Genomic DNA, 57671 nt, shown 5'->3' with positions numbered 1-57671 from the left:
TCGGTGGGACCGAACAGCGTAATATTGGGTCTGTCCAGCGCGGCGGTCAGATGGCTGAGCCCGGTGTCCACCGAGACCACTGCGCGTGCGCCTGCCAGCTGCTGCGCCACCTGTTCCAGCGTCAGTTTTGGCAGTACTTCCACATGCGAAAAGCCCTCTGCCAGCCGCTGCGCGCGCTGCTGTTCATGTATTGCACCCCACGGCAGCCTGATTTGCAGGCCGGTGGGCTGCAGCAGCCCGATCAGCTCGCGCCAGTGCGCTTCCGGCCAGTGTTTATTGTCGCGGGTTGTAGCGTGCAGAAACACCAGCCAGGAGGGAGCGGCTTCGGTCCGGGGAGTCAGAAAATGTGCCGCAATGGCGTAATCGCCCTGGGTGGCAGGCTTTTCATAGCCCAGACTTTTCGCAAACAGCTCACGCGTGCGCTCAACGGCGTGCTGCTGCTTGCTGACCTCATGGCGCCTGTCGTACCACCAGCTCGCAAAAGGCTCACGCGCGCTGCGGCTGTCCAGACCATGCTTCGTGCCGGTTGCCAGACGCGTCACCAGGGCTGCGCTTTTAATCAGGCCCTGTGCGTCAATAACCACATCATACTGGCGCGACTGCAAATTGCGCTTAAACGCGACGCGCTCTTCGCGCTGCTGACTGCCAAACCAGTGTTTGCGCCAGCGACGGATTGCAACCGGCAGAACTTTATCTACGGCAGGATGCCAGCCGGGGATCTGAGCAAAATTCTCTTCTACTACCCAGTCAAAGCGGATACCTGGCAGCGCCTGCATGGCGTCAGTAAGCGCGGGTAGCGTATGGAGAACATCTCCCATCGAAGAGGTTTTAACGATTAAAACGTGCATGTCTGCTCCTGCGCCGGCTGTAGCAGCGCGCTCAGGGTCTGATGCACGCGCGCAGGGGTAATGTCGATCAGGCTCTGATGATAACCCTCAGCGGCATCGCCTTTACGCACTTTGTGATAGCCGCTGATTAGCCGGATAACGCGGGCCTGACGGGAAAGCGGCGGCGTGAAATCCGGGCTGCTCGGGCCATACAGCGCGACCAGCGGCCGGTTGAGCGCTGCCGCAATGTGCATCAGACCGGAATCGTTGCTGACCACGGCGCGACAGTGGGCGAGCAGGATCACGGCCTGCTCCAGCTGCGTCTCACCCGCCAGATTTTTGCCGTGCGCACGCAACGGCTCAGGCAGCGCCTGCAGAATCGACTCGCCGGTATCGCGATCTTTGGCTGAGCCAAACAGCACGACCTGGTAGCCTTCTGCGATCAGCTGTTCCGCCAGGGCAGCATAGTGATAATGCGGCCAGCGTTTCGCCGGTCCAAACTCTGCTCCCGGACAAAAGCCGATAACCGGACGATCGGTGGAGAGGCCAAACTGCGCAGCCGTCATGCGCTTTTCGTCGTCCTCTACGCGCAGCTGCGGCCATAGCAGCGGCTGTGGCAGCTGCTGAGCGGAGGTTACCGGCGTGTCATACGCCAGGGCAACATAGCGCTCTACCATTAGCGGAAACGCCGCTTTGTCCAGTACCCGCACATCATTGAGCACGCCGTAACGCATTTCACCGCGCCAGCCGGTGCGGCGCGGTATGCCGGCGAAAAAGGGGACCAGCGCCGATTTAAACGAGTTCGGCAATACGTAAGCGCGATCGTAACCGCTGGCCTGCAGGGTTTTGCCGAGACGACGGCGTTCGCCCAACGCCAGCGCGCCGTGCCCCAGCGGCATCGCCAGCGCCTGATTCACTTCCGGCATGCGTGACAGCAGCGGGCGGCACCACGCGGGTGCCATCACATCAATGACCGCATCAGGATGCGCCACCTTGAGAGTGCGATAGAGACTTTGCGACATCATCATATCGCCGACCCAGGAAGGGCCAATAACCAGAATTTTCATCGCTGATGCGGGTGTCCTTATGCGTTGCGATTCAGCCAGGCCATGTACTCGCCCACGCCCTGTGCGACAGTTTTAAATGGCTTGTCATAGCCCGCTTCACGCAGTTTTGTCAGATCGGCCTGGGTAAACGCCTGATAGCGTCCTTTGAGTTTATCCGGGAAAGGAATGTACTCAATCTGGCCCTGCTGATGGAATTTAAGCACGGCATCAGCCACTTCCTGGAACGACTCCGCGCGTCCGGTGCCGCAGTTATAGATACCGGATACGCCGTTCTCCCAGCACCACAGGTTTACAGCCACAACATCATCTACATGGATAAAATCACGGCGGAAGCTGTCGCTGCCTTCAAACAGCTTGGGATTTTCGCCGTTGCTGATTTGCGTATTCAGATGAAATGCCACGCTGGCCATACTGCCTTTGTGCCCTTCGCGCGGACCATACACATTGAAATAGCGGAAACCACACACCGGTGAATCCGCTTCAGGCAGAATCTGACGCACGTAGTGATCGAACAGCATTTTTGAATAGCCGTAGACGTTCAGCGGCTCTTCATACTGGCGCTCTTCGATAAAGTTTTCATTGCGGCCACCATAGGTCGCGGCAGAGGAGGCGTAGAGAAACGGGATCTCGCGCTCAAGGCAGAAATGCAGCAGATCTTTAGAGTACTGATAGTTGTTATCCATCATGTACTTGCCATCCCACTCGGTGGTGGCGGAACAGGCACCTTCATGGAATACCGCTTCAATCGGCCCCAGATCTTCGCCTGACATGATGTAAGAGAGAAACTCCTCTTTATCCATATAATCGGCGATATTCAGATCTGCCAGATTGACGAATTTAGTGCCATCTTTCAGGTTATCCACGACCAGAATGTCGCTATGACCGCGATCGTTAAGCGCTTTAACGATGTTGCTGCCAATCATGCCAGCGCCGCCGGTAACGATAATCATATGCTTAGCCTTTAATCAGTTAGGGTGAAACAGAAGGTTTCACGCACGAATACTTATCATCATAACATTTCAGCCCTGTCCGGACAGCCAGATGCGTGAGGCGTATCGCACAAACGCTGACCACGGCGTGAACTATGCTGCAAAACGAACATTTAACTGGCTGAAATGTCGTCTGCCTGCTATTTGCTCAGTAAGATGCTCCGGTAATTTGCGATCTAAGGAGCAGAATCATGTCCGATCAGTTTTATTCGCAAATCCGTCAGCAGCTTGAGACAACGCGTCAGGACGGATTGTTCAAACAGGAACGTCGCATTACGTCAGCCCAGCAGGCGGAGATCAGCGTTGATCACGGCACGCCGGTCATTAACTTTTGTGCCAATAACTATCTCGGTCTGGCGAATCATCCGGCGCTGATTCAGGCAGCGAAAGAGGGTATGGATTCCCACGGCTTTGGTATGGCGTCGGTGCGCTTTATCTGCGGTACGCAGGATACGCATCAGCAGCTGGAGCGTAAGCTGGCTGACTTTCTTGGTATGGAAGCGTCTATTCTTTTCTCCTCCTGTTTTGACGCTAACGGCGGCCTGTTTGAGGCGCTGCTGGGTCCGGAGGATGCCATTATTTCCGATGCGCTGAATCACGCCTCCATCATTGATGGCATACGCCTGTGTAAGGCGCAGCGCTATCGCTACGCCAATAACGATATGCAGGCGCTGCGTACCTGTCTGCAGGAGGCGCGTGATAAAGGTGCCCGGCATATCGCGATCGCTACCGATGGCGTGTTCTCTATGGATGGCGTGATTGCCAATCTGCAGGGGATTTGCGACCTGGCGGAGGAGTTTGATGCGCTGGTCATCGTCGATGACTCTCATGCGGTGGGCGTTATCGGCGCAGCAGGGCGCGGCACGCATGAATACTGCGACGTGATGGATCGCGTTGATATCCTCACGGGAACGTTAGGTAAAGCGCTGGGCGGTGCCTCCGGCGGCTATGTAGCCGCGAAAAAAGAGGTCGTGGAGTGGCTGCGTCAGCGTGCTCGTCCCTATCTGTTTTCTAACTCGCTGGCTCCGGCAATTGTCGCGGCCTCGCTGCGGGTGCTGGATCTGCTGAGTGAGGGTGACGGTCTGCGCCAGCGGCTATGGGATAACGCGCGCTTCTTCCGGGAGAAGATGACCGCGGCAGGCTTCACGCTGGCCGGCGCCGATCACGCCATTATTCCGGTGATGCTGGGTGAGGCTAACGTGGCGCAGCAATTTGCCACGCTGCTGCAGCAGGAAGGCATTTACGTCACCGGCTTTTTCTATCCGGTGGTGCCGCAGGGTCAGGCGCGCATCCGCACGCAGATGTCTGCCGCTCACACGCAGGCGCAGCTGGAACAGGCTATCGCCGCTTTTATCCGCGTCGGCCAGCGGCTGGGCGTGATTGCTGCAGGAGCAGAAAAATGAAAGCACTTGCCAAACTGAAAGCTGAAGAGGGGATCTGGATGGTGCAGGATGCACCGGTGCCGGAACCGGGTCATAACGATCTGCTGATTAAGATCCGTAAAACTGCTATTTGCGGTACGGATATCCACATCTACAACTGGGATGAGTGGTCGCGTAAAACCATTCCGGTCCCGATGATCACCGGACATGAGTATGTCGGTGAAGTGGTTAGCATGGGACAGGAGGTGAAAGGCTTCGCCATTGGCGATCGCGTTTCCGGAGAGGGGCATATTACCTGCGGCCACTGCCGTAACTGCCGGGCAGGGCGAACGCATCTGTGCCGCAATACGGTGGGCGTGGGGGTCAATCGCCAGGGCTGCTTCGCGGAGTATCTGGTTATCCCGGCATACAACGCGTTTAAAATTCCCGATAACATTTCTGACGAACTGGCAGCCATCTTCGATCCGTTCGGCAACGCCGTACATACCGCGCTGTCATTTGATCTGCCCGGTGAAGATGTCCTGATCTGCGGCGCCGGGCCAATTGGTATTATGGCTGCCGCCGTCTGCAGGCACGTAGGTGCCCGTCACGTTGTGATCACTGACGTGAATGAATACCGTCTGAGTCTGGCTCGCGAGATGGGCGTGACCCGTGCGGTTAACGTGGCGCAGGAAAATCTGCGCGACGTGATGCAGGATCTCGGTATGACCGAAGGATTTGATGTCGGACTGGAGATGTCAGGCGCACCGGCTGCTTTCCGCACGATGCTGGAAACCATGAACCACGGCGGACGCATTGCGCTGCTGGGCATTCCACCCGGCGATATGTCGATCGACTGGAATCTGGTCATCTTCAAAGGCCTGTTTATCAAAGGTATCTATGGCCGTGAGATGTTTGAAACCTGGTACAAGATGGCGGCGTTAATCCAGTCCGGACTGGATCTTACGCCGGTGATCACCCACCGCTATCACATCGACGCGTTTCAGCAGGGGTTCGATGACATGCGCTCCGGACGGTCAGGGAAAGTGGTGCTGAGCTGGGATTAAACGGACTCCGGCCCGCAGGCCGGAGTAGTATCAGCCGCGTTTTTTCTCTTCATCCGTCAGGTAGCGTACTTTGCGCGTATAGTCCTGACCTTTAAACTGCAGCGGCTGCGCCGGGTCCTGCAGATACTTCTGCCATTCGCTTAACGGAAAACCGCCGTGTGCGCCAATGACCTCAGGCGGAATGACCGCTGCCGTTCCGCCGATGCGCTTGGAGACCGGCCAGTTTGCCCACTCGCCCAGGTTAACCGTAACCAGATCGAGCATATCCAGCAGCGCAGAGAGCGGCAGCTGATCGGTGGGGGGCTGATTATCATTCATCAGCTCCCAGGTATCCTGAAACAGCGTCAGCCACAGCGGGCAGATACGCTTCCAGGTCTGACGCGTGGCGGCCAGATAAGCGCCGTTGACATGGTCAACCAGATAGGGCCGGATGGCGGGTTTATAGTAAGCCGGGATCTGCTCCTCAGCCGCGTTTTCAAGTTTGGCAATCATTCTGCCTTCTCTGAAGCTGGAGTAAAGATGGCCTTCACGCAGGCTGAGGGCAGGATCTTTAAGCAGGTTGAGGTCAGAGTCGATCATCAGAACCGCGTCACCGCTGGCCTGCAAAGGCGCCTGCAGTTTGATCAGCCGGCTGCGGTAAATCTGTTTATAACGGTAGCTCTCTTCACGGTGCGGAATGGTCAGCGTGGCAACGCGGGTCTTTGCCGGCAGCTCACCAAATTGTGTCGCGGGCTGGTCGCTGACGATAACAATCTCCGTGACGCTGGTGGCAAAACGGCTGGCAAAGCAGGCGCTGAGCAGCGCTTCTTCAATATAGTCCTCACCCGCACACGGGATCACCACGGAGGTGACAGGAGTCTTGCCCTGCACGCGACTCTGGCTGTAGGGAATATTATGCCGCGCGCGAATATGGCGGAAACGTTTATTAAAAAAATTAAGCATGACTCTTTTCCTGAATAACATTAGCCAGAACCGTTTCTACGCCCTGAATATAGTTTTCAATAGCGTAATGTTCGCGTACCTTTCCGGCAGCCGTGTCGGTTAATTTCTGACGTAATTCTCTGTTCTCCCACAGAGCGATCAGCTGCTGTGTCAGCTCTGCAATATCACCATATTCAAACAGCAGACCGGTCTGGTTGTGTTCAATCAGCTCAGCTGTCCCGGTTACCCGCGATCCGATAACGGCAGTATTGACCAGCATCGCTTCAAGCACCACGCGGGGTAAGCCTTCACTTTGCGAGGCCAGTATGAACGTGTCGAACGCGGCCAGAAAATCCAGCGCATTATTTTTAAAACCGGTGAAAACGATGCGGTCAGCAATCTGCTCTTTTTCTGCCAGCTGTGCAAGGTTAGCCTGTTCCGGACCGGTACCGACAATCAGCATTTTCCAGTCAGCGTGAGGGTAAAGGCGGTGAAACCGGCCCAGTGCGCTCAGCGTATGGTGATTGGCTTTACGCGCTATCAGTGACCCAATAGAGCCAAACACAAAGGTTTCCGGTGCAATCTGCAGCGCCTGACGAACCGCGGTACGATCGGGCAACGGCTGGTAGATATCGATGGCATTGCTGACGGTATGACAAAGTTGAGGATGGACACCATGGCGCTGCAGCGTATGACTGACACCGTGCGAAACGCAGATAATCGCTTCGCAGTCCCGGTTCAGCATCGCGACCAGCTGGCGATTCAGTACCGGGTCAATACGGCAGTGCTGAACCACCGGAATATTAAGCGGGCGGGCTGCCAGATAGCCTTCAGTGTTGGTACTGGGCTGATTATTCATATAAAGCAGGTCAAACTGCCCGGATTGCAGAAGCGCGCCAATCTTGTGCGCGTTCGGGATAATACGCCATCGGCGATCCACAAAATGAATCGCTTTTTTTCTGCTCTCTTTGCTGAAAAAAAGCAGCGTGCGGACTATTTCTTTGCTGATTTTTGCCCAGAGAGGTTGTCTGCGCTGCGGAATAAACGTCACCGGAATCGTTAACGATCCAAGAATTTGCTCAATGGTTTCGTTATTGCCGCGCGAATAATTATGATAAAAGCAGCAGGTAATATCGAACTGGTTACGATCGATCCGCTTCAGTAATTCCAGCATGCTATTCGTGCCGCCGCCCCACTCGCGACCATTATCAAGCAGTAGAATTTTTCGTTTATGCGGCGTCATTCCTGCTGATGTCCTTGTTCTGTGCCGTGAGTTTTCCGGCAAGAGTATAAACTTTCTGGCTGAAATGTGAATGTCAGCGGTGCGGTGGCCCACACCGCTGCTTTAAAACAGCGCTTTCAGTTTGAGCATGAAAGGGTTCTGCATCAGGCCTTCGCCGATAATTTCCACTGCCCGCTGCTGCGGCACTGGCGCGGCACTGACTTTACAGATGGCAGGCGCGCGGAAGCGCACGCTGGCGGGTTTAGCCGGAGAGGCTGCAGCAGGTTTTGCGCTGTGACGCAGCGGCTCATTCAGCAGCTGTCCTGGCGTAACCAGCGTAATATCAGCCGGAAGGGAAGGCAGCATCTGCTGCAGCACGCGCACTGTTGTCGGGTGCGGATGGCCGATAGCGATAGCAAACCCGTCCCGCTGTGCCAGCTTAACCGCCCGGGTAAACTGCTGTCGTACCATCGCTTCATTTTGATTATCATCAAGAAACACGCGGCGTTTCACGACTTTGACCTGCGTGCCCTGCGCCGCTGCAACGGCCTGACTATTGCCGATGGTCATGCTGTCGAGAAAATAGTAGTTGTAGTGATTCAGCACCTGCATCACTTTCTGCATGCCGGGCAGGCTGGAGGTCATTTTACTGCCCATATGATTGTTCAGGCCAACCGCGTAGGGAACTTTACCGCTGGCTTCACGGATAATGCGGGCGATTTCGTCGCTGCTCATCTCCGGCGTCAGGGTATCTTTTTCCAGCGGCTGTTTGCTGAGCGGCGCCATCGGCAGGTGAATCAATACTTCATGACCGCGCTGATGGGCTTTGGTTGCCATCTCACGCGCATGCGGGGCGTTGGGCAGTACGGCAACAGAGATGGCTGCCGGCATCGCCAGCACTTTGTTCTCTTCGGTGGGACGGTAGCCAAAATCATCAATGACAATCGCTAATTTTGCCGCCTGCACGCTGAAACTCAGAAGCGAGCCGCATAGCAGAGCGGGTAACGTTCGGGATAAAAACAGCACTTATCTTCCTAACCACGGTAGTGGGTTAACAGCTTTGCCCTGACGGCGGATCTCAAAATAGAGCGACGGCGTACCGCGGCCGCCACTGGTGCCTACCAGCGCCACCGGCTGACCAGCTTTGACCTGTGCACCGACGCTTACCAGTGCGCTCTGGTTATAGCCGTACAGGCTCATATCGCCTTTACCGTGCTCCAGTACCACAACCAGCCCGTAGCCCTGCAGCCAGTCGGCCATCAGTACCCGTCCATCCGCAATCGCTTTCACTTCGGTGCCTTCCGGTGCGTCGATTACCAGTCCTTTCCAGCGTAGCTCACCCTGCATCGCCTCACCGAAGCGGTGTTCAATTCTGCCGCGTACCGGCCAGAAAGCCTGGCCGCCTGCGCGCCCCAGTCCGCCGGTACGCGCCATCAGCTCACGCTCGCTCTGCGTGGGGGCATAGCTGGAGCCTTTCGCTTTGGCCTGCGCCTGACGCTGGCGCACCTTCTCGGCTTCACGCGCCTCGCGCTCGGCCCGCTGACGCGCTTCGCGCTCTGCTTTGGCAATTTTATCCTGCAGACGGCTTTCGTTCTGACGCATTTCAACCAGGTCTGCCTGATCTTTTTCCAGCGCGTTCTCCAGCGCGGAGAGGGTCTTTTTGCGGGCGGCGCTGGCGTTTTCCAGTTTGCTTTGCTGCGCCTGCTGCTGAACGAGCAGATTTTTTTGCTGCTGCTGTTTGCTCTGCATGGTCAGACGCTGCTCAGCCAGCTGCTGCCGGGTCTGCCGCAGCTCATCGATATTTTTTTGCCGCGCGGCGTTGAGGTAACCAAAATAGGCCAGGATGCGTTCACTGCGCTGCGCTTCTGCGCCGCCCAGCAGCAGCTGTACACCATTATGCTGCCCCTGGCGAAAAGCGGCGTCGAGCTGCTGCGCCAGCAGGCTTTCCTGCTGCGTCTGCTGCTTTTCAAGGCGGGAGATAGAGGCGGTAAGCTGAGCAACCTCTTTGTCGAGCGTGCTTAAGCTATTGCGCGTTTCGCGTAGCTGACGGCTCGCCTGGGCAATAATCTTCTCCTGACTCCGGAGCTGATCGAGCAGTTTACTGCGCTCAACTTTCTGAGCTTTAACGCTCTTCTCTTTTTCCGCGATACTTTGCTGAATGGTTTTTAGCTGCGCTTTATTGTCGTCAGCGCTGTAACCCGTAACAGGCAGCAAAAAAATACCCGCACACAGCAGGCTGAGGGAGAGGGGGGACCAGCGGAATACCAGCTGAGAAGCCGGGCCGTTGTAATGAGTCCTTGTAGGTGTAATGCGCGCTTTTCCCTTCATAGTTGATAATTATTCCACGATGAACAGCCGCTTACCAGTTATCCCGGCCAGCTTTTAGATTACGAAACGTGTCGCTTTAAAGCTTAGCGCGATAAACATTGTCTGAATTTTGCGATTAAAACATTTTTTTTGGAAAATGACGCACAAATCGTATCTCTGCCCGCATCGCGACTGTACATGCGAAGTGGCGCAGGTATACTCAGAACCCTTGTTTTAGCTTATAAGCCCGGTCTGGAGTCGTTACCTCTCATGCAAGAAATCATGCAGTTTGCAAGCAATCACCCCATCCTTAGTCTGGCATGGGTCGTTTTACTTATTCTGGTGATTGTGACCACCGTTAAAGGGATGTTCTCTAAGGTAAAAACCATCAGCCGTGGCGAAGCGACCCATCTGATTAATAAAGAGAACGCGGTGGTAGTAGACGTGCGTTCACGCGACGATTATCGCAAGGGACATATTTCCGGCGCGGTTAACGTAGCAGCAGCAGATATTAAAAAAGGCAGCTTCGGCGAGCTGGAAAAGCACAAGTCGCAGCCCATAATTGTGGTATGTGCCACCGGTCAGAGCGCGGGCGATTCAGCAGCAACGCTGAGCGCAGCAGGCTTTGAACATGTCGCTGTCCTGAAAGATGGCGTCAGCGGCTGGAGTGGCGAAAACCTGCCGCTGGTTCGCGGTAAATAATCATCTGAGGTATTCCGCATGGCTAATGTTGAGATTTACACCAAAGTAACCTGCCCATACTGCCATCGTGCAAAGGCGTTACTGGATCAGAAAGGCGTTTCTTATCAGGAGATCCCTATCGATGGGGACGCAATGAAACGTGAAGAGATGATCCGGCGCAGTGGCCGCACCACGGTGCCGCAGGTTTTTATCGACGCTCAGCACATCGGTGGTTGTGACGATCTCTACGCGCTGGACGGGCGTCAGGGACTCGATCCTCTGCTTCAGGCTTAACTCTTCTGCACTGATAATTATCACTTAAGGACTTAGTAACATGTCAGAACAAAGCACCAACGAAATGCAGTTCCAGATCCAGCGCGTTTATACCAAAGATGTCTCTTTTGAAGCGCCAAACGCACCACAGGTTTTTCAGAAAGAGTGGGAGCCGGAAGTCAAACTGGATCTGGATACCGCCTCTTCTCAGCTGGCTGATGAAGTGTATGAAGTGGTGCTGCGCGTGACGGTAACCGCAACCGTAGGCGAAGAGACCGCATTCCTGTGCGAAGTACAGCAGGCGGGTATCTTTACCATCAGCGGTATTGATGGCACGCAGATGGCGCACTGCCTTGGCGCATACTGCCCGAACATTCTGTTCCCTTACGCACGTGAGTGCGTGACCAGCCTGGTTTCACGCGGTACGTTCCCGCAGCTCAATCTGGCTCCGGTTAACTTCGATGCGCTGTTCATGAACTACCTGCAGCAGCAAGGTGAAGGCGAAGCGCCACGTCAGGATGCCTGATGACAACAGATAACGCGTCTATCAGCGTACTCGGTGCCGGCTCGTACGGCACCGCTCTCGCTATCACGCTGGCTCGCAACGGGCATCCGGTTCTGCTCTGGGGCCACAATCCGCAAAGCGTCGCCCGCCTGCAGGCTGACCGCTGTAACACCGCTTTCCTGCCCGATGTTCCTTTTCCCGATAATCTGATCCCTGAAGCCGATCTCGCCCAGGTGGTTCGCGCGAGCCGCGATCTGCTGGTAGTAGTACCGAGCCATGTTTTTGGCGACGTGCTGCAGCAGATTAAACCTTACCTGCGTATCGATTCCCGTGTTGTCTGGGCTACCAAAGGCCTGGAAAAAGAGACCGGCCGTTTGCTGCAGGACGTTGCGCGGGAGATCCTGGGCGACGCTATTCCGCTGGCGGTAATTTCCGGGCCTACTTTTGCCAAAGAGCTGGCCGCCGGTTTACCTACCGCTATCGCACTTGCGGCGACCGATGCGGAGTTTGCTGACGATCTGCAGCAGAAGCTGCACTGCGGCAAAAGCTTCCGCGTTTATAACAACGCCGATTTTACCGGTGTTCAGCTGGGCGGGGCCGTTAAAAACGTTATTGCTATCGGTGCCGGCATCTCAGACGGTATCGGCTTCGGCGCTAACGCACGTACCGCACTGATCACCCGTGGCCTGGCAGAGATGAGCCGTCTGGGCGCGGCGCTGGGTGCCGATCCGGTAACGTTTATGGGCATGGCAGGACTGGGCGATCTGGTGCTGACCTGCACCGATAACCAGTCACGCAATCGCCGTTTTGGCATGATGCTGGGTCAGGGCGAGAGCGTTGAAGAGGCGCAACGCATTATCGGACAAGTTGTAGAAGGCTACAGAAATACCAAAGAAGTCAAAGCCCTGGCAGCGAGAATGGGCGTTGAAATGCCGATAACCGAGCAGATTTATCAGGTACTGTATTGCGAAAAAACGGCGCGAGAGGCAGCATTAAGCTTACTGGGTCGTGCAAGGAAGGACGAAAACAGCCCGGGCTAGAGCAGGATGCTCAGCACACCAACCTGTAGCGCCTCTGCGGCGCTTTTTTATGGGAGTAAACAGCAATGTCGTCTGAAGAGTTAGAACTGGTCTGGAACCATATCAAAGCAGAAGCCAGAGCGCTGGCAGATTGCGAACCGATGCTGGCCAGCTTTTATCACGCGACTTTGCTGAAACATGAAAATCTCGGCAGCGCGCTCAGCTACATGCTGGCGAACAAGCTGGCGAATCCGATTATGCCTGCTATCGCTGTGCGTGAAATTGTTGAAGAAGCGTATCGTCAGGATCCGGAGATGATTGTCTCAGCGGCCTATGATATTCAGGCCGTACGCCAGCGCGATCCGGCAGTAGACAAATACTCTACGCCGCTGCTCTACCTGAAAGGCTTCCATGCGCTGCAGGCCTATCGTATTGGCCACTGGTTGTGGAAAGAGGGTCGCCGCGCGCTGGCTGTCTATCTGCAAAATGAGATCTCCGTTTCCTTCGCCGTTGATATTCACCCGGCGGCCCGTATCGGGCGCGGGATCATGCTGGATCACGCTACGGGTATTGTGATCGGCGAAACGGCCGTAGTAGAAAATGATGTCTCTATCCTGCAATCCGTTACGCTGGGCGGGACCGGCAAAACCAGCGGCGATCGCCATCCTAAAATTCGCGAAGGCGTTATGATTGGTGCCGGCGCTAAAATCCTCGGCAACATAGACGTAGGTCGCGGAGCAAAAATCGGTGCCGGCTCGGTGGTACTGCAGCCTGTTCCCCCGCATACCACCGCCGCTGGCGTTCCGGCGCGCATTGTGGGCAAACCCGCCAGCGATAAACCCTCAATGGATATGGATCAGCATTTTACCGGCGCCGGTTTTGAATATGGTGACGGGATTTAATCTCTGATCAGCGCGCCGGCGAAATCGAGCTGGCGCCACGCTTCATACACCACCACTGATACGGCATTGGAGAGATTCATGCTGCGGCTTTCGGCGCGCATCGGGATGCGTATCTTCTGTCCGGCAGGCAGGGCGTCAAGGATTTCCGCGGGCAGGCCCCGGCTTTCCGGGCCAAACAGCAGGTAGTCCCCGGCCTGATAGCTGACGGCGCTGTGTGCTGGCGTACCTTTCGTGGTCAGGGCAAACAGACGCTGCGGCGCCTCAGACGCGAGGAAAGCGCTGTAGCTGGCGTGTTTTTTCAGCGCGGTATATTCATGATAATCAAGTCCGGCGCGGCGCAGCCGTTTGTCATCCCACGCAAAGCCAAGCGGCTCAATCAGATGCAGCTGAAAGCCGGTGTTAGCGCACAGGCGGATGATATTACCGGTGTTGGGTGGTATTTCAGGTTCGAATAAAACAATGTTCAGCATAAGGCCCCCGCAATCAGGGGCCGAAGCATAACAAATTACTGGCGGGCAGAGTATAGCGGGAGCCAGAGCGTCAGGCGCAGCCCGCCCAGCGGGCTGTTATCTGCTTTGACCCAGCCGCGGTGCTGCTGTACGGCCGTCTCCACAATCGCCAGCCCAAGCCCGGTGCCGCCAGACTCGCGATCGCGCGCTTCATCAGTGCGATAAAACGGGCGGAAAATCTGCTCGCGATCTTCTTCGCTTACGCCCGGACCGTCATCATCCACGTGAACGGTAATGCCCTGAATATCCACCGAGAAGCTCACGCTGATGTGTGAATCAGAATAGCGCAGCGCATTGCGCACGATGTTCTCCAGAGCGCTCTCCAGCGCATGCGGGTTGCCATACAGCGGCCACGGGCCAGGCGGATAGGGCACTTCCATGGTTTTACCCATCTGTTCCGCTTCAAAGCGCGCATCCTCCAGCACGCCGTTCCATAGCTGGTTTGCTTTCATCGCCTCGCTGACCAGGGCGTTTTTATGCTGGGTACGTGACAGCACCAGCAGATCGTTGATCATGCCATCCAGCCGCTGCGCTTCGGTCTCAATGCGCTGCAGCTCTTTCCCTTCGCCATGACGACGACGCAGCAGAGCCGTAGCCAGCTGGAGGCGCGTCAGCGGAGTGCGCAGCTCATGGCTGATGTCGGACAACAGGCGCTGCTGGGCAGTCATCATGCGCTCAAGCGCGCTGACCATCTGATTAAAACTGGATCCGGCCGCCAGAAACTCCTGCGGACCTGACTCCAGTTCAGGATGCTGACGCAGATTGCCGCTGGCCACTTCATCCGCCGCGTATTTCAGCTTGCGCGCCGGTCGAGCCAGGCTCCATGCCAGCCAGAGCAGCAGCGGAGAGCTAATCAGCATCGTGACAATCAGCAGCAGCAGCGGCCGGTCGAATAACAGGTTGATAAAATCGAGCTGAGAACTGGTGGCTGGTCGGATCAGATAGAGCTGATAGTTATCTTCACCGTCGCGTACGGCAAAGGGACCAACCATCTCAACGCGGCCATATTTTTTCTTCTGCGGGTGATCGGCGTTATCTGACTGACCGATAAAGTTGCGGATCACCTGCATTTCATTGTGCTGTGCGCCGATGACCCGGCCTTCACTGGTGACCAGCAGCAGGCGCTGACCCGGGGGCGCCCATTTGTCGATAGCGCGAAACAGCCGGCGCCACCACATCAGGTCATTAGGCGGATCCTGAGAGAGTTCCGCTTCCACATGCTGTTCAATCATGGTGCCCTGCCGCTGTTCGCTTTCCATCAGAGCGGTCATCTGACGCGAATCGAGCTTGGGCACCATCAGGACCAACATCAACACCAGCGCCAGCGTAAGCCAGAAGATGGCGAAGATGCGGGTCGTCAGACTGCCTATCATGATGCAGAAACCATCAGATAGCCGCGTCCGCGCAGCGTTTTGAACCATGGATGGCCATCACGACGCTCAGGGAGTTTGCGGCGCAGGTTGGAGATATGCATATCGATGGCACGGTCAAAGGGCGTCAGGCGTTTGCCAAGCACTTCCTGACTGAGATGCTCGCGCGATACCACCTGGCCAAGATGCTGCGCCAGCAGGTAAAGCAGCGTGAACTCGGTGCCGGTGAGATCGAGCGTTTCGTTATCGAAGCTCGCCTCCTGGCGCCCCGGATTCAGACGCAGGCAGTCGACTTCAAGCGTCGGCGAACTGGTATCGTGCTGCTGTTGCTGCTGCTCGCTCCAGTTTGAACGACGCAGGATCGCACGAATACGCGCCACCAGTTCACGGTCGTTGAACGGTTTAGGCAGGTAGTCATCCGCCCCCAGCTCCAGCCCCAGAACGCGATCCAGTTCGCTGCCGCGCGCGGTCAGCATAATGACCGGCGTCTGATGCTGCTGACGCAGCTCTTTCAACGTATCGATACCGTTTTTCTTCGGCATCATGACATCCAGCAGCAGCAGGTCAACAGAGCTGTCCAGCAGAGTAAGTGCCTGCTCTCCATCGCTGGCTACAATGACTTCAAACCCTTCCATTTCGAGTAATTCTTTAAGCAGCGAAGTTAATTCGCGGTCGTCATCTACCAACAGGATTTTATTCATTTTTTATTGCCCTCCGCAGGCAAAATACCGTGTTCCCACACTGGCAATCCAACGCTTTACGTAGTTTTACACCCCCTGACGGTTGTTTGCAGCTGCCGCCGTAAACTGGGTCTCGTTGAATCGCAAAACAGAGCAAACCGGGAGTAAACGATGCGCAACTTAACCGTCATCGTCATTGCTTCAGCGATGGTTCTTAGTCACGCCAGCGCAGTTGCAGCAGAGACGACAGCGATTGAAGAGATGCATCAAAACGGCGGCTTGACGACAGGCAGTATGACGCAAAATCCGCAAAGTCACATGTTCGATGGTATTGAGCTTACCGAACAGCAGCGGCAGCAAATGCGGGACCTGATGCAGCAAGCACGTCATGAGCGCCCGGTGTTAAGCGTTCAGGATATTGAAACTATGCATGACCTTGTCACTGCAGACAAATTTAATGAATCGGCGATCCGCCAGCTGGCTGAAAAACAGGCCCGCGCGCAGGTTGACCTGCAGGTTGAGATGGCCCGGGTTCGTAATCAGATGTATCACCTGCTGACGCCTGTGCAGCAGGCAGCGTTAAAAAAGAATCATGAACGCCGGCTGAATGATGTTCGTCGGTTCTCAGGATTGCAGTCGTCGTCATCGCTGCAAGCAGTGAGTAGCACCAGTAGTAACCAGTAACATAGTATCCCTGTTTTTCCTTGCCATAGACACCATCCCTGTCTTCCCCCGCCATGATGGCGGGGTTTTTTTTGCCCGCCGTATGCCGTTGCCGGTGAATAGCGCATCGCAGACGCAGCTCTGCCGGACTGATGATAAACTTGTTTTCAGTTAAGACGGGCACGCGCATCTGTTTAATAGGGCGAAACATGGATTCTGAGTACGCAACACTGGTCCGGCGCGCTGCGCTGGCCGCTACCTCACTGGCGCTGGCGCTGCTGCTGGTCAAGATTTTTGCCTGGTGGTACACCGGCTCGGTCAGCGTGCTGGCGGCACTGGTGGATTCGCTGGTCGACATCGCCGCCTCGCTGACCAATCTGCTGGTGGTGCGTTATGCGTTGCAGCCCGCCGACGATGATCACACTTTCGGCCATGGCAAAGCAGAATCGCTGGCGGCGCTGGCGCAGAGCATGTTTATCTCCGGCTCCGCGCTCTTTCTGTTTCTGACCGGCATTCAGCACCTGGCAAAACCGGAAACGCTGCGCGCGCCGCTGGTCGGCGTTGTCGTAACCATTGTTGCCCTCTTTTCCACGCTGGCGCTGGTGGCTTTCCAGCGCTGGGTTGTACGGCGCACCCGCAGTCAGGCGATTCGCGCCGATATGCTGCACTATCAGTCAGATATCGTTATGAATGGCGCGATTCTGGTGGCGCTGGGTCTGAGCAGCTACGGTTTTGCGCGTGCTGATGCGCTGTTTGCGCTGGGGATCGGCGTCTATATCCTCTATAACGCGCTGCGTATGGGATATGAAGCCGTGCAGGCGCTGCTGGATCGCGCGCTGCCGGAGCAGGAGAAGCAGCAGATTATTGCACTGGTGACACAGTGGCCTGGCGTATGCGGCGCGCATGCATTGCGTACCAGGCAGTCAGGGCCGACGCGGTTTATTCAGCTGCATCTGGAAATGGAAGATGCGCTGCCGCTGGTTCAGGCGCATCACGTTGCTGATGAGATTGAACAGGCGCTGCGCCGGAAATTTCCAGGTTCTGACATCATTATTCACCAGGATCCCTGCTCGGTCGTACCGGAACATCAGCAGGGCTTTTTCCGCTTTTAGCTTTTCTAATTCAGGCGCTTATATGTTAAAAATGACAAAACGCTAACAACTCTTTAAAAAATTAGCGAAAACTTGTCTGACCTGAATCAATTCAGCATTGAGCCTTTGATATACTATCTGCAACTATTAAGCCCCACGTTCGGGAGCAGGCATGACCCGGTCGATCGGCGGGAATAATCCTTAGTTTTGAACAATCCAGAGGTTGTCATGATCAAAAAAATCGGAGTACTGACCAGTGGCGGCGACGCCCCGGGCATGAACGCAGCCATTCGCGGAGTTGTCCGTTCCGCCCTGAGTGAAGGCCTGGAAGTTTTTGGTATCTATGACGGCTATCTGGGTCTGTATGAAGATCGCATGATCAATCTCGACCGCTACAGCGTTTCTGACATGATTAACCGCGGCGGCACTTTTCTTGGCTCGGCGCGCTTTCCTGAGTTCCGTAATGAAGAGGTACGCCAGGCAGCGATCGAAAACATGAAGAAGCGGGGTATCGACGCGCTGGTGGTGATTGGTGGTGACGGCTCCTACATGGGCGCCAAACGGCTGACTGAGATGGGGTTCCCCTGCATCGGTCTGCCAGGCACTATCGATAACGACGTGGCCGGCACTGACTACACCATCGGGTATTTCACCGCGCTGGAAACCGTGGTGGAAGCGATTGACCGCCTGCGCGATACCTCCTCTTCGCATCAGCGCATCTCAATTGTGGAAGTGATGGGCCGCTACTGTGGCGATCTGACGCTGGCCGCGGCGATTGCCGGCGGCTGTGAATTTATTGTGCTGCCGGAAATCCCGTATACCCGTGAAGAGCTGGTTGAAGAGATTAAGGCGGGCATTGCAAAAGGGAAAAAGCACGCCATCGTGGCGATTACCGAGCACATCTGCGATATCGACGATCTGGCGCGCTTCATCGAAGAAGAGACAAAGCGTGAAACCCGCGCCACCGTGCTCGGACATATCCAGCGCGGCGGCGCGCCCTGTGCTTACGACCGCATTCTGGCGTCGCGTATGGGCGCTTACTCGATTGAGCTGCTGCTGCAGGGCTATGGCGGCCGCTGTGTCGGGATCCAGAATGAGAAGATGGTGCACCACGATATCATCGACGCGATTGAGAACATGAAGCGTCCGTTCAAGCGCGACTGGCTCGATACGGCGAAAAAGCTCTACTGATCTGCATGCAGGCGCGATCCCGTTCGCGCCTTTTCCTCTTTTTTATATTCCTGCAAGTTATAACTGCTTATTTTTAATTCTTTAATCCACTGTTCGCTTTGTGTCACTCTTGCGGCATAACCTACGCGGGAGAGCAGGAAATGAATAAGTGGAGTATCGGCATCACCTTGTTACTGGCATCGTCTGGTGCGCTGGCAAAGGATTATCAGCTGTTAAACGTCTCATACGATCCGACCCGCGAACTGTACGAACAATATAACAAGGCCTTCAGCGCCCATTACAAGCAGGAAACCGGTGATAACGTGGTGATCCGTCAGTCGCACGGCGGTTCCGGCAAGCAGGCGACCTCCGTCATCAACGGTATTCGTGCCGATGTGGTTACGCTGGCGCTGCAGTCTGATGTGGATGCGATTGCTGAGCGCGGCCGTATCGACAAAAACTGGATCAAACGCCTGCCGGATAACTCTGCGCCCTATACCTCCACCATTGTGTTTCTGGTACGCAAAGGCAATCCCAAAAATATTCATGACTGGTCAGATCTGACTAAGCCTGGCGTATCCGTGATCACGCCAAATCCGAAAACTTCCGGCGGTGCCCGCTGGAACTATCTGGCGGCATGGGGCTGGGCGCTTGATCAGAATCAGGGCGACCAGGCTAAAGCGCTCGCTTATGTGAAAGCGCTGTTTAAAAATGTTGAGGTGCAGGATTCCGGTGCGCGCGGCGCAACCAATACGTTTGTAGAGCGCGGAATAGGCGACGTACTGATCGCCTGGGAAAACGAAGCGTATCTGGCGGTGGAAAAACTGGGTAAAGATAAGTTTGAAATCGTGACGCCAGGCGAGTCTATTCTTGCAGAGCCAACGGTTTCTGTAGTGGATAAAGTGGTCGACGCGCAGGGTACACGCAGCGTGGCGGAAGCTTACCTGAAATATCTCTACTCGCCGGAAGGCCAGACTATCGCGGCGCAGAACTTCTATCGTCCGCGTGATGCAGAGGTCGCGAAGAAGTTCGCCAGTACCTTTGCACCAGTAAAACTCTTCACCGTAGATGAGAAATTTGGCGGCTGGAGTAAAGCGCAGAAAGATCACTTCGCCGACGGTGGCAGCTACGATCAGGTTATGAAGCCCTGATTACCCACTATGAGCGATAAAAAAGGTCAGCTTTTAGCTGACCTTTTTTTGTATAAAAATCGATATATGATAGTCATCACGCTGTGTAACTGATTAAAATAAGACCATTTCATCAGTGGCTAAGGGATTGATTATGAAAGAAAGGAATCGGTTTTTATCAGGCCTGGTGTGGAGTCTGGTTATCATTATTGTCATGCTGAGCATAGCCATTTTTTATTATTACCGGAATGGCGAGGCGCTGTGGCGGATTGTAAGCGAACAGTGTGTGCCCGCTATGGCGCAACACAGCAAACCAGCCCCTTGCAAAGAAGTTAATCTCCGGCAGGGTCATGTTATCTACAAAGATATTAAAGGCCCGCATCATTATCTGTTGATGCCCATCGAAAAAATATCTGGTATGGAAAGTCCGGTGTTGCTGGACCCGGACACGCCCAACTTTCTCGCGGCTGCCTGGCAGCATCGCGATCTGCTGGTTCAGGGCAGTCAGCCAGTCAGCGATAGCGCATTTTCTCTGGCGATCAATGCGCAGTATGGACGCTCTCAAAATCAGCTGCATATCCATCTCTCCTGTCTGCGTCCGGAGGTGCGTCAGCAGCTCGATAGTCAGGCATCTCACCTGCATGACGCGTGGCAGCCTGTGACAATAAACCGGCATCGCTATCTGGTTCGCGCAATCTCTGAAGCACACTTGTTCAATCAAAGTGCGTTTATCCGTCTGGCGAAAGAAGTGGCAGGGGCGCGCGAAAAAATGGGGCACTATGGGATGGCATTGACAGCATTACCGGATGGCCGATTAGCGTTGCTGGCGCTGGAGCGTAACTGGCTGATGCTGAATGGTGGATCGGCAGGCGAACTCCAGGATTATCAGTGTCAGCTGCTCAATAAGTAAATGTACAAAAAAGGCGGCCGTAAGGCCGCCCTGAAACAGGTTATAAAAAAGCTTATGCTTTTTTCGCTGCTGCCGCCGCTTTTACGATTACGGCAAAGGCGTCTGCTTTCAGCGATGCGCCGCCTACCAGCGCCCCGTCGATATCGGGCTGGGTAAAGAGTTCAGCCGCATTTTTATCGTTTACTGAGCCGCCATACTGAATAATGACCTGCTGTGCGACAGCGGCATCTTTCTTCGCAATATGATCGCGAATAAATTTGTGCACCGCCTGCGCCTGCGCTGGCGTGGCCGACTTGCCGGTGCCGATAGCCCAGACGGGTTCATAGGCGATGACTGCACCTTCAAACGCTGCTGCGCCCTGAGTTTCCAGCACGGCATCCAGCTGACGCGCGCACACTTCTTCGGTTTTGCCTGCTTCATTTTCCGCTTCGGTTTCGCCGATGCAGAGTACCGGCACCAGACCTGCCTCTTTCAGCACCGCAAACTTCTTCGCGATAAATTCGTCGCTCTCTTTGTGATAAGTGCGACGCTCAGAGTGACCGATGATGATGTACTTTGCGCCGATATCTTTCAGCATCTCTGCGGAGGTTTCACCGGTGAATGCACCTGAAAGGTTAACATCGACATTCTGCGCGCCCAGCGCAATGTGGCTACCGGAAATCGCATGTTTTGCCTGATCCAGATAAATTGCCGGTGGAGCAATCGCTACACCACAGCCGTCCACGCCTGACAGCGCGGTACGCAGACCTTCAATCAGCTCGCCGGTCATCTGCTTGCTGCCATTCAGTTTCCAGTTACCCATAACCAGTGGATGTCGCATTCGTTCCTCCGCATTACGCGATTCATGAAATAGCGCTGCCGTCATGGCAGCGATGTCTGCCAGACAGTATAGAGATCAAAAGGGGCGCTGGCTTTGCTTTTCGTCACTTCTGCCTGCGATATCAGGGAGTAGCCAGCGTGAGCTTAATCGGCTCTACGGCAAACGTCAGGCCCTTGTCGCCATTGTCAGCCACCACAAAGCGCAGTGCGCCCTCCGTGCGGCTGAAATAGCGAACGCCTTTGCCGGCGCTCAGTAACGCGTCCAGCTTCTGGCGTCCCTCTTCGGGCGAGAGTCCCGGCACGAAATAGCGCAGCAGAGCGCTCATATAATTCATCGCCTGCAGCTGAGCCTGCTTCATCTCCGGACCCGGCACCGGCAGCCAGGTGATCTGCAGCGTTTTAATCTTTCCGGTGCCCTGTTCCAGCGCGGTGGAAGAGTAAAGCGTTTCGCTGATTTTGCTGGCTGCGCGCGTCAGATGGCTCTTGTCATCACGATTGTCTATTGCACGATATTCCAGCAGCGGCAGTGCAGGATTAGCCGCGTTATAGCTTTCACGAAACTGCGCAATCGTCATATCAAACGCAGGCGCGCCCGTCAGCAGATAAGGCGCCACCGGCAGATGCGCACTGCGATCGGGTGGCGGCTCGTCTGCCCGGGCGGGAGATGACAGCGCGCAGCTAAGCAGCAGCGCGGCTGACAGTTTCTTCATTGCATCGGCCCTGAATCATTCACTTATGGCAGATTAAAACGGGTTTTACCGCCGAAAGTCAAAATCCGCGCGGTGAAAAGCGTGGCGGGATGTTACGGCATCCTTACCAGTAGTGTTCGCTGGTCATGTGGCCCGGCTTGCGTTTGAAATGTTTGCGCATATCGCGGCTCTCTTTCAGCAGCTGCTGGGTATCGCGCACCATCTGTGGATTACCACACAGCATAACGTGGCTGCTCTCTGCGTCGAGCGACAGACCAACGGCACGCTCCAGCTCACCGCTCTCAATCAGCTGCGGTACCCGGCCCTGCAGCGAACCCGGGCTGTTTTCACGGCTGACCACGGTCTGAATCTGCAGCTTGCCCGCATACCGCTGCTGCAGCGTCTGCATCAGCGGCAGAAAGCTAAGGTCGCTGGCATAGCGCGCAGCGTGAATCAGGACAATATGGTCAAAGCGATCCAGACCTTCGCCCTGCTGTAAAATTGACAGGTAGGGGCCGATGGCGGTGCCGGTCGCCAGCATCCACAGGGTGCGGCAGTCAGGGATTTCATCCAGGGTGAAAAAGCCGGCTGCCTCTTTGGTCAGCATGACGTGATCACCCGGCTGCAGCGCCTGCAGGCGCGGACTGAGTTTACCCTCCGGTACGGTGACCAGATAAAACTCCAGCAGCGGATCGTCGGGGGCGTTAACGTAGGAGTAAGCGCGCTGCACGCGCTCACCCTCTATTTCCAGCGCCAGTTTGGCAAACTGCCCGGCGATAAACCGATCGATAGGGGCAGTAACGCGCAGGCTGAACAGCGCGTCGGTCCAGTTTTTCACCTCTTTAACTTCTGCATTAATCCACTCGGCCATAGGTGCTCCTGTTGAATTCTCCCGGTTATCGCTATCTTTACCAGCCCGCTCTGCGCTTGTCAGCCCGGCGGCGGCGAAAGCGCTCTTTGCGACAAATCCGCCGCACAGATCACTACCTGTAGCAACCTGTTTACAGTCTGGTACAGGAGGTTGACGGCTGGCAACCTGGCTTCCTGCAGCTCAGCTCTCGATTTGCCACGTAATCCTGATATTTTTGCCGCCATTACTGCCGGCGAACCCTAAGTGCTGCCGGCGCGTTCTTTTTTCAGGCTGATATCGTGTTCCATGCAGATCGATAAAACTCAAAACCGTTTTCTGTTATTCATGCTGATTGTGCTGGTGGCCGTGGGTCAGATGGCACAAACCATTTATGTGCCCGCTATGGCAGTAATGGCAGAAGCGCTCAACGTGCGCAGCGGCGCAATGCAGCAGGTCATGGCGGCCTATCTGATCACCTATGGCGGATCGCAGCTGATCTACGGCCCGCTCTCGGACAGCGTCGGACGTCGCCCGGTGATCCTTACCGGCATGACGATCTTTGCCTGTGGTGCGCTGATCGCGCTGTTCGCCTCATCGCTGCAGATGCTGGTGCTGGGCAGCGCTATCCAGGGGCTCGGCACCGGCGTTGCCGGCGTTATGGCGCGCACGATGCCGCGCGATCTGTATGCCGGAACCGCGCTGCGGCGGGCCAACAGCCTGCTGAATATGGGCATTCTGGTGAGTCCGCTGCTGGCACCGGTAATAGGTGCGCTGCTGACCCGGCTGATTGGCTGGCACGCCTGCTTCGCCTTTCTGCTGCTGCTGTGCCTGGGCGTTACGGCATCTATGGCGCGCTGGCTGCCGGAAACCCGGCCGGGCGATGCACCGGCTACGCCTTTTCTGCGCCGCTACGCCACGCTGCTGAGCGACGGCAATTTTATCCGTTATCTGCTGCTGCTGGTGGGCGCGCTGGCGGGCATCGCCGTCTTTGAAGCGAGCTGCGGTGTGCTGATGGGCGGCGTACTGGGACTGGATGGCCTGACCGTCAGCATTCTGTTTATTCTGCCTATTCCGGCCGCCTTTTTTGGTGCCTGGTTTGCCGGCCGGGAAGAGACCTCCTGGCATACGCTGATGTGGTATGGGGTAAACAGCTGCCTGCTGGCTGGCCTGCTGATGTGGATCCCGTCATGGTTTGGCGTAATGAATATCTGGACGCTGCTGGTGCCGGCGGCGCTGTTTTTCTTCGGTGCCGGCATGCTGTTCCCGCTGGCAACATCGGGTGCCATGGAGCCTTACGCCTGGCTGGCGGGCAGCGCCGGAGCGCTGATTGGCGGCCTGCAGAACCTGGGCTCAGGAGTGGTCGCGTGGCTCTCTGCCCTGCTACCGCAGCACGATCAGTCCAGCCTTGGCCTGCTGATGTTTGTCACGTCGCTGGTGATGCTGCTGTGCTGGTGGCCGCTCTCACGTCATCCCGAGAGCGGCAAGCAGACGGTTACAGGATAAACGGGTGCAGCGCCGTATCCTTGCGATCCAGATAGTGGATCGACTGGATGCGGCGAATGGTACGCGACTTGCCGCGTACCAGCAGCGTCTCGCTGGTGGCGATATTGCCGTTACAGGTAATGCCCTTCAGCAGATCGCCGCTGGTGATGCCGGTGGCCGCAAAAATCACGTTGTCGTTGCGCGCCATCTCATTCAGTGTTAACACGCTGCCCACCGCAATCCCCATTTCCGCGCAGCGCAGCAGCTCCTGTTCGCCCAGCCGGCGATTCTCTTCGCTCTCTCCTTTAACCTGATGCCGCGCCAGCAGGCGTGCCTGCATGTCACCATCCATGGCGCGGATCACGGCTGCCGAGACGACACCTTCAGGCGCGCCGCCGATGCCATACAGCACATCGACTTCACTGTCAGGCATACAGGTGAGGATCGACGCGGCCACATCGCCATCGGGAAAAGCAAACACGCGCACGCCGAGCGCCTGCAGCTGGGCAATAACTGCGTCATGGCGTGGCTTCGCCAGAATGGATACCGTCAGCTGCGCGAGCGGCTTACCGAGCGCAATGGCGATATTTTTAAGATTGGTTTCCAGCGGCAGACTGAGGTCGATAGCGCCGCGCGCTCCCGGTCCGACGATCAGCTTCTCCATGTACATATCTGGTGCGTGCAGAAAGCTGCCTTTATCGCCGACTGCCAGCACCGCCAGCGCGTTAGCCTGGCCCAGAGCGGTCATGCGCGTGCCTTCAATCGGATCGACCGCAATGTCGACGGCATCACCCTGACCGGTGCCGACCTGCTCGCCGATATAGAGCATCGGCGCCTCATCAATTTCGCCTTCACCGATAACGATGCGGCCATCAATGTTGATGGTGTTGAGCATAATGCGCATGGCGTTAACGGCGGCGCCGTCGGCCGCATTTTTATCGCCACGCCCTAACCAGCGATAGCCAGCCAGCGCTGCCGCTTCGGTGACACGGGAAAATTCAATTGCGAGTTCGCGTTTCATGGTTTGCACCTGACAGAAAAACAGGCGGGCAGTGTAGCACAGCGGTAAAAGCGGGAGAGGGGGAAACCCGCGGCACGGACCGCGGGCAGGGGGTTACTTACGCTTCATCTTCCCAGGCTTTGGCACGGGCAACCGCTTTCTGCCAGCCCGCGTAGCGCAGGTTGCGTTCAGTGGTTTCGATGCCAGGGCGGAATTCGCGCTCCACGACGGCTTTAGCACGCACCTCGTCCAGATCGTTCCAGAAGCCGACGGCCAGGCCTGCCAGATAGGCTGCGCCCAGCGCCGTGACCTCACGCACTTCCGGACGTTCAACGCGGGTGCCGAGAATGTCAGACTGGAACTGCATCAGGAAGTTGTTCGCGACAGCGCCGCCGTCAACGCGCAGCGACTGCAGGCGGGTGCCGGCGTCGTTCTGCATCGCTTCCAGTACATCGCGCGTCTGATAGGCGATCGACTCCAGCGTCGCGCGGATAATGTGGTTGGCATTGGCACCGCGCGTCAGGCCGAAGATAGCACCACGGGCATAGGGGTCCCAGTAAGGCGCGCCCAGGCCGGTAAATGCCGGCACCATATAGACGCCGTTCGTATCTTTAACTTTCAGCGCAAAATATTCTGAATCGGTGGAGTCGTTGATCAGCTTCATTTCGTCGCGCAGCCACTGAATCGAGGCGCCGCCGATAAATACGGCACCTTCCAGCGCATAGTTCACTTCGCCCCGCGGGCCGCAGGCGATAGTGGTCAGCAGGCCGTGGGTAGAGGTTACCGCTTCAGTACCGGTATTCATCAGCATAAAGCAGCCGGTACCGTAGGTATTTTTCGCCATGCCAGGCTGTACGCAGAGCTGGCCATACAGGGCCGCCTGCTGATCACCCGCAATCCCGGCGATCGGAATACGCGTGCCGCCTTTACCGCCAATGTTGGTCTGACCATAAATTTCAGAAGAGCCTTTAACTTCCGGCAGCATTTCGCGCGGAATGTCGAGGATCTCCAGCATGCGTGCATCCCACTCCAGCTTGTGGATGTTATACATCATGGTACGCGAGGCGTTGGTATGGTCAGTGATATGCACACGGCCCTGCGTCATCTTCCAGACCAGCCAGGTATCCACGGTACCAAACAGCAGCTCGCCGCGTTTCGCACGCTCGCGTGCGCCTTCGACGTGATCGAGGATCCATTTCACTTTGGTGCCGGAAAAGTAAGGGTTAATCACCAGACCCGTGGTGTGCTGGATATACTCTTCCAGTCCCTCTTTCTTCAGCTTATTACAGTAGTCAGCGGTGCGCGGATCCTGCCAGACAATGGCATTGTAGATAGGTTTGCCGGTCTCTTTATCCCAGACGATGGCGGTTTCACGCTGGTTAGTGATACCGATAGCGGCGATCTGATCGGAGTTAATGTCAGCGTGTGCCAGCACTTCCACCAGCGTTGAGCTCTGTGAAGCCCAGATATCCATCGGGTCATGCTCAACCCAGCCCGCTTTCGGGTAGATCTGCGTAAACTCACGCTGTGAAACAGCAACGATGTTGGCGTCATGGTCGAGTACGACGGCACGGGAGCTGGTAGTACCCTGATCGAGCGCGACGATATATTTTTTATCTGGCGTAGTCATAATAATGTCCTGATGATTAAGAGTGAAACTTACGCTTTACGCTGTTCAGCGCGCGCTACAGGTTTTTCTGTTTTGCTGGTTTCTGCGATGTTTACCGGCAGGTGGCGACCAATCAGCGCACGATAGCTAAAGGCACCCAGACATGCACCCACCAGCGGACCAAATACAGGCACCAGGAAGTAAGGAATATCTTTGCCGCCGGTGAAGGCTACGTCACCCCAGCCAGCGATAAAGGCAAACAGTTTCGGTCCAAAGTCACGTGCCGGGTTGAGCGCAAAGCCGGTCAGGGGACCCATTGAACCACCGATAATAGCAACCAGCAGACCAATCAGCAGCGGCGCCAGCGGGCCACGCGGTACGCCATTGCCATCGTCAGTCAGCGCCATGATAACCGCCATCAGTACGGCTGTGATCACCATCTCTACCAGAAACGCCTGACCGACCGTGATGTGCGGATTAGGATAAGTAGAGAAGATACCCGCCAGGTCGAGGCTCTGCACGCTGCCACGCACCATTTGATGGCTCGCTTCATAATCGAAAAACAGATTGTAATAAAGGCCGTATACCAGTGCAGCGGCACAGAAGGCGCCGGCAACCTGCGCCAGAATGTAAGGTAAAACTTTACGCCCTTCAAAATTAGCAAACAGGCAGAGCGCCACGGTGACCGCCGGATTGAGATGCGCGCCGGAGACGCCCGCACTCAGATAGACCGCCATCGAAACAGCCAGACCCCAGATGATGCAGATTTCCCACTGACCGAATGCCGCACCGGCCAGCTTCAGCGCAGCCACACAGCCCGCGCCAAAAAAGATAATCAAACCGGTGCCGAGAAACTCGGCGATACATTGACCTTTGAGTGTGTTCGTTGTCTGACTCATAATGGAATTCCTGAAGCGAGGTTAAATGTTATCAGTTTTTGTTCTCAATCCCTGAGTCGCCCAGCGCTAATGTAGGGTTGATGTGAATTTATCGTTAACGAACATAAACGAGAAATAGCGAAATTGAATTCTGTGTACTGCGTCATAAAAATGCGCGTTTTCGCGTCTTTTACCTTTCTTTAAGGCCAATTAATCTGTCTCTTAACGCACTTAGCGCATCATGACTGGCAACGGGTTTATTTTTTAAGCATTAGCTGAAAAGTGTTACAGACTGGCCGCCAATGCCCCGTGCCGCTGGACTTGCCGGGTTTGGCTACATACAATCGGGACAACATGGCTGTATGCGTCTTTATTGAGGCAGCTACAGCTTCATCAACGCCTTGCGAGTTTTAGGAGAGGTCAGAACGATGTCATTTGAAGTATTTGAGAAACTGGAAGCGAAAGTACAGCAGGCGATTGATACCATCACGCTGCTGCAAATGGAAATTGAAGAGCTGAAAGAGCAGAACAATACGCTGAAAAACGAAGTGAGCCAGGCTTCCGGCAATCAGGACGCGCTGGCGCGTGAAAATCAGCATTTGAAGGAAGAGCAGCATGTCTGGCAGGAACGTCTGCGGGCACTGCTGGGAAAAATGGAAGAGGTTTAAGCACCTGCGCTTAAACCTGCGGGTGCTCAGGCACCCGTTTTTGTTTGCGGTTTACTCAATATCAAGCGCATCTTCTGACAGAATGATGCCCGTGTTATCCGCATAGAGATGATCGCCGGAGAAAAAGGTTACGCCGCCAAAGTTTACGCGTACGTCGCTCTCACCAATGCCTTCACCGGCCGCCCCAGCGGGGATAGCGGCAATCGCCTGGATGCCAATTTCCAGCTCTTCCAGTTCATCAACCTGCCGCACCGAGCCGTAAACGACCAGACCTTCCCACTCATTTTGCGCCGCAAGCCGCGCCAGCTGGGCATCCACCAGCGCACGACGTACCGAGCCACCGCCATCTACCAGCAGCACTCGTCCACGCCCGTTCTCTTCCAGCAGGTCGTAAAGCAGGCCGTTGTCTTCAAAACATTTGACTGTGGTAATCTGCCCACCGAATGAGGTGCGTCCACCGAAGTTGGAAAAAAGTGGTTCAACCACATTCACTTCTTCATGGTAGATGTCACAGAGTTCAGATGTATCGTATTTCATAAGGATGCCGTCTGTTTGCCACAGGAAAGATAAGTATATCGCTATCTGAAGAGTGTTGGCAAAATCATCACCGGCAAAAAGCAGCGCCGCATCAATATGCTGCGCAAAAAAATGCCCGGCGCAGTGGCCGAGCAGCAGAAACGATCAGAAGGGTGTTACAGGATGAAGCGGCTGAGATCTTCGTCTGCGACCAGTACATCCAGATGCTTGCCGACATACTCAGCGTCGATGGTAATGGACTCACCGTGGCGATCGCTGGCGTCATAGGAGATATCTTCCATCAGACGCTCCAGTACAGTATGCAGGCGGCGTGCACCGATATTTTCAGTGGTCTCATTAACCTGCCAGGCTGCTTCAGCAATCCTGCGGATACCATCCTCGGTGAAGTCCACATTAACGCCTTCCGTACCCATCAGCGCTTTGTACTGCACGGTGACGGAAGCGTTAGGCTCAGTAAGGATGCGCTCGAAGTCGTTCACGGTCAGCGCCTGCAGCTCAACGCGAATCGGCAGACGACCCTGCAGTTCCGGGATCAGATCGGACGGGCTGGCTACCTGGAATGCGCCGGAGGCGATAAACAGGATATGGTCGGTTTTAACCATGCCGTGCTTGGTCGAAACGGTACAGCCCTCAACCAGCGGCAGCAGATCGCGCTGCACGCCTTCGCGTGAAACGTCCGGACCAGAAGACTGGCCGCCGCGCTTACAGATTTTGTCGATCTCATCGATAAACACGATACCGTGCTGCTCTACCGCGTCGATAGCGTCCTGCTTCAGCTCTTCCGGGTTAACCAGTTTTGCCGCTTCTTCTTCAATCAGCAGCTTCATGGCATCTTTGATCTTGAGCTTGCGCGGCTTCTGTTTCTGACCGCCCAGGTTCTGGAACATGGACTGCAGCTGGCTGGTCATCTCTTCCATGCCCGGAGGTGCCATGATCTCTACGCCAGCCGGCGCGGCGGCAAGGTCGATCTCAATCTCTTTATCATCCAGCTGGCCTTCGCGCAGTTTTTTGCGGAAAGACTGACGCGCAGCTGATGGCTCGGCGTTCTGCTCTGGCTGGCCCCAGTTGTTTTTAGCCGGTGGGATCAGCACGTCGAGAATGCGCTCCTCGGCCATCTCTTCAGCACGATATTTATTCTTTTCAATCGCCTGGCTGCGCACCATTTTGATGGCGGAGTCGGTCAGATCGCGGATAATCGAATCGACCTCTTTACCGACATAGCCAACTTCGGTGAATTTTGTCGCTTCAACTTTAATGAACGGGGCGTTGGCCAGCTTCGCCAGACGACGGGCAATTTCGGTTTTACCGACGCCGGTCGGGCCAATCATCAGGATATTTTTCGGGGTCACTTCGTGACGCAGCTCTTCGTCAAGCTGCATGCGGCGCCAGCGGTTACGCAGCGCAATGGCAACCGCTTTTTTAGCGCCGTCCTGGCCGATGATAAAGCGATTAAGCTCGCTGACAATCTCGCGTGGAGTCATCTCAGACATGATTCAGGTCCTTACGCCTTAGACGGTAATTCTTCGTAGTTAATATTATGGTTGGTGTAGATACAGATATCGCCGGCGATGTTCAGCGCTTTCTCAACAATATCGTGTGCACCAATGTCGGTATTTTCCAGCAGCGCGCGTGCCGCTGCCTGGGCGTAGGGGCCGCCGGAGCCGATCGCTATCAGGTCGTTTTCCGGCTGAATAACATCGCCGTTACCGCTGATGATCAGCGAAGAGTTCTCATCCGCTACCGCCAGCAGCGCTTCAAGACGGCGCAGCATGCGATCGGTCCGCCAGTCTTTTGCCAGCTCAACCGCGGCTTTAACCAGATGACCCTGATGCATTTCCAGCTTACGCTCAAACAGTTCAAACAGGGTAAAGGCGTCGGCAGTGCCGCCCGCAAAGCCCGCAATCACTTTATCGTTGTAAAGACGACGCACTTTTTTGACGTTGCCTTTCATTACGGTGTTGCCAAGCGTTGCCTGGCCATCACCACCAATAACGACCCGGCCGTTGCGTCGTACACTTACTATTGTTGTCACGGGCAGACCCCTTGTTGCAGTTGAAAAAAGACACCGCGCACCCGGCGCGGCGTATCATGCAAACAGATATGGGGTGGGTTAAGAAGGTTTCAACCCCTCAGGGCGATGGGGTTTGTCTTAATTCGGCTACGCCTGCTCCCGGCGGTAGAGTGAGGCCGGGAGCAGGGCTCAGGCTATCAGGGCAGGGCGAGCGGAATACAGCTGCCGTGACCGGAACTGTGCAGCCGCTTCACGGTACTGTCAGCTTTACTCCGATCTTTAAACGGACCAATCACCACGCGATTCCAGCCGCCGCCGGTCGTGATACGGCTTTCAAAACCTTCAAAAGCGAGACCGGCGCGCACAGATTCCGCCTGATCGCTGCCTTTAAAGGAGCCACACTGCACCATCCAGCGCTGTGTGGAGGCTTTCTCTTCCGGCTTCACTTTGGTGGTTTCTGGTTTTGCCTGCTGTACCGGTGCCGGTCGTTCAGCCTGCTGCTGCTGCTGGCGCTGCTGAGCCTGCAACTGCTGCTGACGCTGCTGCTGTGCCTGTATCTGCTGCTGACGTTGCTGTTGCTGCTGTTGTCGTTGCTGAGTCTGCTGCTGCAGCAACTGCTGCTGCTGTGCCTGTATCTGCTGCTGACGTTGCTGCTGCTGTACCTGCTGACGCTGTAATGTCTGCTGACGCTGAGCCGGCGTCTGCTCGTTCCACGGCACTTCGTTCAGCTGCGTAGGCTGCTGGCGCATATCCGCCTGCATCTGCTCCAGCAGCTGGCGCTGTTCATCGGTCAGCTGCGTCTGCGACTGCACTTCGCCGCCGGCTGAAGGCTCAGTCGGTGAGGGAACCGTAATTTGCCGGTTTTCCAGCTCTTTGATGTATTTCCAGCGCTCTTCCGGCTTGGGCGGCAGGCCATTACCACTAACTTTATGATTCGGGATAACCGGCGTCTCTTCTTTTTTATGGTGCGCGATGAACCATAAACCACCGGCAAAAGTGACCAGTACTGCGGCAGCGAGCACTACCATCAGTTTCGATATACCCGATCCGCCTTTGCTTTTTTTGCTGCTGCTGCGACCGGCGGGTTTTTTGCGACGCGTCCCTGTTGAACGCCCGCGGCCTACATAATCTCTCTGTGCCACTTTCGTCCTGATACCTTCAAAATGCCTGCGGGCGTAGACCCTGAACAGTGTGAGTTGCAGCCAGCCTGGCTACAGCTTGAAAAATGACGGGTATAAATGAGGTGTAAACCGCCCGGCAATGAATGCGCCATGTTACTCAAGGGTGCGAACTTTGACCAGCAGAGTCTGCCTTCAGAATCTGCTGAAAATGTGCAGTGCGGCACGTGTGACCTAACGCTTTTTAGCCGGTGCTGTACTGCCGCGCACGCGCAGTTCTGCATCCAGCAGGCGCGAACCATTATTTACCCGCTTGCCCTGCAGCTCATCCAGCAGCAGCAGCATCGCTTCGCGGCCAATATCAAAGCGCGGCTGCGCCACGGTAGTCAGGGGCGGTTCGTAATAGCGCGCCAGCTCAATATCATCAAAGCCAACGATGGAGAGATCCTGCGGAATGCGCATCCCCAGTTTGCGCGCCTGATTCATGGCGCCCAGCGCCATCAGATCGCTGTGACAGAATAGCGCTTCCGGGGGCTGCGGCAGACTCATCAGCTGTTTCAGGGCGCGGGCACCGGCTTCAAACGAGAAATCACCGCGTACGATAAACATCGGTTCAACGGGGATGCTGCTGCGGCGCAGCGCCTGAATATAACCCTGCAGCCGATACTGGCTGAGCGGAACCGCTTCAGGCCCGGTAATACAGGCGATACGACGATGCCCGAGCTGCAGCAAATGGTTAACGGCTTCAAACGCCGCGGTCAGGTTGTCAATGTGCACGGTGGGCAGCGCCATCTCCGGCGCGAATTCATTTCCCATAACCATGGGCGGCAGGCTGCGCAGCGCTTCAGGATCGGCGTCAAACGGCAGCTGTGAACCCAGCAGCACCATGCCGTCAATCTGTCGCGTCAGCATCAGATCAAGAAAGGTTTTTTCCTGATGATCCTGATGCGCGCAGTCGCCAATCAGCACCAGGTACCCCTGCTGCGCGGCGGTGACCTCAATGCCGCGGATAATTTCGCTAAAAAAGGGATCGCAGATATCGGGCACAATCACCAGGATAGTCCGGGTTTCATTGCGTCTGGCATTGCGCGACAGGCCATGCGATGCATAGCCTGTCGCAATGACCGCCTGCTCGACTTTTTGCCGGGTTGCGGCTGACACTTTCTCCGGATTCATCAGCGCCCGGGAAACGGTCGCCGTAGAGACGCCTGCGTGCTCAGCCACATCTTTCATCGTGGCAGCAGATGAAGTTTGCTTCGGGTCCAACGTGTTACTCCTGGCGTGATACAGCGTACAGTTTGTCTGCAAGGGCCGGTCCTGGCCGGGTGATCCTATTGATAACGCATTGGCGGGCAGGGCTGTTACTTAATTTGCATAAAAACTGTGACTTGTTCGACTTTTTTCGATCTGGCTCGCAGATGCGGATGCCATCAGCTCTCGCCGGGATCGATATCCAGCGTCCATTTTACTTTGCGTGCAGCGGGCAATGTGCTCAGCAGCGGCAGCGAACTGCTTAATAACTGCTGCAGGCGTTTGCGTGACGGATGCTGCAGCAGCAGCTGCCAGCGCCACCGACCGCTGCGTTTTGGCGCCAGCGCCGGCACCGGGCCCATCAGCCAGGTGGCTTCATCTTTCAGCGGGCTCGCCTCCAGCAGATTACGCAGCTGGACGAGAAAAGCGGCAGCCTGCTGATTATCCATATCTTCGGCACGAAATAGCGCGTGGCTGGTCCAGGGCGGCAGCTGCACCGACTGGCGTTCAAGCAGCGCCTGGTCAGCAAAGGCGAAGTAGCCGCGATGCAGCAGCGTCTGCAGCAACGGATGCTCCGGATGGTGCGTCTGCAGCAGTACTTCACCCTGTTTGCCGGCGCGTCCGGCGCGACCTGCAACCTGGGTATAGAGCTGCGCGAAACGTTCTGCGGCACGAAAATCAGCCGAGAAGAGCGCGCCGTCAACGTCCAGCAGCGACACCAGCGTAACATCAGGAAAATGATGGCCTTTTGCCAGCATCTGCGTGCCCACCAGAATACGCGCGCCGCCGCGATGCACATCCGCCAGATGCTGCTCCAGCGCACCTTTACGGCTGGTAGTATCACGATCGATGCGCGAAACCGGCACGTCCGGAAACAGCGTGCCCAGCTGCTGCTCCAGCTGTTCTGTGCCTACGCCAACCGGCATCAGATGGGTTGAACCGCAGCCGGGACACTGCAGCGGCAGCGGACGCTGGCTGTCGCAATGGTGGCAGCGCAGCTGGCGGTGATGCTGGTGCAGCGTGTAGTAGCTGTCGCAGCGCTGGCATTCCGCCAGCCAGCCGCAGTCGTGGCACATCAGCGCCGGTGAAAAGCCGCGCCGGTTCAGAAACAGCAGCACCTGATTATCCGCCTGCAGGTGCTGGCGCATTTTACTGAGCAGCGCCGGCGCCAGACCACCCTTAAGCGGCTGTCCTTTCAGATCGATCAGCTGCTGCAAAGCGGGCTTTGCATTACCGGCGCGCTGGGTGAGATTAAGCTGCCGGTATTTGCCGACGCGCACGTTATGCAGCGTCTCCAGCGCGGGTGTGGCCGAACCCATGACAATCGGGATGTTCTCTTCATGTGCACGAAACACCGCCAGATCGCGGGCCTGATAACGCCAGCCCTCCTGCTGTTTATAGGAGCTGTCATGCTCTTCATCGATAATGATTACGCCAGGCCGCGCCAGCGGGGTGAACAGCGCAGAGCGCGTACCAATAATAATCGCGCTTTCGCCGCGCCGGGCGCGCAGCCAGACCGCCAGCCTTTCGCTGTCATTCAGCGCAGAGTGCAGCACATCAATCGGGGCATCAAAACGTTCCCGGAAGCGCGCAATGGTCTGCGGCGTGAGGCCAATCTCCGGCACCAGCACCAGTGCCTGCATGCCGCGTGACAGAATGTTTTCCAGGATAGTGAGATAGACCTCGGTTTTACCGGAGCCGGTGATCCCGGCCAGCAGCCACGGAACGTAGCGATCGTCTTCCGCCCGGATAGCCCCGACGGCCATGGCCTGATCGGTATTGAGCCGCAGACGCTCGCCTTTAATGGCAAAATGCGTCCGCCAGTCCGCGGCAGATGGCGCATGCTCGCGCAGCTCGCACAGCCCTTTGGCTCTGAGCGCCTGCAGAGCGGCGTCGTTAAAGCTCTGTTCGTTTACCTGATGACGATAGAGCGGTTGCTGACGCAGCGCGGCCAGCGCCTGCTGCTGCTTTGGTGCACGCTTCAGACTTTCCGGCGCCACTTCCCGTCCGGCCTCCGTGATCGCCCACTGCCACAGCGGCGCTTCCTGTGCCGGTTTCCCCTGGCGGAGCAGAACCGGTAACGCATGACTCAGCACTTCCCCGACGGGTGAATGATAGTAACCGGCCGCCCAGTTGAGGATGCGCCACAGCGCGGGCGAAAACAGACTGCTGTCATCCAGCACGGCTTCTATCGGTTTCAGCTGCTTCAGCGGCAGATCGCTGCTTTCGGTCACGCCGGTCACAATGCCAGTCAGCTTACGGTTGCCAAAAGGCACGCTGACGCGACTGCCGGTTGCCGGCTGCGCAGCGTCAGCAGGGAGCAGATAATCAAACAGGCGCGGTAGCGGGACGGGCAGGGCAACCTTTACGACGGACATTGCGATCTCTATCCAGTTCTGTAATCAGGGACGGTAGTGTACACGCTGGGGCCGCAGGCGTGTATGGCTGAGCAATGTTTGCCTCGGGCGGTTAAATTCTGTATACTATGCCGCCTCTGGTGAGATAGCTCGTCAGAGATACATATAATGTTCAACCGCGTGTGGTGCTGTGCAGGTTCGCCTGGCATGGAGAGCGACACGGCCTTTTATGAGGTTTTCCCATGAAACAAGGTATTCACCCGAAGTACGAAGCAGTGACCATCACTTGCTCTTGCGGTAACGTGATCAACACCCGTTCTACCATGAACCACGACCTGAACCTGGACGTGTGCGGCAAATGCCACCCGTTCTATACTGGTAAGCAGCGTGTTGTTGACACCGGCGGCCGCGTTGATCGCTTCAACAAGCGTTTCAGCATTCCGGGCAGCAAAAAATAAGATTTATTTGCCGCCGGGTTATCCCGGATGCAAAAGAAAACCCAGCCTCGGCTGGGTTTTTTTATACCAGAATTTAATATTCCCAGCTATTCGGGTCGATGCCCATCTCGCGCATAATCTGCTTCGCTTCTTCCGGGATCTCATCGCTGCGCTCTTTGCGCAGGTCAACGTCGTCGGGCAGAGGCTGACCGGTAAACGCGTGCAAAAAAGCTTCACACAGCAGCTCACTGTTCGTGGCGTGACGCAGATTGTTCACCTGACGACGTGTACGCTCATCGGTTAAAATTTTAAGCACTTTCAGCGGGATAGAAACCGTTATTTTTTTAACCTGCTCGCTTTTTTTACCGTGCTCAGCGTACGGGCTGATATATTCGCCGTTCCATTCAGCCATGAGTTACCTTAATTAATAAAAGTGTTATAGGGGATGATCCGTGGATTATGCCCGATTTTTGCGTGCCTGACCGCCTGCGCCGTGGATTTTGTGCTTCAGCGCCGCGTTAATGAAGCGCATGCGCTGCTCAGCAGGCAATAACCTATAATTTTAGCGGTTATTCGCTCTGCGCTCAATCTATACGCAAAGACATTTAGATGTCCAGATGTATTGACGTCTGTTAGCGGAATGTTATCCTGTGGGCACTTTACCCCTCTTCAGGAACAGCAGAGCCCATGACGCGCAAACAGGCAACCATCGCAGTACGCAGCGGTTTGAATGATGACGAGCAGTATGGCTGCGTAGTCCCGCCGATTCATCTCTCCAGCACCTATAATTTTCTCGACTTTAATGAGCCGCGCGCCCACGACTATTCGCGCCGTGGCAATCCGACGCGCGATGTGGTACAGCGCGCGCTGGCTGAGCTGGAGGGCGGGGCGGGTGCCGTACTGACAAATACCGGCATGTCTGCGATTCACCTGGTGACCACTGTATTCCTGAAGCCCGGCGATCTGCTGATCGCACCCCACGACTGCTATGGCGGCAGCTACCGCCTGTTTGACAGCCTCAGCAAGCGCGGGGCTTACCGTGTGAAGTTTGTCGACCAGGGTGACAGCGCAGCGCTGGCCGCAGCGCTGGCCGAAAAGCCAAAACTGGTGCTGGTGGAAAGCCCGAGCAATCCTCTGCTGCGCGTAGTGGATATTGCGGCAATCTGTCAGGCGGCGCGCGCGGCGGGTGCCGTCAGCGTGGTGGATAACACCTTCCTGAGCCCGGCGCTGCAAAATCCGCTCGCCCTCGGGGCCGACCTGGTGATCCACTCCTGTACAAAATATCTCAACGGCCACTCTGACGTGGTGGCCGGGACGGTGATTGCAAAAGATCCGGCCGTTGCCACCGAGCTTGCCTGGTGGGCCAATAACATCGGCGTGACCGGCGCGGCGTTTGACAGCTATCTGCTGCTGCGCGGTCTGCGGACGCTGGCACCCCGCATGGCAGCGGCCCAGCGCAACGCGCTGGCGATAGTGGACTATCTGAAGCAGCAGCCGCTGGTGAAGAAGCTGTATCATCCTTCTCTGCCGGAAAATGCCGGTCATGAATATGCGCGACGTCAGCAACGTGGCTTTGGCGCCATGTTAAGCTTTGAGCTGGATGCAGATGAAGCGCGGCTGCGTCGTTTTCTGAAAGCGCTGCAGCTGTTTACGCTGGCGGAGTCGCTGGGCGGAGTAGAGAGCCTGATTTCACATACGGCCACCATGACACATGCCGGCATGTCTGCGGAAGCACGCGCAGCCGCCGGCATCTCTGAAACACTGCTGCGGGTCTCCGTCGGCATTGAAGATCACGAAGATTTAATTGCCGATTTGGATAACGCCTTCCGAATCGCAGCCGGGGAGTAATCATGACCAGTACAGCAGGCGCGGGAACGCCGACGAAGCAGCTGCATAAATTTGGTGGCAGCAGCCTGGCGGATGCCAGCTGCTACCAGCGCGTAGCGGCCATTATGGCTGATTACAGTCAGCCAGGCGATCTCATGGTGGTCTCTGCCGCAGGCAGCACCACGAATCAGCTGATCGGCTGGCTGAAGCTGAGCCAGAGCGATCGCCTCTCGGCGCACCAGGTGCAGCAGACGCTTCGCCGCTACCACAGCGAGCTGATTGCTGCGCTGCTGCCAGCGGAGGCGGCCGACCGGCTGACTACCCTTTTTATCCGCGATCTGGAGCGTCTTGCGGCGCTACTGGATGGCGCGATAACTGAAGCGGTATATGCAGAAGTGGTCGGGCATGGCGAAATCTGGTCGGCGCGGCTGATGGCTGCGGTACTGAGTCAGCGCGATGTTGACGCCGCCTGGCTGGACGCACGTGATTTTCTGCGGGCGGAGCGCGCGGCTCAGCCGCAGGTGGATGAGGGAAAATCCTGGCCGCTGCTGCAGGCGCTGCTGGCGCAGCATCCGCATAAGCGTCTGGTCGTCACCGGTTTTATCAGTCGTAATGAGGCAGGTGAAACCGTGCTGCTGGGGCGCAACGGTTCTGACTATTCCGCTACCCAGATCGGGGCGCTCGCGGGTGCGGGGCGCGTGACCATCTGGAGCGATGTGGCTGGCGTCTATAGCGCCGATCCACGCAAAGTTTCCGATGCCTGCCTGCTGCCGCTGCTGCGGCTGGATGAAGCCAGCGAGCTGGCGCGACTGGCGGCGCCGGTACTCCATACCCGTACGCTGCAGCCGGTCTCCAGCAGCGATATCGATTTACAGCTGCGCTGCAGCTATCAGCCTGAGCAGGGTTCAACCCGTATTGAGCGCGTGCTGGCCTCCGGCACCGGCGCGCGTATTGTCACCAGTCACGACGATGTCTGTCTGGTGGAGATCCAGCTTGCTGAAGGTCACGATTTTGCTACGCAGCAAAAAGAGATCGATCAGCTGCTGAAGCGCGCCCAGCTGCGTCCGCTGGCAAGCGGCCTGCATCCCGATCGTCGCCTGCTGCAGCTCTGCTATACCGCAGAAGTGGTTAACAGTGCCTTTACGCTGCTGCAGGATGCGGCGCTGCCGGGCCATCTGCAGCTGCGCGATGGCATGGCGCTGGTGGCGCTGGTGGGAGCTGGCGTAACGCGCAATCCGCTGCACAGCCACCGTTTCTGGCAGCAGATTAAAGATCAGCCGGTTGAGTTTGTCTGGCAGTCAGAAGAGCATATCAGCCTGGTCGCGGTGCTGCGCACAGGACCGACCCGCCATCTGATTCAGGGACTGCATCAGTCGCTGTTTCGCGCAGAAAAACGTATCGGCCTGATGCTGTTCGGAAAGGGCAATATCGGCGCGCGCTGGCTGGAGCTGTTCGCCCGCGAGCAGGAAACGCTCTCCGCCCGTACCGGCTTTGAGTTTGTGCTGGCTGGCGTGGCTGACAGTCGTCGCAGCCTGCTGAGTTACGAAGGGCTGGATGCCAGCCGCACGCTGGCTTTTTTCGACGATGAAGCGCAGGCGCTGGATGAGGAGTCGCTGTTTCTGTGGATGCGCGCGCATCCGTTTGATGACCTGGTGGTGCTTGACGTAACCGCCAGCGCGCCGCTGGCGCAGCAGTATCTCGATTTTGCCAGTCACGGTTTTCACGTGATCAGCGCAAATAAAGTGGCTGGCGCATCAGACAGCCAGAGCTGGCGTCAGATCCGCGATGCCTTCGCCAAAACCGGGCGCCACTGGCTTTATAACGCGACGGTCGGTGCCGGTTTGCCGGTTAACCACACGGTACGCGACCTGCGCGAAAGTGGCGACTCAATACTCTCCATCAGCGGAATTTTCTCCGGCACGCTGTCGTGGCTGTTTTTGCAGTTTGACGGCAGCGTTCCCTTCAGCGAGCTGGTGGATCAGGCGTGGCAGCAGGGGCTGACTGAACCCGATCCGCGCGTCGATCTCTCCGGGCAGGATGTGAAGCGCAAGCTGGTGATCCTGGCGCGTGAGGCGGGCTACGATATCGAGCCGGATCAGGTGCGGGTAGAGTCGCTGGTACCAGTCGACTGTGAGGCGGAATCGGTTGATCACTTTTTTGAAAACGCAGACGAGCTGAATAACCAGATGCTGCAGCGCTACGAAGCGGCGCAGGAGCTGGGCCTGGTGCTGCGTTATGTGGCGCGCTTTGATGCCAGCGGTAAAGCCCGCGTCGGCGTGGAAGCGGTGCGGCCTGAACATCCGCTGGCAGCGCTGCTGCCGTGCGATAACGTCTTTGCCATTGAGAGCCGCTGGTACCGCGATAATCCGCTGGTGATCCGCGGACCCGGTGCCGGACGTGATGTTACCGCTGGTGCGTTGCAGTCGGATCTGAACCGTCTCGCCCAGCTGCTTTAATCCGGACTGCTGCAGAGAGAATAAAAAAGGAGCCTGAGGCTCCTTTTTTTGTATCGGCTAACCGGTGTTGCGCATGCCGGCGGCCACGCCGGCGATGGTTACCATCAGCGCCTGCTCAACCCGCGCGTCCGGTTCGTCACCGCGTACTTCCTGCGCACGGGCGCGCAGCAGCAGCTCTGCCTGCAGCACGTTCAGGGGATCGGTATACACGTTGCGCAGCGCAATGGATTCGGCAATCCACGGCTGATCCGCCATCAGATGCGCATCATTTGCAATGGTCAGCACCGCTTTAATATCCGCTTCCAGCTGGTCGCGCAGCTGTTTACCCAGCGGCCAGAGCGCTTTATCAACCAGGCGCTGATCGTAATACTCGGCCAGCCACAGGTCAGCTTTGGAGAAGACCATCTCCAGCATCCCGAGGCGGGTTGAGAAGAACGGCCAGTCGCGGCACATCGTTTCCAGCTGATCCTGATGACCTTCATCCATCGCTTTCTGCAGCGCCGCGCCGGCGCCGAGCCAGGCTGGCAGCATCAGACGGTTTTGCGTCCAGGCAAAAATCCACGGAATGGCGCGCAGGGATTCAACGCCACCGGTCGGACGACGTTTAGCCGGACGTGAGCCCAGCGGCAGTTTGCCCAGCTCCTGCTCCGGTGTGGCAGAGCGGAAGTAGGGAACAAAGTCAGCATTTTCACGGACGTAGCCGCGATACATGGCGCAGGAGTGCGCAGAAAGGCCGTTCATGATCTCCCGCCACTCCTGTTCAGGCTCCGGCGGCGGCATCAGGTTCGCTTCCAGAATGGCCCCGGTATAGAGCGAGAGGCTGGCGATGGTGACTTCCGGCAAGCCATATTTAAAGCGGATCATTTCGCCCTGTTCTGTCACGCGCAGGCCACCTTTAAGACTGCCCGGCGGCTGAGAGAGCAGTGCAGCGTGCGCAGGCGCGCCGCCACGGCCAATGGAGCCGCCTCGCCCGTGGAACAGCGTCAGGGTAATGCCCGCTTTTTCACAGGTTTTAATCAGCGCGTCCTGCGCCTGATACTGTGCCCAGCTGGCCGCCATCACGCCGGCATCTTTTGCCGAGTCGGAATAGCCAATCATTACCATCTGTTTGCCGTTGATAAAGCCGCGATACCAGTCGATATTCAGCAGCTGCGTCATAACATCATTGGCGTTGTTCAGGTCATCCAGCGTTTCAAACAGTGGCGCGACCGGCATAGCGTACGGAATGCCCGCCTCTTTCAGCAGCAGATGAACCGCCAGCACGTCAGAAGGCGTTTTCGCCATAGAGATCACGTAGGCCGCGATGGAACCCTGCGGCGCTTCGGCGGCGACTTTACAGGTTTCCAGCACTTCGCGCGTGTTGTCGCCCGGCTCCCACTGGCGCGGCAGCAGCGGACGTTTTGAATTGAGTTCGCGGATCAGAAACGCCTGTTTGTCCGCTTCTGACCAGCTTTCGTAGTCGCCGAGGCCGAGATAGCGCGTAACTTCCGCAATCGCTTCGGTATGACGGGTGCTCTCCTGGCGGATGTCGATGCGCACCAGCGGAACGCCAAAGCATTTTACCCGGCGCAGCGTGTCCAGCAGCTGGCCATTAGCGATAATGCTCATACCACACTGCTGCAGCGACTGATAAATAGCAAACAGCGGCTGCCAGAGCTGCTCATTGGAGACCAGCAGATCGGTCGGGCGCGGCAGGCGTTCGCCTTTCAGGCGCTGCTCCAGATATGCCTGCGTGTTCATCAGCTGGCTGCGCATGCGTTTCAGGATCATGCGGTAAGGTTCAATTGCGTCCGGATCGCCGCACATTACGCGTACTTCGTCGCTGCATTCTGACATCGACAGCTCAGAGATCAGCACCCCTACATCGCGCAGGAAGAGGTCGGCTGCTTTCCAGCGGCTCAGCTGCATGACGTGGCGGGTAATAGGTGCGGTCACGTTCGGGTTGCCGTCACGATCGCCGCCCATCCACGAAGTGAATTTAATCGGCACAAAATCCACCGGCAGCTGAATGCCAAACGTCTCTTCAACCTGCTCATTCAGTTCACGCAGAAACGCGGGCACGCCCTCCCACAGGCTATTTTCCACGACAGCGAAGCCCCATTTCGCTTCATCGACCGGGGTAGGGCGATATTTACGGATCTCATCCGTATGCCACGCCTGGGCTACCAGCTGGCGCAGACGGCGCATCACCTGATTGCGCTCATAGTCGGTAATATCAGCGTGGTCGAGCTGCTCCAGGCAGCTGTTCACTTCGCCGAGCTTGTGGATCAGGGTGCGGCGGGTAATTTCAGTCGGGTGTGCGGTCAGGACCAGCTCCAGCGACAGCTCTTCAATCGCCTGACGGATAGCCATTTCGCTGAGATCGCTATGCTGCTTCAGGCGCTCAAACGTCTTTTTCAGCAGCTCCGGATGGTTAGCGCCATCGCCGCTGCGTGAAATGGTCTGATACTGTTCAGCCACGTTAGTAAGGTTAAGAAACTGACTAAAGGCGCGGGCCACCGGCAGCAGCTCATCGTTAGAAAGGTTCTGCAACGTTGACAGCAGCTCCCGGCGATGAGAGTCATTGCCTGCACGGGATGACTTAGAGAGTTTGCGGATGGTTTCCACCCGATCGAGAATGTTCTCTCCCAGTGCATCCTTTATCGTATCCCCGAGCAGTTTGCCGAGCATACTGACATTACTTCGCATTGCGGAATATTGTTCGTTCATTTGACCCTGACACCCTTATCGTCTTTTAACCCCTCTGGACCCAACCAGCGGGTATAACATCATCTTTTATCTAGCCACGATTTGTGAACTCCGTCAATTAGCCTGAACTGACGAAAACAGGCAGCTAACGTGCGGAAAGTGATAAGTTTTATCGGGGATAGAGAGAGATAAGTTATTCTTATCAGCAAACACCAGATAATGACGGGGCATTTTGCTGATTAAACAGTGAAATGCCCCGCAGATTATCTATCAGTGACAAAAATGCTGCACAACCTGCGTGATCAGGGCGTGAGTTGGCTTAATAAATGCGGTATCGATAAATTCATCCGGCTGATGCGCCTGCTCGATTGAACCTGGTCCCAGCACCAGCGTCGGGCAGATCTGCTGAATAAAAGGCGCTTCGGTACAGTAGTTGACCACTTCCGTCGGCACGCCCAGCAGCTTCTCCACCACCGTAACCAGTTCATGATCGGCCGGACACTCATAACCCGGAATAGGCGGATGCAGTTCGCCTACGGTCAGGCGGCCAGGCCAGCGGGCGCTCACCGGTGCCAGCGCTTCATTCAGCAAGCCATCCAGATCGTTCAGGCTCAGGCCCGGCAGTGGCCGGATATCCATATGCAGTTCGCAACAGGCGCAGATGCGGTTAGCCGCGTCACCACCATGAATATGACCAAAGTTCATAGTCGGATAAGGAATGGCAAAGCCATCATGGTGATAGCGCTCTTTCAGGGTATGGCGCAGCTTCATCAGTTCTGTAATAGAGGCGTGCATCAGCTCAATCGCATTTACGCCGCGCGCCGGATCGCTGGAGTGGCCTGACTGGCCCTCAATGCGGATAGCGTGTGAAAGGTGGCCTTTGTGGGCGCGCACCGGTTTGAGCGAGGTAGGCTCACCGATAATGGCGCAGTCGGGGCGCAGCCGGGCTGACTCAGAGAAATATTTGGCACCTGCCATCGTGGTCTCTTCGTCAGCGGTCGCCAGCACATAGAGCGGTTTTTTAAGCGTAGTGACGTCAACATCGCGCAGCGCATCGAGAATAAAGGCGAAGAAGCCTTTCATATCTGCCGTGCCCAGCCCGTAAAGTTTATTGTCATGTTCAGTCAGGACAAACGGATCGCGTGTCCAGCGTCCGTCATCAAAGGGTACGGTGTCAGTATGACCCGCCAGCAGCAGTCCGCCTGCGCCTTCACCGCTGCGCGCCAGCAGGTTGAACTTATGTCGCGTGCCCGGCACCGGCTGAACTTCAACGCTGAAGCCCAGATCGCGGAACCAGCCCGCCAGCAAATTGATTAAACTTTCGTTGCTCTGGTCAAGCGCGCTGTCGGTTGCGCTGATTGACGGTGAGGCGATCAACTGGCGGTAGAGTTCGATAAAAGGTGGAATTTTTGACTTCACTGTTGACGGTCCTTAGGTTAGGATGTATCAATATTCATGCACTAATAGTGAATAAAAATACATTAACGTCGTCTGCATGTGAACTGAAAAAGTGCAAACGGCATCGTGGGCAACGGGGCACGGCCGCGACCCGATACGTTGACTGTAAAAAGGTATACAGCCTGATGTTGAATACGCTGATCGTTGGTGCCAGTGGTTATGCTGGCGTAGAGCTTGCCACTTACCTGAATCGCCATCCGCATATGAACATAACCGCTTTAGCGGTTTCAGCGCAAAGCCCGGATACCGGAAAATTGCTCTCCGATCTCCATCCGCAGCTGAAAGGTATCGTGGATCTGCCGCTGCAGCCGCTGAGCGATCCGGCGGCGTGGGCAGAGAAAGTAGATGTGGTGTTCCTCGCGACGGCGCATGAAGTCAGCCACGATCTGGCACCTGAATTTCTGAAAGCAGGCTGCGTGGTCTTCGATCTCTCAGGCGCCTTCCGGGTCAACGATGAGGCGTTCTACACCCGCTATTATGGCTTCAGTCATCAGCATCAGGCGTGGCTGGATAACGCGGTATATGGTCTGGCCGAATGGAATCACGAACGTATTAAAGAGGCCCAGCTGGTGGCCGTGCCTGGGTGCTATCCCACCGCAGCGCAGCTGGCGCTGAAGCCGCTGCTCAAAGCGGATCTGCTGAATGACGCGCAGTGGCCGGTAATCAATGCCACCAGCGGCGTCAGCGGAGCCGGGCGTAAAGCCAGCGTCGCGACCAGCTTTTGCGAAGTGAGCCTGCAGCCCTACGGCCTGTTTAACCACCGTCATCATCCGGAAATAGTTGCCCATCTTGGCGCGCCGGTTATTTTTACCCCGCATCTGGGTAATTTTCCCCGCGGTATTCTCGCAACCATCACCTGCCGTCTGAAAGCGGGCATTACGCAGCAGGATGTGACCGATGCGTTTTATGCGGCCTATCACGACAAGCCGCTGGTGCGCCTCTATGACAACGGCGTACCGGCGCTGAAAGCGGTAGTGGGCCTGCCGTTCTGCGATATCGGTTTTGCCGTACAGGATGAGCATCTGATTGTGGTTGCGGCAGAAGATAACCTGCTGAAAGGCGCGTCATCACAGGCGATTCAGTGTCTGAATATTCGTTTCGGTTTCCCTGAAACACTCTCTCTGATTTAACGGACGGATAACGTAATCATGAGCAATCCACTGATCATTAAACTGGGCGGCGTACTGCTGGATAGCGAAGAAGCACTGGCCCGGCTGTTTGATGCGCTGCTGGCGTATCGTAATGAACATCAGCGTCCGCTGGTGATTGTGCACGGCGGCGGCTGTCTGGTCGACGAACTGATGAAAAAGCTCGCGCTGCCGGTGAAAAAGAAAGATGGCCTGCGCGTTACACCCGCCGATCAAATCGACATTATTACCGGCGCGCTGGCGGGCACTGCGAATAAAACGCTGCTGGCGTGGGCAACCCGTTACGGCATTAATGCTGTCGGGCTGTGTCTGGGCGATGCCGGACTGGTCAGCGTCGCGCAGTTTGACGAAGAGCTGGGGCATGTCGGGCAGGCCACGCCGGGCAACCCTGCGCTGCTGAATACGCTGCTTAATGCAGGCTATATGCCGGTTATCAGCTCAATTGGCATCACTGCCGGCGGAGCGCTGATGAATGTGAATGCCGATCAGGCAGCGACGGCGCTGGCAGCCACTATCGGAGCCGATCTGGTGCTGCTCTCTGACGTCAGCGGCATTCTCGACGGCAAAGGCCAGCGCATCGCTGAAATGACCGCAGCGAAAGCGGAACAGCTGATTGCGCAGGGCATTATTACCGACGGTATGATTGTTAAAGTCAACGCTGCGCTGGATGCGGCACGCACGCTGGGCCGTCCGGTCGATATCGCCAGCTGGCGCCATGCTGAGCAGCTGCCCGACCTTTTCAACGGCGTGTCGATTGGCACCCGGATTCTCGCATAATCAAGGATTAAGACATGAGCACGCAAAACATTAAAAAAATCGTTCTGGCCTACTCAGGCGGCCTCGATACCTCAGCCATCATTCCATGGCTGAAAGAGAATTACGGTGGCTGCGAAGTTGTGGCGTTTGTCGCCAATATTGGTCAGGACCCGGCCGACCTGGAAGGCGTTGAGAAAAAAGCGCTGCAGTCGGGCGCATCTGAATGTCACGTAGTGGATCTGCGTGAAGAGTTCATCAGCGATTACGTCTATCCGGTGCTGCAGACCGGTGCCCTGTATGAAGGCACCTATCTGCTGGGCACGTCAATGGCGCGTCCTATCATTGCTAAAGCGCAGGTTGAACTGGCGCTGAAAGTGGGTGCTGACGCGCTGTGCCACGGCGCAACCGGTAAAGGCAACGACCAGGTGCGTTTCGAAACCACCTATACCGCGCTGGCACCACAGCTTAAAGTTGTTGCGCCATGGCGCGAGTGGGATCTGCGTTCGCGTGAGGCGCTGCTCGACTATCTGAAAGAGCGCAATATCCCGACGACCGCGTCGCTGGAGAAGATCTACAGCCGCGATGAGAACGCGTGGCATATCTCCACCGAAGGTGGCGTGCTGGAAAGTCCGTGGAATGCACCGAATAAAGATTGCTGGGTATGGACCGTGGATCCGCTTGAAGCGCCGGACCAGCCGGAAAATGTCACCGTGACCGTTGAAAAAGGCTGCGTGGTTGCCGTAAACGGCGAGCAGCTGAGCCCGTTCCAGTGCCTGGAAAAACTGAACGTACTGGGTGCTAAACATGGCGTTGGCCGGATCGATATCGTGGAAAACCGTCTGGTTGGCATCAAATCACGCGGCTGCTATGAAACCCCTGGCGGTACCATCATGGTAAATGCGCTGCGTGCGGTTGAGCAGCTGGTTCTGGATCGCGACAGCTTCAAATGGCGTGAGCAGCTGGGCCAGGAGATGTCTTACGTGGTTTACGATGGTCGCTGGTTCGCGCCGCTGCGCCAGTCTATTCAGGCGGCGGCGGCATCGCTGGCTGAAGAGGTCAACGGCGAAGTGGTTCTGCAGCTTTACAAAGGTCAGGCTACGGCGATTCAGAAGAAATCGGCTAACAGCCTCTACTCAGAAGAGTTCGCCACCTTTGGTGAAGATGAGGTGTATGACCATCGTCACGCGGGCGGCTTTATTCGCCTGTTCTCCCTCTCTTCGCGCATTCGTGCGCTGAACGAGCAGAAGAAGTAAGCACGCGGCAGCAGTTATATAAGGGCGGCTCAGGCCGCCTTTTTCAACACGATTTCAGGAGCAAGCAGATGGCACTTTGGGGCGGACGGTTCTCGCAGGCAGCAGACCAGCGGTTTAAACAGTTTAATGATTCACTGCGTTTTGATTACCGCCTGGCGGAGCAGGACATTACCGGCTCTGTGGCGTGGTCAAAAGCGCTGGTAACCGTGAACGTTTTAACCTCAACGGAACAGCAGCAGCTTGAAGCGGCGCTGAACGAGCTGCTGGCGAACGTACGCGCGAATCCGTCACAGATCCTGGAAAGCGATGCAGAAGATATTCACAGCTGGGTCGAGGGCAAGCTGATCGATAAGGTCGGGGCGCTGGGTAAAAAGCTGCATACCGGACGCAGCCGTAACGATCAGGTTGCCACCGATCTGAAGCTCTGGTGCAAAGAGCAGGTTGCCCTGCTGCTGGACGCGACGCGTCAGCTGCAGAGCGCGCTGGTGGCGACGGCAGAAGCGAATCAGGATGCCGTCATGCCGGGCTATACGCATCTGCAGCGCGCGCAGCCGGTTACATTCGCCCACTGGTGTCTGGCGTATACCGAAATGCTGGCGCGCGATGAGAGCCGTCTGCAGGATACGCTGAAGCGGCTGGATGTCAGCCCGCTGGGCTGTGGTGCGCTGGCCGGTACCGCTTATGAGATTGACCGCGAGCAGCTGGCAGGCTGGCTCGGTTTTGCTTCGGCAACGCGTAACAGCCTGGATACCGTATCCGATCGAGATCATGTGCTGGAGCTGCTCTCCGACGCGTCAATTGGCATGGTGCATCTGTCGCGCTTTGCAGAAGACCTGATTTTCTTTAACACGGGCGAGGCGGGCTTCGTCGAGCTGTCTGATAAAGTCACCTCAGGTTCATCGCTGATGCCGCAGAAGAAAAATCCGGATGCGCTGGAGCTGATTCGCGGTAAATGCGGCCGTGTCCAGGGCGCACTGACCGGCATGATGATGACGCTGAAAGGCCTGCCGCTGGCCTACAACAAAGATATGCAGGAAGATAAAGAAGGGCTGTTTGACGCGCTGGATACCTGGCTCGACTGTCTGCATATGTCAGTGCTGGTTCTGGATGGTATTCAGGTTAAACGTCCGCGTTGTCAGGAAGCGGCTGAACAGGGCTACGCCAATGCCACTGAGCTGGCAGACTATCTGGTCGCGAAAGGCGTGCCGTTCCGCGAGGCGCATCATATTGTGGGAGAAGCGGTCGTCGCGGCTATCCAGCAGGGTGTGGCGCTGGAAGCGCTGAGTCTGGCTCAGCTGAAGCAGTTCAGTGACGTCATCGAAGAGGATGTCTATCCGGTGCTTTCGCTGCAGTCCTGCCTCGACAAGCGTAACGCGCGCGGTGGTGTTGCGCCGCAGCAGGTAGCCCAGGCGATTCGCGAAGCACAGGCGCGTCTGCAATAGCCGCTCCCGGACGCTGGCCGGTTTGATATGCCATAAAAAAAGCGGGCTTTATAAAAAGCCCGCCAACCTCTGGCTTCGGAATTGCATATTTTTATAGGCACATCATCAGCGTACCGGCACTCCCCGCCAGCACAGTGATTGGGTTCAGCAAAACAGATTTGCTGCGTAAAAAGCGTTTTTTGTAAAAGCGTTCAGCCCCGGCACATGTTCAGCAAATAAATAAATTTCTCTACAAATGCATGGGCTTAAATCAGTGAGCGCTATTATTCCCGTGCATAGCTTGATAGGGCCAATCGTTCGTTGCTATTCTATCTATCGCCACGGGCTATCGTGGTTTGGAGGATATTAATGAACATTCGCGATCTCGAGTATCTGGTTTCACTTGCGGAACACCGCCATTTCCGTCGCGCTGCTGATGCCTGTCATGTCAGTCAGCCGACTCTGAGCGGACAGATCCGCAAGCTGGAAGATGAACTGGGCGTCATGCTGCTGGAACGTACCAGCCGTAAAGTGCTGTTCACCCAGGCAGGATTACTGCTGGTTGATCAGGCGCGAACCGTACTGCGTGAGGTTAAGGTGCTGAAAGAGATGGCCAGCCAGCAGGGTGAAGCGATGTCCGGACCGCTGCATATCGGACTGATCCCCACGACCGGCCCCTATCTGCTGCCCAATATTATTCCTATGCTACATCAGACTTTCCCGAAGCTGGAGATGTATCTGCATGAAGCACAGACTCAGCAGCTGCTGGCACAGCTCGACAGCGGGAAACTTGACTGCGCTATTCTGGCGCTGGTTAAAGAGAGTGAAGCCTTTATTGAAGTGCCGCTGTTTGATGAGCCCATGAAGCTGGCGATCTACAAAGATCACCCGTGGCACGATCGCGATCGCGTGCCGATGTCCGATCTGGCGGGTGAAAAACTGCTGATGCTGGAAGATGGTCACTGCCTGCGCGACCAGGCGATGGGCTTCTGCTTTGAGGCGGGTGCGGACGAAGATACCCATTTTCGCGCCACCAGCCTGGAAACGCTGCGTAATATGGTGGCGGCCGGCAGCGGCATTACGCTACTGCCTTCACTGGCGGTGCCTAAAGAGCGCGTGCGCGATGGTGTCTGCTATCTGCCCTGTTATAAACCGGTACCGCAGCGCACTATCGCGCTGGTTTACCGGCCAGGTTCGCCTCTGCGCAGCCGCTATGAGCAGCTGGCAGAAGCAATCAAAACCCATATGCAGGGCCATTTTGACGCCGCGTTAAAACAGGCGGTTTAATCCGTTCAGCGCGGCCACGCGATAGGCTTCAGCCATGGTGGGGTAGTTAAAGGTGGTATTCACGAAATACTCAATCGTGTTACCGCCGTTTTTCTGCTCCATAATGGCCTGACCGATGTGAATGATCTCCGCTGCGCGCTCACCAAAGCAGTGGATCCCCAGAATCTCTTTTGTCTCGCGGTGAAACAGGATTTTCAGGCTGCCGACGTGCATGCCAACAATCTGCGCGCGTGCCAGATGCTTAAACTGCGCACGACCCACTTCATAAGGCACTTTCATCGCGGTCAGCTGCTGCTCTGTTTTTCCTACCGAGCTGATTTCAGGAATGGTGTAGATACCGGTCGGAATATCTTCGATCAGATGCGCGCTCGCTTCACCTTTGATGATCGCCTGAGCAGCAATACGCCCCTGATCGTAGGCGGCGGAAGCCAGGCTTGGATAGCCAATCACATCACCCACGGCATAAATATGTGGCTGCGCGGTCTGATACATACTGTTGACTTTGAGCAGGCCGCGTCCATCCGCTTCCAGACCCACGTTCTCCAGCGAAAGCGAGTCGGTGTTCCCGGTGCGGCCGTTCGCATACAGCAGACAATCCGCTTTGACTTTTTTGCCGGACTTCAGGTGCATGATCACGCCATCGCTGACGCCTTCAATCTTCTCAAACTCTTCGTTGTGACGGATCACCACACCGCTGTTCCAGAAGTGGTAAGAGAGAGAGTCGGACATCTCCTGATCGAGGAACGCCAGCAGACGATCGCGGGTGTTAATGAGATCGACCTTGACGTTAAGACCGCGGAAGATAGAGGCGTATTCGCAACCAATCACGCCGGCACCATAGATGATCACATGACCCGGTTCATGATGCAGGTTCAGGATAGAGTCGGAATCGTAGATGCGCGGGTGTGTAAAGTCGACGTCGGCCGGGTGATAGGGACGTGAGCCGCAGGCAATGACAAATTTTTCTGCCGTCAGCTGCTCGCGGGTGCCATCAGGCTGCTCCACCTCTATCGTGTTGGCATCAACAAAATGCGCGTCGCCCTGATAGAGTTCACAGCGGTTACGCTCATAAAAGCCCTGGCGCATGGCAGTCTGTTGACTGATAACATTTTCGGTGTGGTTAAGGATATCAGCGAACGAGGAGCGGAGAAGACGGGTATGATCGCTGTAGAGCGGGTTCTGATTGAATTCAATGATGCGGCTGACGGCATGACGCAGCGCTTTGGAAGGGATGGTTCCCCAGTGTGTACAACCGCCGCCAATGTTGTGGTAGCGTTCGATCACTGCGATGCGCGCTCCCTGCTTGACCAGCCCCATCGCCGCACCTTCGCCGCCCGGACCGGAGCCAATTACAATGGCATCGTAATCGTAAGACTTTTGCATACCAGTACGTCCTATTCTTCTATACATTTTTACAACGAGATTCTAACATCTCGCCGCGCACATCTGAATTCTAACAGTGAAAAATGCAGAAGTTTGACATTCAGTGAGGTTAACAGGCGGTGACAAAGTTTGCCCGGCTGTACGCTGAAAAGTTTGTTATAGTGAGCGCCTGATTACTCACAAGGCCGCAAAAATGGGCGTTCGGGCGCAACAAAAAGAACGTACAAGACGTTCGCTGATTGAAGCTGCATTCAGTCAGCTTAGTGCAGAAAGGAGTTTTGCCAGCCTGAGTTTACGCGAAGTGGCACGTGAAGCCGGCATTGCCCCAACCTCATTCTATCGTCACTTTCGCGATGTGGATGAGCTTGGACTGACCATGGTTGATGAGAGCGGGCTGATGCTGCGCCAGCTGATGCGCCAGGCGCGCCAGCGTATCGCGAAAGGCGGCAGCATCATTAAAACGTCGGTGGCAACCTTTATGGAGTTCATCGGCAACAACCCGAATGCGTTTCGGCTTCTGCTGCGCGAACGTTCCGGCACGTCAGCCGCCTTCCGCGCTGCTGTTGCACGTGAGATCCAGCATTTTATCGCAGAACTGGCTGACTACCTTGAGCTGGAAAGCCGTATGCCGCGCAGCTTTACCGAAGCGCAGGCTGAGGCGATGGTGACCATTGTTTTTAGCGCCGGCGCTGAAGCGCTGGATGTCGACTCTGACCAGCGGCGTAAGCTGGAAGAGCGGCTGGTACTGCAGCTGCGTATGATCGCCAAAGGCGCCTACTACTGGTATCGCCGGGAACAAGAGCGGCTGGCCGTGACCCTGGAAATCCCTGAAAAATAACGTGATAAGGATAATGAAATGATTGAGCAGCATCCTCGTGATAAAGGAACGTTATTACTCTCTTTTATCACTGGTTTAGCAATCAACGGCTCCTTTTCGGCGCTGTTCAGTAGCTTTGTGCCGTTTTCCATTTTTCCGCTGATAGCGCTTGGGCTGTCAGCATGGTGCCTGCACCAGCGTTATCTCAATCGCAATATGCCGGACGGCATGCCGTCACTGGCCGCGGCATTTTTTCTGCTGGGCATTCTGGTTTATAGCGCCATGGTGCGCGCAGAATATCCGGATATCGGCTCGAACTTCATTCCTGTCATTCTGATGACGGGACTGGTGTTCTGGATTGGCACGCGCTTCCGCCGCGCCAGAAGCCGGCAGTAAAAAAAACGGGAACCTGCGGGTTCCCGTTTTTTTATGCTTTGCGCGTCAGCAATACGCCGCATTCCATATGGTGGGTGTACGGGAACTGATCGAACAGCGCCAGTCGCTCAATCTGATGCGTGCCTGACAGCGCGGCCAGATTGTCGCACAGAGTCTGCGGGTTACAGGAGATATACAGAATACGCGGATACGCCTGCACCATTTTTACCGTTTCATCATCCAGCCCGCTGCGTGGCGGATCGACAAAAATGGTCTCGCACTGATAGCTGCTGAGATCGATGCCTTCCAGCCGGTTAAAGCTGCGCACGCCGTTCATGGCCTGGGTAAACTCTTCCGCTGCCATACGAATAATCTGTACGTTATCGATCTGATTCACAGCGATATTGTACTGAGCCGACGCCACCGAGGGTTTAGCTATCTCTGTGGCCAGTACGCGGCGGAAATTGCGCGCCAGCGCCAGCGAAAAGTTACCGTTACCGCAGTAAAGCTCCAGCAGGTCGCCACGCGACTGCTGCGTAACATCCAGCGCCCACTCCAGCATCTGAATGTTCATGGCGGCATTAGGCTGGGTAAAGCTGTTTTCCACCTGGCGGTAAATCAGCTCTTTGCCCGCCACCGGCAGACGCTCATCCACGTAGTCGCGATCCAGACAGATTTTGGTTTTGGTCGCGCGTCCAATCAGCTGCACATCAAATCCTTCAGCGCGCAGCTGGTCACGCAGCGTGCTGGCGGCGGCATGCCACTCTTCTTCCAGTTTGCGATGATAAAGCAGGGAGATCACAATCTGGTTGCTCAGCGTGGAGAGATAATCTATCTGGAACAGCTTAAAGCGCAGCACCTGATTATCACGTATCGCTGCCATCAGTCTGGGCATCATCTGATTAATCAGCTCGCTGGCGGCTGGAAAGCTGTCCACGCGAATGCGCTGTTTGGTCGTCTGGTCGAAGATGATGTGATAGAGGTCGTCACCGTCGTGCCAGATGCGAAACTCTGCGCGCATACGGTAGTGACTGACCGGCGATCGGAACACCTCCACGTCAGGCGTGGTGAAAGGGGTCATCATCGTCTGTAAACGGCTGACTTTTTCAGCGAGTTGCGCGTCATACTGGTCAATCGGGAGCTGTTCGGGTGTCATCTTCAATCCTGGTAATAAGCCTGCTTGCCGGGCGATTGTAGGCATTCAACTGCTGATGTCCAGCCTAACCGAACGTCAGAAAGCGGGAGGGGTGGATCGGCGGCGGGCTTAACCGTAGACTGCGGCCGCCGGCCTCATTGAGTTAAAAGGGAATCCAGTGCAAATCTGGAGCTGACGCGCAGCGGTAAAAGAATGTCGTGGTGATCGCCCAGGCAGACACTGTCCTGACGGATGGGAAGTCTTCACCATTTATGGTTCTCAGCCCGAAGACCTGCCGGTGTATCGTCGCAAACGCTGAGATCATCGCGTGCTATCGATCTCAGGCCTGCGGCATCCGGCTCGATCCTTTGGATGCTATAACAATGAAAATAACGTCTGCTTCGCTGTTCGCCCTGAGTGCAACAGCGCTGTCGCTCTGGGCGCGCTCTGGCTATGCCCGGCAAAATGATAATACGCAACTTGTCACCGCTAACCGTTTTCAGCAGCCGGTCAGCAGCGTGCTGGCACCAGGTGAGGTGATCACGCGGGAAGATATCGATCGCTGGCAGGCTAAATCGCTGACGGATGTCATGCGGCGCCTGCCGGGCGTGGATATTGCGCAAAACGGTGGTCCGGGCCAGACCAGCTACATCTATATCCGCGGTGCGGAAGCGCGTCATACGCTGGTGCTGATTGACGGGATCCCGCTGGCGAAGTCGGGGATCACCGGGATCGCTGACTTTAGCCAGATTCCGCTGGCGTTGATTCAGCGTATTGAGCTGATCCGCGGACCACGCTCCGCCGTTTACGGCGCCGATGCCATTGGCGGCGTGGTGAACATCATTACTGAGAACAGTGAGCCAGGCGGGCAGATAACGGCGGGCCTCGGGTCGAATCGCTATCAGGAGTATGATGCGGCGCTGCGACACAAGGTGGGCGAGGATACGCTGGTAACCGTAGCGGGGGCCTTTCAGTCGACGCGCGGCTATAACATCCAGCCGCAGTCGGCGTACGCAGTGGATGGCGATCGGGACGGCTTTCGCAGTAAAACATTCTGGGCCGGTGTGAATCACCGTTTCAGCGACAGTTTATCCGCCTTCTTTCGCGGCTACGGCTACGGCAATAATAGTGCGTATGATGCAGGCTATCAGGACGGCAGTGATAAACGGCAGATTTATAATCATACCTATGAAGGCGGTATGAAGTTCAGTGAAGAGCGCTACTCTTCGGAACTGAGCTACAGCTACCAGCGCTATAAAGATTACAACTATGCCAGTACGCTCGGCCTCTATCGTCCGGGCACGTCGCTGGATGATATGAGCCAGCGCAATCTGCAGTGGGGTAACAGTGTTGCCATGGCGCATGGCACACTCAGCGCCGGCATCGACTGGCAGCAGCAGAAACTGGCGTCCAGCGATCGGTTCAGCGCTGACAACTACACGCGTAACAGCACCGGTTACTATCTGACTACGCAGCAGCAGTTCAATACGCTTACGCTGGAAGGTGCGCTGCGCGGTGACGATAACAACCAGTTTGGCTGGAACGGCACGTGGCAGGCAGCGGCGGGATGGGCGTTTATGCCCGATTATCGCCTCATCTTTTCGTATGGCACCGCTTTCCAGGCACCTACACTGGGGCAGATGTATGGGCAGAGCCGTCTGTTTATTGCATCCAATCCCGATCTCCGGGCTGAGAGGTCACATCAGATTGAAACCGGTCTCGAAGGACTCAGCGGTCCGGTCGAATGGCACCTCTACCTTTACCAGAATAAAATCAATAACCTGATCGACTACAGAGCTGACGAAAACTTTACTGGCACCTACTACAACGTACAGTCAGCGACGATTAAAGGCGTGGAGTGGAGCGGCAGTGCAGATACCGGTATTTTTACCCACCGTATCACGCTGCAATATATCGATCCGCGCCGCGATGACGATAATGAGGTGCTGGCACACCGTTCCCGCCAGCAATATAAGTATCAGCTGGACTGGACCGCACTGGATATCGACTTTGATCTCGCCTGGCAATATTTTGGTAAAAGCTACAACAACAATACCAACCAGTACGCAGCAACACAGCGTCGCATGCCGGGTTATAGCCTGGTTGATTTCTCAGCTGCGTATCCGGTCACGTCTCATCTGACAGTTCGTGGTAAAATTGCCAATCTGTTGGATAAGGATTATGAGACGGTTTATGGCTATCGCACCCCTGGACGAGAATACTACCTTAGCGCCAGCTACAGCTTCTGATCTCCGTCCCACCGTGCTGGTGTTTGATTCCGGCGTAGGTGGGCTTTCCGTCTATGATGAAGTCCGGCAGCTGCTGCCGGACCTGCACTATCTCTACGCTTTCGATAATGAAGGGTTTCCCTATGGCGAGAAAACGGAAACGTACATTGTTGAACGCGTAGTGGCAGTGGTTACGGCCATTACGCAGCGTTTTCCGCTCGCATTAGTCATCATTGCCTGTAACTCGGCCAGTACCGTCTCTTTACCTGCACTGCGCGAACGCTTTGCGTTTCCGGTCGTCGGCGTGGTGCCGGCAATTAAACCGGCGGCTCGCCTGACACGTAACGGAGTCGTCGGGCTGCTGGCAACGCGGGGAACGGTAAAGCGTCCTTATACCCATGAACTGGTGAAACAGTTTGCCCGGGAGTGCACCATTGAGATGCTGGGGTCTGCTGAGCTGGTGGAACTGGCAGAGGCGAAGCTGCATGGTGAACCGGTATCACTGAATGATGTTCGCCGGGCAGTGCAACCCTGGTTACGTATGAAAGAGCCGCCGGATACGGTCGTGCTGGGCTGCACGCACTTTCCACTGCTGCGCGATGAACTGCAGCAGGTTCTGCCGGATGGAACCCGGCTGGTTGATTCCGGTGCTGCTATAGCCAGGCGTACCGTCTGGCTGCTTGAGCACGAGGCGCCTGATGCGGCTTCTGCTGACAGCAACATCGCGTTTTGCACATCTATGGATGAAGAAGCGGTACAGTTATCCGGCGTTTTACAGCGTTATGGCTTTCCGCTGCTCGAAAAACTGGCAGTTTGAGGCGGTTTAGCTGAAAAAAACAACACTCAGAAAATAATTCAAAATTAGCACTTGTCAGCCCGGAAGAACTCCCTATAATGCGCCTCCACTGACACGGCACAACGGCTTACGAAGCGTCGCGTTAAGCAGGTGGCTTTTACAGCAACCTTCAGAAAAGCAAAAATAAATGCTTGACTGAAAATGCGGAAAGCGTAATATACGCATCCCGCGCCGCTTGAGAAATCGCGGCACTGCTCTTTAACAATTTATCAG

At 56.2% G+C, this 57671-nt stretch carries 53 protein-coding genes and 1 riboswitch (1 of these 54 running past the window's edge); of the genes, 26 read left to right on the top strand and 27 right to left on the bottom strand.

Annotation, left to right across the window (positions count from 1 at the left end):
- The 3 genes in view from rfaC to rfaD are tightly spaced (at most 17 nt apart) and all read right to left on the bottom strand, a layout consistent with a single transcriptional unit that may run on beyond the window.
- Positions 1-848, bottom strand: the 5' portion of a protein-coding gene (gene rfaC / locus B4M48_RS16025; protein WP_288657203.1) for a lipopolysaccharide heptosyltransferase RfaC. 121 nt of this gene lie to the left of the window's left edge; the window shows 848 of its 969 coding nt (coding positions 1-848); it begins with the start codon at positions 846-848; its stop codon lies beyond the left edge, outside the window.
- Positions 836-1894 (bottom strand): ADP-heptose--LPS heptosyltransferase RfaF, encoded by a 1059-nt coding sequence (gene rfaF, locus B4M48_RS16020; RefSeq protein ID WP_071668642.1) that lies wholly within the window; start codon positions 1892-1894, stop codon positions 836-838. Before rfaF ends, rfaC begins: the two co-directional genes overlap by 13 nt.
- A gap of 17 nt (positions 1895-1911) precedes the next feature.
- A complete protein-coding gene (gene rfaD / locus B4M48_RS16015) occupies positions 1912-2844 on the bottom strand; it encodes an ADP-glyceromanno-heptose 6-epimerase (RefSeq protein WP_071668641.1) in 933 nt (310 codons plus the stop codon).
- Between the two features lie 230 nt (positions 2845-3074).
- Between rfaD and B4M48_RS16010 the strand changes: the two genes are divergently transcribed.
- Together B4M48_RS16010 and tdh are read left to right on the top strand one after the other, a co-directional pair.
- The gene (locus tag B4M48_RS16010) at positions 3075-4286 is read left to right on the top strand and encodes a glycine C-acetyltransferase (RefSeq protein ID WP_283340905.1); all 1212 of its coding nucleotides are present in this window, start codon (positions 3075-3077) and stop codon (positions 4284-4286) included.
- The gene (tdh, locus tag B4M48_RS16005; RefSeq protein ID WP_071668639.1) at positions 4283-5311 is read left to right on the top strand and encodes an L-threonine 3-dehydrogenase; all 1029 of its coding nucleotides are present in this window, start codon (positions 4283-4285) and stop codon (positions 5309-5311) included. Before B4M48_RS16010 ends, tdh begins: the two co-directional genes overlap by 4 nt.
- A 30-nt stretch (positions 5312-5341) precedes the next feature.
- Here the strand turns inward: tdh and B4M48_RS16000 are convergent, their stop codons facing one another.
- From B4M48_RS16000 to envC, 4 genes are all read right to left on the bottom strand, one after another.
- Positions 5342-6253, bottom strand: a complete 912-nt coding sequence (locus B4M48_RS16000; protein WP_094111633.1) for a hypothetical protein — start codon at positions 6251-6253, stop codon at positions 5342-5344.
- Positions 6246-7475, bottom strand: a complete 1230-nt coding sequence (locus tag B4M48_RS15995) for a glycosyltransferase (protein WP_071668638.1) — start codon at positions 7473-7475, stop codon at positions 6246-6248. The genes B4M48_RS16000 and B4M48_RS15995 overlap by 8 nt, the downstream gene beginning before the upstream one ends.
- A gap of 102 nt (positions 7476-7577) precedes the next feature.
- Positions 7578-8477 carry a divergent polysaccharide deacetylase family protein gene (locus B4M48_RS15990; protein ID WP_071668660.1) on the bottom strand — a complete coding sequence of 300 codons (900 nt, stop codon included), beginning with the start codon at positions 8475-8477 and terminating at the stop codon, positions 7578-7580.
- Positions 8478-8480: 3 nt separating this feature from the next.
- Positions 8481-9782, bottom strand: coding sequence for a murein hydrolase activator EnvC (envC, locus tag B4M48_RS15985; protein ID WP_039381228.1), 1302 nt, complete (start codon positions 9780-9782; stop codon positions 8481-8483).
- Between the two features lie 249 nt (positions 9783-10031).
- Between envC and B4M48_RS15980 the strand changes: the two genes are divergently transcribed.
- The 5 genes from B4M48_RS15980 to cysE all read left to right on the top strand — a co-directional run bounded on the left by B4M48_RS15980 (position 10032) and on the right by cysE (position 13141).
- The gene (locus tag B4M48_RS15980) at positions 10032-10463 is read left to right on the top strand and encodes a rhodanese-like domain-containing protein (protein ID WP_039381227.1); all 432 of its coding nucleotides are present in this window, start codon (positions 10032-10034) and stop codon (positions 10461-10463) included.
- An 18-nt stretch (positions 10464-10481) separates the two neighbouring features.
- Positions 10482-10736 carry a glutaredoxin 3 gene (gene grxC, locus B4M48_RS15975; RefSeq protein WP_039381226.1) on the top strand — a complete coding sequence of 85 codons (255 nt, stop codon included), beginning with the start codon at positions 10482-10484 and terminating at the stop codon, positions 10734-10736.
- A 40-nt stretch (positions 10737-10776) separates the two neighbouring features.
- Entirely contained in the window at positions 10777-11241 is a 465-nt protein-coding gene (gene secB / locus B4M48_RS15970; protein ID WP_039381225.1) for a protein-export chaperone SecB, read from the top strand.
- Positions 11241-12260 carry an NAD(P)H-dependent glycerol-3-phosphate dehydrogenase gene (gpsA, locus tag B4M48_RS15965; protein ID WP_039381224.1) on the top strand — a complete coding sequence of 340 codons (1020 nt, stop codon included), beginning with the start codon at positions 11241-11243 and terminating at the stop codon, positions 12258-12260. Before secB ends, gpsA begins: the two co-directional genes overlap by 1 nt.
- Before the next feature lie 65 nt (positions 12261-12325).
- The gene (gene cysE, locus B4M48_RS15960) at positions 12326-13141 is read left to right on the top strand and encodes a serine O-acetyltransferase (RefSeq protein WP_039381223.1); all 816 of its coding nucleotides are present in this window, start codon (positions 12326-12328) and stop codon (positions 13139-13141) included.
- Here cysE and trmL read toward each other — a convergent pair.
- Genes trmL through cpxR form a run of 3 tightly spaced genes read right to left on the bottom strand, consistent with a single transcriptional unit; the run spans position 13138 to position 15721 of the window.
- The gene (gene trmL / locus B4M48_RS15955) at positions 13138-13611 is read right to left on the bottom strand and encodes a tRNA (uridine(34)/cytosine(34)/5-carboxymethylaminomethyluridine(34)-2'-O)-methyltransferase TrmL (protein ID WP_039381222.1); all 474 of its coding nucleotides are present in this window, start codon (positions 13609-13611) and stop codon (positions 13138-13140) included. The genes cysE and trmL overlap by 4 nt on opposite strands.
- 35 nt (positions 13612-13646) lie before the next feature.
- Positions 13647-15023 carry an envelope stress sensor histidine kinase CpxA gene (cpxA, locus tag B4M48_RS15950; protein WP_039381221.1) on the bottom strand — a complete coding sequence of 459 codons (1377 nt, stop codon included), beginning with the start codon at positions 15021-15023 and terminating at the stop codon, positions 13647-13649.
- Positions 15020-15721, bottom strand: a complete 702-nt coding sequence (gene cpxR, locus B4M48_RS15945; RefSeq protein ID WP_039381220.1) for an envelope stress response regulator transcription factor CpxR — start codon at positions 15719-15721, stop codon at positions 15020-15022. Before cpxR ends, cpxA begins: the two co-directional genes overlap by 4 nt.
- Before the next feature lie 150 nt (positions 15722-15871).
- Between cpxR and cpxP the strand changes: the two genes are divergently transcribed.
- From cpxP to B4M48_RS15920, 5 genes are all read left to right on the top strand, one after another.
- Complete coding sequence (cpxP, locus tag B4M48_RS15940) at positions 15872-16384, top strand: cell-envelope stress modulator CpxP (RefSeq protein ID WP_039381219.1); 513 nt, start codon at positions 15872-15874, stop codon at positions 16382-16384.
- A gap of 188 nt (positions 16385-16572) precedes the next feature.
- Positions 16573-17475: a CDF family cation-efflux transporter FieF gene (gene fieF / locus B4M48_RS15935; RefSeq protein WP_039381218.1), complete on the top strand. Its 903-nt coding sequence runs from the start codon at positions 16573-16575 to the stop codon at positions 17473-17475.
- Between the two features lie 207 nt (positions 17476-17682).
- Entirely contained in the window at positions 17683-18645 is a 963-nt protein-coding gene (pfkA, locus tag B4M48_RS15930; protein ID WP_039381217.1) for a 6-phosphofructokinase, read from the top strand.
- A gap of 140 nt (positions 18646-18785) precedes the next feature.
- Positions 18786-19775, top strand: coding sequence for a sulfate ABC transporter substrate-binding protein (locus B4M48_RS15925; RefSeq protein ID WP_039381216.1), 990 nt, complete (start codon positions 18786-18788; stop codon positions 19773-19775).
- A gap of 133 nt (positions 19776-19908) precedes the next feature.
- Complete coding sequence (locus B4M48_RS15920) at positions 19909-20664, top strand: CDP-diacylglycerol diphosphatase (RefSeq protein ID WP_071668635.1); 756 nt, start codon at positions 19909-19911, stop codon at positions 20662-20664.
- 52 nt (positions 20665-20716) lie between these two features.
- On the opposite strand, the gene tpiA is transcribed toward B4M48_RS15920, so the two are convergent.
- From tpiA to fpr, 3 genes are all read right to left on the bottom strand, one after another.
- Positions 20717-21484 carry a triose-phosphate isomerase gene (gene tpiA / locus B4M48_RS15915; protein WP_039381215.1) on the bottom strand — a complete coding sequence of 256 codons (768 nt, stop codon included), beginning with the start codon at positions 21482-21484 and terminating at the stop codon, positions 20717-20719.
- 121 nt (positions 21485-21605) lie between these two features.
- Positions 21606-22193: a YiiQ family protein gene (locus B4M48_RS15910; protein WP_039381214.1), complete on the bottom strand. Its 588-nt coding sequence runs from the start codon at positions 22191-22193 to the stop codon at positions 21606-21608.
- A 103-nt stretch (positions 22194-22296) separates the two neighbouring features.
- Entirely contained in the window at positions 22297-23043 is a 747-nt protein-coding gene (fpr, locus tag B4M48_RS15905) for a ferredoxin--NADP(+) reductase (RefSeq protein ID WP_039381212.1), read from the bottom strand.
- 285 nt (positions 23044-23328) lie between these two features.
- Here fpr and emrD point away from each other — a divergent pair, with 285 nt between their 5' ends.
- Entirely contained in the window at positions 23329-24525 is a 1197-nt protein-coding gene (gene emrD / locus B4M48_RS15900; RefSeq protein ID WP_039381210.1) for a multidrug efflux MFS transporter EmrD, read from the top strand.
- On the opposite strand, the gene glpX is transcribed toward emrD, so the two are convergent.
- From glpX to B4M48_RS15885, 3 genes are all read right to left on the bottom strand, one after another.
- Positions 24515-25525, bottom strand: a complete 1011-nt coding sequence (gene glpX, locus B4M48_RS15895) for a class II fructose-bisphosphatase (protein WP_071668634.1) — start codon at positions 25523-25525, stop codon at positions 24515-24517. The two genes, emrD and glpX, sit on opposite strands and share 11 nt — an antisense overlap.
- A 97-nt stretch (positions 25526-25622) precedes the next feature.
- Positions 25623-27134, bottom strand: a complete 1512-nt coding sequence (gene glpK, locus B4M48_RS15890; protein ID WP_039381204.1) for a glycerol kinase GlpK — start codon at positions 27132-27134, stop codon at positions 25623-25625.
- A 29-nt stretch (positions 27135-27163) separates the two neighbouring features.
- Entirely contained in the window at positions 27164-28012 is an 849-nt protein-coding gene (locus B4M48_RS15885) for an MIP/aquaporin family protein (RefSeq protein WP_039381201.1), read from the bottom strand.
- A 407-nt stretch (positions 28013-28419) separates the two neighbouring features.
- On the opposite strand from B4M48_RS15885, the gene zapB reads away from it, so the two are divergent.
- A complete protein-coding gene (zapB, locus tag B4M48_RS15880) occupies positions 28420-28659 on the top strand; it encodes a cell division protein ZapB (protein ID WP_039381198.1) in 240 nt (79 codons plus the stop codon).
- Between the two features lie 51 nt (positions 28660-28710).
- Here the strand turns inward: zapB and rraA are convergent, their stop codons facing one another.
- The 6 genes from rraA to priA all read right to left on the bottom strand — a co-directional run bounded on the left by rraA (position 28711) and on the right by priA (position 35954).
- Entirely contained in the window at positions 28711-29196 is a 486-nt protein-coding gene (gene rraA, locus B4M48_RS15875; RefSeq protein WP_039381195.1) for a ribonuclease E activity regulator RraA, read from the bottom strand.
- 155 nt (positions 29197-29351) lie between these two features.
- The gene (gene hslU / locus B4M48_RS15870) at positions 29352-30686 is read right to left on the bottom strand and encodes an HslU--HslV peptidase ATPase subunit (RefSeq protein ID WP_039381194.1); all 1335 of its coding nucleotides are present in this window, start codon (positions 30684-30686) and stop codon (positions 29352-29354) included.
- 11 nt (positions 30687-30697) lie between these two features.
- Entirely contained in the window at positions 30698-31228 is a 531-nt protein-coding gene (gene hslV / locus B4M48_RS15865) for an ATP-dependent protease subunit HslV (RefSeq protein WP_071668633.1), read from the bottom strand.
- A 176-nt stretch (positions 31229-31404) separates the two neighbouring features.
- Positions 31405-32349, bottom strand: coding sequence for a cell division protein FtsN (gene ftsN, locus B4M48_RS15860; protein ID WP_094111627.1), 945 nt, complete (start codon positions 32347-32349; stop codon positions 31405-31407).
- Positions 32350-32559: 210 nt separating this feature from the next.
- Complete coding sequence (cytR, locus tag B4M48_RS15855) at positions 32560-33591, bottom strand: DNA-binding transcriptional regulator CytR (RefSeq protein ID WP_039381188.1); 1032 nt, start codon at positions 33589-33591, stop codon at positions 32560-32562.
- A gap of 164 nt (positions 33592-33755) precedes the next feature.
- Complete coding sequence (gene priA / locus B4M48_RS15850) at positions 33756-35954, bottom strand: primosomal protein N' (RefSeq protein WP_039381185.1); 2199 nt, start codon at positions 35952-35954, stop codon at positions 33756-33758.
- A gap of 221 nt (positions 35955-36175) precedes the next feature.
- On the opposite strand from priA, the gene rpmE reads away from it, so the two are divergent.
- Positions 36176-36391 carry a 50S ribosomal protein L31 gene (gene rpmE / locus B4M48_RS15845; protein ID WP_039381182.1) on the top strand — a complete coding sequence of 72 codons (216 nt, stop codon included), beginning with the start codon at positions 36176-36178 and terminating at the stop codon, positions 36389-36391.
- A 73-nt stretch (positions 36392-36464) separates the two neighbouring features.
- Here rpmE and metJ read toward each other — a convergent pair whose 3' ends face one another.
- Positions 36465-36782, bottom strand: a complete 318-nt coding sequence (gene metJ, locus B4M48_RS15840; RefSeq protein ID WP_039381180.1) for a met regulon transcriptional regulator MetJ — start codon at positions 36780-36782, stop codon at positions 36465-36467.
- A gap of 275 nt (positions 36783-37057) precedes the next feature.
- Between metJ and metB the strand changes: the two genes are divergently transcribed.
- Positions 37058-38218 (top strand): cystathionine gamma-synthase, encoded by a 1161-nt coding sequence (gene metB, locus B4M48_RS15835; protein ID WP_039381178.1) that lies wholly within the window; start codon positions 37058-37060, stop codon positions 38216-38218.
- Between the two features lie 2 nt (positions 38219-38220).
- Positions 38221-40653, top strand: a complete 2433-nt coding sequence (locus tag B4M48_RS15830; protein WP_039381176.1) for a bifunctional aspartate kinase/homoserine dehydrogenase II — start codon at positions 38221-38223, stop codon at positions 40651-40653.
- A gap of 57 nt (positions 40654-40710) precedes the next feature.
- Here the strand turns inward: B4M48_RS15830 and ppc are convergent, their stop codons facing one another.
- A complete protein-coding gene (ppc, locus tag B4M48_RS15825; protein WP_071668629.1) occupies positions 40711-43362 on the bottom strand; it encodes a phosphoenolpyruvate carboxylase in 2652 nt (883 codons plus the stop codon).
- A 249-nt stretch (positions 43363-43611) separates the two neighbouring features.
- Positions 43612-44760: an acetylornithine deacetylase gene (argE, locus tag B4M48_RS15820; RefSeq protein ID WP_039381171.1), complete on the bottom strand. Its 1149-nt coding sequence runs from the start codon at positions 44758-44760 to the stop codon at positions 43612-43614.
- Positions 44761-44924: 164 nt separating this feature from the next.
- On the opposite strand from argE, the gene argC reads away from it, so the two are divergent.
- The 5 genes from argC to oxyR all read left to right on the top strand — a co-directional run bounded on the left by argC (position 44925) and on the right by oxyR (position 50664).
- The gene (gene argC / locus B4M48_RS15815; RefSeq protein WP_250341325.1) at positions 44925-45929 is read left to right on the top strand and encodes an N-acetyl-gamma-glutamyl-phosphate reductase; all 1005 of its coding nucleotides are present in this window, start codon (positions 44925-44927) and stop codon (positions 45927-45929) included.
- Between the two features lie 18 nt (positions 45930-45947).
- The gene (gene argB, locus B4M48_RS15810) at positions 45948-46724 is read left to right on the top strand and encodes an acetylglutamate kinase (RefSeq protein WP_039381166.1); all 777 of its coding nucleotides are present in this window, start codon (positions 45948-45950) and stop codon (positions 46722-46724) included.
- A gap of 14 nt (positions 46725-46738) precedes the next feature.
- Positions 46739-47956 (top strand): argininosuccinate synthase, encoded by a 1218-nt coding sequence (locus B4M48_RS15805; protein WP_039381164.1) that lies wholly within the window; start codon positions 46739-46741, stop codon positions 47954-47956.
- Positions 47957-48024: 68 nt separating this feature from the next.
- Positions 48025-49398 (top strand): argininosuccinate lyase, encoded by a 1374-nt coding sequence (gene argH, locus B4M48_RS15800; RefSeq protein WP_288657201.1) that lies wholly within the window; start codon positions 48025-48027, stop codon positions 49396-49398.
- Positions 49399-49746: 348 nt separating this feature from the next.
- Positions 49747-50664 (top strand): DNA-binding transcriptional regulator OxyR, encoded by a 918-nt coding sequence (gene oxyR, locus B4M48_RS15795; RefSeq protein WP_039381159.1) that lies wholly within the window; start codon positions 49747-49749, stop codon positions 50662-50664.
- Here the strand turns inward: oxyR and sthA are convergent.
- Positions 50647-52047, bottom strand: coding sequence for a Si-specific NAD(P)(+) transhydrogenase (sthA, locus tag B4M48_RS15790; RefSeq protein ID WP_039381156.1), 1401 nt, complete (start codon positions 52045-52047; stop codon positions 50647-50649). The two genes, oxyR and sthA, sit on opposite strands and share 18 nt — an antisense overlap.
- Before the next feature lie 193 nt (positions 52048-52240).
- On the opposite strand from sthA, the gene fabR reads away from it, so the two are divergent.
- Both fabR and B4M48_RS15780 read left to right on the top strand, forming a co-directional pair.
- Positions 52241-52885, top strand: a complete 645-nt coding sequence (gene fabR / locus B4M48_RS15785; protein ID WP_039381154.1) for an HTH-type transcriptional repressor FabR — start codon at positions 52241-52243, stop codon at positions 52883-52885.
- An 18-nt stretch (positions 52886-52903) separates the two neighbouring features.
- Entirely contained in the window at positions 52904-53260 is a 357-nt protein-coding gene (locus B4M48_RS15780; RefSeq protein WP_039381151.1) for a YijD family membrane protein, read from the top strand.
- Between the two features lie 31 nt (positions 53261-53291).
- Here B4M48_RS15780 and trmA read toward each other — a convergent pair whose 3' ends face one another.
- The gene (trmA, locus tag B4M48_RS15775; protein ID WP_039381148.1) at positions 53292-54395 is read right to left on the bottom strand and encodes a tRNA (uridine(54)-C5)-methyltransferase TrmA; all 1104 of its coding nucleotides are present in this window, start codon (positions 54393-54395) and stop codon (positions 53292-53294) included.
- 113 nt (positions 54396-54508) lie between these two features.
- Positions 54509-54688: riboswitch (cobalamin riboswitch) on the top strand.
- A 69-nt stretch (positions 54689-54757) separates the two neighbouring features.
- Between trmA and btuB the strand changes: the two genes are divergently transcribed.
- Positions 54758-56623 carry a TonB-dependent vitamin B12 receptor BtuB gene (gene btuB, locus B4M48_RS15770; RefSeq protein WP_071668628.1) on the top strand — a complete coding sequence of 622 codons (1866 nt, stop codon included), beginning with the start codon at positions 54758-54760 and terminating at the stop codon, positions 56621-56623.
- A complete protein-coding gene (gene murI / locus B4M48_RS15765) occupies positions 56568-57419 on the top strand; it encodes a glutamate racemase (RefSeq protein ID WP_039381143.1) in 852 nt (283 codons plus the stop codon). Before btuB ends, murI begins: the two co-directional genes overlap by 56 nt.
- Positions 57420-57671: the final 252 nt, after the last annotated feature.

The organism is Pantoea sp. UBA6567 (genome assembly GCF_002434165.1).
Lineage (GTDB): Bacteria > Pseudomonadota > Gammaproteobacteria > Enterobacterales > Enterobacteriaceae > Pantoea > Pantoea eucrina.
Note: the sequence above shows the minus strand (reverse complement) of the source record. Positions and strands in the feature narration are given on the sequence as shown.

Excerpts from the sequence above, each read along its gene's own strand:
- cpxR (WP_039381220.1), bottom strand. The coding sequence starts at position 15,721 with ATGAATAAAATCCTGTTGGTAGATGACGACCGCGAATTAACTTCGCTG.
- B4M48_RS15830 (WP_039381176.1), top strand. The coding sequence starts at position 38,221 with ATGACCAGTACAGCAGGCGCGGGAACGCCGACGAAGCAGCTGCATAAA.
- B4M48_RS15980 (WP_039381227.1), top strand. The coding sequence starts at position 10,032 with ATGCAAGAAATCATGCAGTTTGCAAGCAATCACCCCATCCTTAGTCTG.
- oxyR (WP_039381159.1), top strand. The coding sequence starts at position 49,747 with ATGAACATTCGCGATCTCGAGTATCTGGTTTCACTTGCGGAACACCGC.
- glpX (WP_071668634.1), bottom strand. The coding sequence starts at position 25,525 with ATGAAACGCGAACTCGCAATTGAATTTTCCCGTGTCACCGAAGCGGCA.
- B4M48_RS15920 (WP_071668635.1), top strand. The coding sequence starts at position 19,909 with ATGAAAGAAAGGAATCGGTTTTTATCAGGCCTGGTGTGGAGTCTGGTT.
- rpmE (WP_039381182.1), top strand. The coding sequence starts at position 36,176 with ATGAAACAAGGTATTCACCCGAAGTACGAAGCAGTGACCATCACTTGC.
- metB (WP_039381178.1), top strand. The coding sequence starts at position 37,058 with ATGACGCGCAAACAGGCAACCATCGCAGTACGCAGCGGTTTGAATGAT.
- B4M48_RS15910 (WP_039381214.1), bottom strand. The coding sequence starts at position 22,193 with ATGAAGAAACTGTCAGCCGCGCTGCTGCTTAGCTGCGCGCTGTCATCT.
- argB (WP_039381166.1), top strand. The coding sequence starts at position 45,948 with ATGAGCAATCCACTGATCATTAAACTGGGCGGCGTACTGCTGGATAGC.
- cpxP (WP_039381219.1), top strand. The coding sequence starts at position 15,872 with ATGCGCAACTTAACCGTCATCGTCATTGCTTCAGCGATGGTTCTTAGT.
- secB (WP_039381225.1), top strand. The coding sequence starts at position 10,777 with ATGTCAGAACAAAGCACCAACGAAATGCAGTTCCAGATCCAGCGCGTT.
- B4M48_RS16000 (WP_094111633.1), bottom strand. The coding sequence starts at position 6,253 with ATGCTTAATTTTTTTAATAAACGTTTCCGCCATATTCGCGCGCGGCAT.
- cysE (WP_039381223.1), top strand. The coding sequence starts at position 12,326 with ATGTCGTCTGAAGAGTTAGAACTGGTCTGGAACCATATCAAAGCAGAA.
- glpK (WP_039381204.1), bottom strand. The coding sequence starts at position 27,134 with ATGACTACGCCAGATAAAAAATATATCGTCGCGCTCGATCAGGGTACT.
- rraA (WP_039381195.1), bottom strand. The coding sequence starts at position 29,196 with ATGAAATACGATACATCTGAACTCTGTGACATCTACCATGAAGAAGTG.
- envC (WP_039381228.1), bottom strand. The coding sequence starts at position 9,782 with ATGAAGGGAAAAGCGCGCATTACACCTACAAGGACTCATTACAACGGC.
- fabR (WP_039381154.1), top strand. The coding sequence starts at position 52,241 with ATGGGCGTTCGGGCGCAACAAAAAGAACGTACAAGACGTTCGCTGATT.
- fieF (WP_039381218.1), top strand. The coding sequence starts at position 16,573 with ATGGATTCTGAGTACGCAACACTGGTCCGGCGCGCTGCGCTGGCCGCT.
- trmA (WP_039381148.1), bottom strand. The coding sequence starts at position 54,395 with ATGACACCCGAACAGCTCCCGATTGACCAGTATGACGCGCAACTCGCT.
- argH (WP_288657201.1), top strand. The coding sequence starts at position 48,025 with ATGGCACTTTGGGGCGGACGGTTCTCGCAGGCAGCAGACCAGCGGTTT.
- grxC (WP_039381226.1), top strand. The coding sequence starts at position 10,482 with ATGGCTAATGTTGAGATTTACACCAAAGTAACCTGCCCATACTGCCAT.
- cpxA (WP_039381221.1), bottom strand. The coding sequence starts at position 15,023 with ATGATAGGCAGTCTGACGACCCGCATCTTCGCCATCTTCTGGCTTACG.
- fpr (WP_039381212.1), bottom strand. The coding sequence starts at position 23,043 with ATGGCCGAGTGGATTAATGCAGAAGTTAAAGAGGTGAAAAACTGGACC.
- rfaD (WP_071668641.1), bottom strand. The coding sequence starts at position 2,844 with ATGATTATCGTTACCGGCGGCGCTGGCATGATTGGCAGCAACATCGTT.
- pfkA (WP_039381217.1), top strand. The coding sequence starts at position 17,683 with ATGATCAAAAAAATCGGAGTACTGACCAGTGGCGGCGACGCCCCGGGC.
- B4M48_RS15885 (WP_039381201.1), bottom strand. The coding sequence starts at position 28,012 with ATGAGTCAGACAACGAACACACTCAAAGGTCAATGTATCGCCGAGTTT.
- metJ (WP_039381180.1), bottom strand. The coding sequence starts at position 36,782 with ATGGCTGAATGGAACGGCGAATATATCAGCCCGTACGCTGAGCACGGT.
- ppc (WP_071668629.1), bottom strand. The coding sequence starts at position 43,362 with ATGAACGAACAATATTCCGCAATGCGAAGTAATGTCAGTATGCTCGGC.
- tpiA (WP_039381215.1), bottom strand. The coding sequence starts at position 21,484 with ATGCGACATCCACTGGTTATGGGTAACTGGAAACTGAATGGCAGCAAG.
- B4M48_RS16010 (WP_283340905.1), top strand. The coding sequence starts at position 3,075 with ATGTCCGATCAGTTTTATTCGCAAATCCGTCAGCAGCTTGAGACAACG.
- murI (WP_039381143.1), top strand. The coding sequence starts at position 56,568 with ATGGCTATCGCACCCCTGGACGAGAATACTACCTTAGCGCCAGCTACA.
- gpsA (WP_039381224.1), top strand. The coding sequence starts at position 11,241 with ATGACAACAGATAACGCGTCTATCAGCGTACTCGGTGCCGGCTCGTAC.
- argC (WP_250341325.1), top strand. The coding sequence starts at position 44,925 with ATGTTGAATACGCTGATCGTTGGTGCCAGTGGTTATGCTGGCGTAGAG.
- B4M48_RS15925 (WP_039381216.1), top strand. The coding sequence starts at position 18,786 with ATGAATAAGTGGAGTATCGGCATCACCTTGTTACTGGCATCGTCTGGT.
- B4M48_RS15995 (WP_071668638.1), bottom strand. The coding sequence starts at position 7,475 with ATGACGCCGCATAAACGAAAAATTCTACTGCTTGATAATGGTCGCGAG.
- zapB (WP_039381198.1), top strand. The coding sequence starts at position 28,420 with ATGTCATTTGAAGTATTTGAGAAACTGGAAGCGAAAGTACAGCAGGCG.
- tdh (WP_071668639.1), top strand. The coding sequence starts at position 4,283 with ATGAAAGCACTTGCCAAACTGAAAGCTGAAGAGGGGATCTGGATGGTG.
- emrD (WP_039381210.1), top strand. The coding sequence starts at position 23,329 with ATGCAGATCGATAAAACTCAAAACCGTTTTCTGTTATTCATGCTGATT.
- rfaF (WP_071668642.1), bottom strand. The coding sequence starts at position 1,894 with ATGAAAATTCTGGTTATTGGCCCTTCCTGGGTCGGCGATATGATGATG.
- B4M48_RS15805 (WP_039381164.1), top strand. The coding sequence starts at position 46,739 with ATGAGCACGCAAAACATTAAAAAAATCGTTCTGGCCTACTCAGGCGGC.
- hslU (WP_039381194.1), bottom strand. The coding sequence starts at position 30,686 with ATGTCTGAGATGACTCCACGCGAGATTGTCAGCGAGCTTAATCGCTTT.
- B4M48_RS15780 (WP_039381151.1), top strand. The coding sequence starts at position 52,904 with ATGATTGAGCAGCATCCTCGTGATAAAGGAACGTTATTACTCTCTTTT.
- sthA (WP_039381156.1), bottom strand. The coding sequence starts at position 52,047 with ATGCAAAAGTCTTACGATTACGATGCCATTGTAATTGGCTCCGGTCCG.
- trmL (WP_039381222.1), bottom strand. The coding sequence starts at position 13,611 with ATGCTGAACATTGTTTTATTCGAACCTGAAATACCACCCAACACCGGT.
- btuB (WP_071668628.1), top strand. The coding sequence starts at position 54,758 with ATGAAAATAACGTCTGCTTCGCTGTTCGCCCTGAGTGCAACAGCGCTG.
- priA (WP_039381185.1), bottom strand. The coding sequence starts at position 35,954 with ATGTCCGTCGTAAAGGTTGCCCTGCCCGTCCCGCTACCGCGCCTGTTT.